At 70.9% G+C, this 57,671-nt stretch carries 45 protein-coding genes and 1 pseudogene; 28 read left to right on the top strand and 18 right to left on the bottom strand.

All coding sequences use genetic code 11. The features are described from left to right. Positions 1-9: 9 nt before the first annotated feature. Positions 10-231 carry a hypothetical protein gene (locus AB0I10_RS06220; protein WP_363151142.1) on the top strand — a complete coding sequence of 74 codons (222 nt, stop codon included), beginning with the start codon at positions 10-12 and terminating at the stop codon, positions 229-231. A 104-nt stretch (positions 232-335) separates the two neighbouring features. After that, entirely contained in the window at positions 336-1,877 is a 1,542-nt protein-coding gene (locus tag AB0I10_RS06215) for a hypothetical protein (protein WP_363151141.1), read from the top strand. 121 nt (positions 1,878-1,998) lie between these two features. On the opposite strand, the gene erpA is transcribed toward AB0I10_RS06215, so the two are convergent. Then, entirely contained in the window at positions 1,999-2,352 is a 354-nt protein-coding gene (gene erpA, locus AB0I10_RS06210; protein ID WP_006606077.1) for an iron-sulfur cluster insertion protein ErpA, read from the bottom strand. 352 nt (positions 2,353-2,704) lie between these two features. Between erpA and nadA the strand changes: the two genes are divergently transcribed. Both nadA and AB0I10_RS06200 read left to right on the top strand, forming a co-directional pair. Next, the gene (gene nadA, locus AB0I10_RS06205; RefSeq protein WP_363151140.1) at positions 2,705-3,904 is read left to right on the top strand and encodes a quinolinate synthase NadA; all 1,200 of its coding nucleotides are present in this window, start codon (positions 2,705-2,707) and stop codon (positions 3,902-3,904) included. A 166-nt stretch (positions 3,905-4,070) separates the two neighbouring features. Next, the gene (locus tag AB0I10_RS06200) at positions 4,071-5,132 is read left to right on the top strand and encodes an ATP-grasp domain-containing protein (protein WP_363151139.1); all 1,062 of its coding nucleotides are present in this window, start codon (positions 4,071-4,073) and stop codon (positions 5,130-5,132) included. A gap of 164 nt (positions 5,133-5,296) precedes the next feature. Here AB0I10_RS06200 and AB0I10_RS06195 read toward each other — a convergent pair whose 3' ends face one another. From AB0I10_RS06195 to AB0I10_RS06175, 5 genes are all read right to left on the bottom strand, one after another. Continuing rightward, positions 5,297-8,497, bottom strand: coding sequence for an efflux RND transporter permease subunit (locus AB0I10_RS06195; protein WP_363151138.1), 3,201 nt, complete (start codon positions 8,495-8,497; stop codon positions 5,297-5,299). Positions 8,498-8,649: 152 nt separating this feature from the next. Next, positions 8,650-9,339, bottom strand: coding sequence for a response regulator transcription factor (locus AB0I10_RS06190; RefSeq protein WP_363151137.1), 690 nt, complete (start codon positions 9,337-9,339; stop codon positions 8,650-8,652). Beyond that, complete coding sequence (locus AB0I10_RS06185; RefSeq protein WP_363151136.1) at positions 9,336-10,598, bottom strand: histidine kinase; 1,263 nt, start codon at positions 10,596-10,598, stop codon at positions 9,336-9,338. Before AB0I10_RS06185 ends, AB0I10_RS06190 begins: the two co-directional genes overlap by 4 nt. Before the next feature lie 154 nt (positions 10,599-10,752). Continuing rightward, positions 10,753-11,031 carry a hypothetical protein gene (locus tag AB0I10_RS06180; protein ID WP_363151135.1) on the bottom strand — a complete coding sequence of 93 codons (279 nt, stop codon included), beginning with the start codon at positions 11,029-11,031 and terminating at the stop codon, positions 10,753-10,755. Positions 11,032-11,087: 56 nt separating this feature from the next. Continuing rightward, complete coding sequence (locus tag AB0I10_RS06175) at positions 11,088-11,888, bottom strand: PspA/IM30 family protein (RefSeq protein WP_363151134.1); 801 nt, start codon at positions 11,886-11,888, stop codon at positions 11,088-11,090. Positions 11,889-12,170: 282 nt separating this feature from the next. Between AB0I10_RS06175 and AB0I10_RS06170 the strand changes: the two genes are divergently transcribed. Beyond that, positions 12,171-12,767 (top strand): DUF3043 domain-containing protein, encoded by a 597-nt coding sequence (locus AB0I10_RS06170; protein ID WP_363151133.1) that lies wholly within the window; start codon positions 12,171-12,173, stop codon positions 12,765-12,767. Between the two features lie 83 nt (positions 12,768-12,850). Beyond that, positions 12,851-13,561, top strand: coding sequence for a methyltransferase domain-containing protein (locus AB0I10_RS06165; RefSeq protein ID WP_363151132.1), 711 nt, complete (start codon positions 12,851-12,853; stop codon positions 13,559-13,561). Positions 13,562-13,604: 43 nt separating this feature from the next. On the opposite strand, the gene AB0I10_RS06160 is transcribed toward AB0I10_RS06165, so the two are convergent. Next, positions 13,605-13,823 (bottom strand): hypothetical protein, encoded by a 219-nt coding sequence (locus AB0I10_RS06160; RefSeq protein ID WP_363151131.1) that lies wholly within the window; start codon positions 13,821-13,823, stop codon positions 13,605-13,607. A gap of 392 nt (positions 13,824-14,215) precedes the next feature. On the opposite strand from AB0I10_RS06160, the gene AB0I10_RS06155 reads away from it, so the two are divergent. From AB0I10_RS06155 to AB0I10_RS06135, 5 genes are all read left to right on the top strand, one after another. Then, a complete protein-coding gene (locus tag AB0I10_RS06155; RefSeq protein WP_363151130.1) occupies positions 14,216-15,586 on the top strand; it encodes a bifunctional adenosylcobinamide kinase/adenosylcobinamide-phosphate guanylyltransferase in 1,371 nt (456 codons plus the stop codon). 62 nt (positions 15,587-15,648) lie between these two features. After that, positions 15,649-16,395 carry a class I SAM-dependent methyltransferase gene (locus tag AB0I10_RS06150; protein WP_363151129.1) on the top strand — a complete coding sequence of 249 codons (747 nt, stop codon included), beginning with the start codon at positions 15,649-15,651 and terminating at the stop codon, positions 16,393-16,395. A gap of 101 nt (positions 16,396-16,496) precedes the next feature. Then, positions 16,497-17,543: a nicotinate-nucleotide--dimethylbenzimidazole phosphoribosyltransferase gene (gene cobT / locus AB0I10_RS06145; RefSeq protein ID WP_363151128.1), complete on the top strand. Its 1,047-nt coding sequence runs from the start codon at positions 16,497-16,499 to the stop codon at positions 17,541-17,543. A 172-nt stretch (positions 17,544-17,715) separates the two neighbouring features. Next, positions 17,716-19,485, top strand: a complete 1,770-nt coding sequence (locus AB0I10_RS06140; protein WP_363151127.1) for a phosphatidylglycerol lysyltransferase domain-containing protein — start codon at positions 17,716-17,718, stop codon at positions 19,483-19,485. Beyond that, complete coding sequence (locus AB0I10_RS06135) at positions 19,482-20,231, top strand: hypothetical protein (RefSeq protein ID WP_363151126.1); 750 nt, start codon at positions 19,482-19,484, stop codon at positions 20,229-20,231. Before AB0I10_RS06140 ends, AB0I10_RS06135 begins: the two co-directional genes overlap by 4 nt. Here the strand turns inward: AB0I10_RS06135 and AB0I10_RS06130 are convergent. Further along, on the bottom strand, positions 20,206-20,943 hold the full coding sequence (locus AB0I10_RS06130) for a hypothetical protein (protein WP_363151125.1): 738 nt from the start codon (positions 20,941-20,943) through the stop codon (positions 20,206-20,208). The two genes, AB0I10_RS06135 and AB0I10_RS06130, sit on opposite strands and share 26 nt — an antisense overlap. Positions 20,944-21,063: 120 nt before the next feature. Here AB0I10_RS06130 and AB0I10_RS06125 point away from each other — a divergent pair, with 120 nt between their 5' ends. The 7 genes from AB0I10_RS06125 to AB0I10_RS06095 all read left to right on the top strand — a co-directional run bounded on the left by AB0I10_RS06125 (position 21,064) and on the right by AB0I10_RS06095 (position 32,232). Further along, positions 21,064-21,876, top strand: a complete 813-nt coding sequence (locus AB0I10_RS06125; RefSeq protein WP_363151124.1) for an adenosylcobinamide-GDP ribazoletransferase — start codon at positions 21,064-21,066, stop codon at positions 21,874-21,876. Between the two features lie 204 nt (positions 21,877-22,080). Then, positions 22,081-23,628 (top strand): leucyl aminopeptidase, encoded by a 1,548-nt coding sequence (locus tag AB0I10_RS06120; RefSeq protein ID WP_363151123.1) that lies wholly within the window; start codon positions 22,081-22,083, stop codon positions 23,626-23,628. Between the two features lie 324 nt (positions 23,629-23,952). Further along, positions 23,953-25,341 carry a dihydrolipoyl dehydrogenase gene (gene lpdA, locus AB0I10_RS06115; RefSeq protein ID WP_363151122.1) on the top strand — a complete coding sequence of 463 codons (1,389 nt, stop codon included), beginning with the start codon at positions 23,953-23,955 and terminating at the stop codon, positions 25,339-25,341. Between the two features lie 53 nt (positions 25,342-25,394). Continuing rightward, a complete protein-coding gene (gene sucB, locus AB0I10_RS06110; RefSeq protein ID WP_363151121.1) occupies positions 25,395-27,113 on the top strand; it encodes a 2-oxoglutarate dehydrogenase, E2 component, dihydrolipoamide succinyltransferase in 1,719 nt (572 codons plus the stop codon). Between the two features lie 185 nt (positions 27,114-27,298). Further along, positions 27,299-27,922, top strand: a complete 624-nt coding sequence (locus tag AB0I10_RS06105) for a GntR family transcriptional regulator (protein ID WP_363151120.1) — start codon at positions 27,299-27,301, stop codon at positions 27,920-27,922. A gap of 224 nt (positions 27,923-28,146) precedes the next feature. Next, positions 28,147-30,825 carry a pyruvate dehydrogenase (acetyl-transferring), homodimeric type gene (gene aceE / locus AB0I10_RS06100; protein ID WP_363151119.1) on the top strand — a complete coding sequence of 893 codons (2,679 nt, stop codon included), beginning with the start codon at positions 28,147-28,149 and terminating at the stop codon, positions 30,823-30,825. Positions 30,826-31,164: 339 nt separating this feature from the next. Next, complete coding sequence (locus AB0I10_RS06095; protein WP_363151118.1) at positions 31,165-32,232, top strand: WYL domain-containing protein; 1,068 nt, start codon at positions 31,165-31,167, stop codon at positions 32,230-32,232. A gap of 49 nt (positions 32,233-32,281) precedes the next feature. Here the strand turns inward: AB0I10_RS06095 and AB0I10_RS06090 are convergent, their stop codons facing one another. Both AB0I10_RS06090 and AB0I10_RS06085 read right to left on the bottom strand, forming a co-directional pair. Then, positions 32,282-33,217 (bottom strand): SDR family oxidoreductase, encoded by a 936-nt coding sequence (locus AB0I10_RS06090; protein ID WP_363151322.1) that lies wholly within the window; start codon positions 33,215-33,217, stop codon positions 32,282-32,284. Positions 33,218-33,606: 389 nt separating this feature from the next. After that, positions 33,607-35,490, bottom strand: coding sequence for a hypothetical protein (locus AB0I10_RS06085; RefSeq protein WP_363151117.1), 1,884 nt, complete (start codon positions 35,488-35,490; stop codon positions 33,607-33,609). Between the two features lie 220 nt (positions 35,491-35,710). Here AB0I10_RS06085 and AB0I10_RS06080 point away from each other — a divergent pair, with 220 nt between their 5' ends. The 3 genes from AB0I10_RS06080 to AB0I10_RS06070 all read left to right on the top strand — a co-directional run bounded on the left by AB0I10_RS06080 (position 35,711) and on the right by AB0I10_RS06070 (position 38,805). Further along, the gene (locus AB0I10_RS06080) at positions 35,711-36,229 is read left to right on the top strand and encodes a DUF4240 domain-containing protein (protein WP_363151116.1); all 519 of its coding nucleotides are present in this window, start codon (positions 35,711-35,713) and stop codon (positions 36,227-36,229) included. A gap of 63 nt (positions 36,230-36,292) precedes the next feature. Continuing rightward, positions 36,293-37,192 carry a TIGR01777 family oxidoreductase gene (locus AB0I10_RS06075; RefSeq protein WP_363151115.1) on the top strand — a complete coding sequence of 300 codons (900 nt, stop codon included), beginning with the start codon at positions 36,293-36,295 and terminating at the stop codon, positions 37,190-37,192. Positions 37,193-37,464: 272 nt separating this feature from the next. Next, on the top strand, positions 37,465-38,805 hold the full coding sequence (locus AB0I10_RS06070) for an NAD(P)/FAD-dependent oxidoreductase (protein WP_363151114.1): 1,341 nt from the start codon (positions 37,465-37,467) through the stop codon (positions 38,803-38,805). Positions 38,806-38,823: 18 nt separating this feature from the next. Here AB0I10_RS06070 and AB0I10_RS06065 read toward each other — a convergent pair whose 3' ends face one another. Continuing rightward, positions 38,824-40,278, bottom strand: a complete 1,455-nt coding sequence (locus tag AB0I10_RS06065) for a regulator (protein WP_363151113.1) — start codon at positions 40,276-40,278, stop codon at positions 38,824-38,826. A gap of 290 nt (positions 40,279-40,568) precedes the next feature. Here AB0I10_RS06065 and lipB point away from each other — a divergent pair, with 290 nt between their 5' ends. The 4 genes from lipB to AB0I10_RS06045 all read left to right on the top strand — a co-directional run bounded on the left by lipB (position 40,569) and on the right by AB0I10_RS06045 (position 43,608). Beyond that, entirely contained in the window at positions 40,569-41,393 is an 825-nt protein-coding gene (gene lipB / locus AB0I10_RS06060; RefSeq protein WP_363151112.1) for a lipoyl(octanoyl) transferase LipB, read from the top strand. Positions 41,394-41,508: 115 nt separating this feature from the next. Then, entirely contained in the window at positions 41,509-42,459 is a 951-nt protein-coding gene (gene lipA, locus AB0I10_RS06055) for a lipoyl synthase (RefSeq protein ID WP_363151111.1), read from the top strand. 215 nt (positions 42,460-42,674) lie between these two features. Further along, positions 42,675-42,887 (top strand): hypothetical protein, encoded by a 213-nt coding sequence (locus AB0I10_RS06050; protein ID WP_363151110.1) that lies wholly within the window; start codon positions 42,675-42,677, stop codon positions 42,885-42,887. 10 nt (positions 42,888-42,897) lie between these two features. Continuing rightward, positions 42,898-43,608 (top strand): DUF4191 domain-containing protein, encoded by a 711-nt coding sequence (locus AB0I10_RS06045; protein ID WP_363151109.1) that lies wholly within the window; start codon positions 42,898-42,900, stop codon positions 43,606-43,608. A gap of 610 nt (positions 43,609-44,218) precedes the next feature. On the opposite strand, the gene AB0I10_RS06040 is transcribed toward AB0I10_RS06045, so the two are convergent. Beyond that, positions 44,219-44,686, bottom strand: coding sequence for an RDD family protein (locus AB0I10_RS06040; protein ID WP_363151108.1), 468 nt, complete (start codon positions 44,684-44,686; stop codon positions 44,219-44,221). Between the two features lie 247 nt (positions 44,687-44,933). On the opposite strand from AB0I10_RS06040, the gene glnA reads away from it, so the two are divergent. Together glnA and AB0I10_RS06030 are read left to right on the top strand one after the other, a co-directional pair. Continuing rightward, complete coding sequence (gene glnA / locus AB0I10_RS06035; protein WP_363151107.1) at positions 44,934-46,343, top strand: type I glutamate--ammonia ligase; 1,410 nt, start codon at positions 44,934-44,936, stop codon at positions 46,341-46,343. A gap of 506 nt (positions 46,344-46,849) precedes the next feature. Next, a complete protein-coding gene (locus tag AB0I10_RS06030) occupies positions 46,850-50,401 on the top strand; it encodes an NB-ARC domain-containing protein (protein ID WP_363151106.1) in 3,552 nt (1,183 codons plus the stop codon). A gap of 73 nt (positions 50,402-50,474) precedes the next feature. Here the strand turns inward: AB0I10_RS06030 and AB0I10_RS06025 are convergent. From AB0I10_RS06025 to AB0I10_RS06010, 4 genes and pseudogenes are all read right to left on the bottom strand, one after another. Beyond that, positions 50,475-50,708 (bottom strand): annotated as a pseudogene (locus AB0I10_RS06025) (alanine-tRNA synthetase second additional domain-containing protein); the annotation flags it as partial. 55 nt (positions 50,709-50,763) lie between these two features. After that, positions 50,764-51,201 (bottom strand): NUDIX hydrolase, encoded by a 438-nt coding sequence (locus AB0I10_RS06020; RefSeq protein WP_363151105.1) that lies wholly within the window; start codon positions 51,199-51,201, stop codon positions 50,764-50,766. Next, positions 51,198-52,451 carry a DegT/DnrJ/EryC1/StrS family aminotransferase gene (locus AB0I10_RS06015; protein ID WP_363151104.1) on the bottom strand — a complete coding sequence of 418 codons (1,254 nt, stop codon included), beginning with the start codon at positions 52,449-52,451 and terminating at the stop codon, positions 51,198-51,200. The genes AB0I10_RS06020 and AB0I10_RS06015 overlap by 4 nt, the downstream gene beginning before the upstream one ends. Next, positions 52,448-53,437 carry a Gfo/Idh/MocA family oxidoreductase gene (locus tag AB0I10_RS06010; RefSeq protein WP_363151103.1) on the bottom strand — a complete coding sequence of 330 codons (990 nt, stop codon included), beginning with the start codon at positions 53,435-53,437 and terminating at the stop codon, positions 52,448-52,450. Before AB0I10_RS06010 ends, AB0I10_RS06015 begins: the two co-directional genes overlap by 4 nt. A gap of 156 nt (positions 53,438-53,593) precedes the next feature. Here AB0I10_RS06010 and AB0I10_RS06005 point away from each other — a divergent pair, with 156 nt between their 5' ends. Then, entirely contained in the window at positions 53,594-54,919 is a 1,326-nt protein-coding gene (locus tag AB0I10_RS06005; protein ID WP_363151102.1) for a helix-turn-helix transcriptional regulator, read from the top strand. Positions 54,920-55,365: 446 nt separating this feature from the next. Here the strand turns inward: AB0I10_RS06005 and AB0I10_RS06000 are convergent, their stop codons facing one another. Both AB0I10_RS06000 and AB0I10_RS05995 read right to left on the bottom strand, forming a co-directional pair. Then, positions 55,366-56,676 carry a DUF3631 domain-containing protein gene (locus AB0I10_RS06000; RefSeq protein ID WP_363151101.1) on the bottom strand — a complete coding sequence of 437 codons (1,311 nt, stop codon included), beginning with the start codon at positions 56,674-56,676 and terminating at the stop codon, positions 55,366-55,368. Between the two features lie 147 nt (positions 56,677-56,823). Continuing rightward, positions 56,824-57,045 (bottom strand): helix-turn-helix domain-containing protein, encoded by a 222-nt coding sequence (locus AB0I10_RS05995; RefSeq protein WP_363151100.1) that lies wholly within the window; start codon positions 57,043-57,045, stop codon positions 56,824-56,826. Positions 57,046-57,671: the final 626 nt, after the last annotated feature.

The raw sequence follows: 57,671 nt of genomic DNA, 5'->3' as shown, positions 1-57,671 counted from the left end.
GTGCGTCGTATGACCAAGCCTGTGAAAGCCGTCACTCCCGATCGCGATTCCGCCGCCGCGGACCCGGAGTCGCTGGACCAGCTGCGCGGGGACTGCGCGCGAATGGCGCCGCGCTGGAAGGCCGGGCGGCCGGACGCGCCGGAACCGGGCCGGGCGGCCGATCTCCATGGCGTCGAGGTCCCCGAGAAGTCCGCCGCGCTCATCGACGGGATGTCCGAGTACGGCGACTGACCGGCGCCCGCCGGGAACCGCTCGCGCCCCCGCTCCGTCACATCGACGTCCACCCCACGGAGGATGGCACGTCAGATGTCCAGCGGAGCCGAAGGAGCGATGCGGTGAACACCGAGGACACACCGGACACCCCCGACACCCCCGCCGACGCGAGCCCCACGGAGCGCAGGCGACGCACCCCCGTGGTCGTCGCCTCGATGGCCGCGGCGGTGCTGCTCGCCGGGGGCGGCGCGGCGTACTGGGCCTCGTCCGCGTCCAGCAGCGGGGACTCCGAAGCGAATGCCGCGGCCCAGGGCGATCCGCCGCCGCTCGCGCTCGACGGCTACACCGGCGGCGGGATCGCCGCCGGTGAGCCCAACCCGCAGGGTGCGGAATACCGGGCCGTGAAGAATCTGCCGGGCGGCCCGTCGTCCGCGGCCGTATACCGCCCGAAGGGGCAGATCGGCCAGGCGGCGGTGGAACGGCTGGCGAAGGCCCTGGATATGGCCGGAAAGGTGCGCTCGGAGGGCAATACCTGGAAGGTCGGCGGGGTGACGCAGGACGCCCGCCACCCCGTGCTCCAGGTGAACAAGACGGGCTCCGGCTCGTGGACGTACTCGCAGTACGGCACCCCTGGCGGGACGAACTGCGCGCTGCCCGCCTCCCCCGAGGCCGAGAACGGCGATGACGCGGGCGTGTCGTCGAGCCGGCCCGGCTGTCCGTCGTACCGGGGCGGCGGGGACGCCTCGACACAGGACGACGGCAGCGGCAAGGGCGCGGTGTCGCCGGAGAAGGCCAGGCAGGCCGTACAGCCGGTGCTGAAGGCGCTGGGCCAGCAGAGCGCGAAGCTCGATGCGAGCGGGCTGTCCGGCGCGGTGCGGATCGTCACCGCGAATCCGGTGCTCGGCGGACTGCCGACGTACGGCTGGCAGAGCGATCTCCAGGTCGGCTCGGACGGTCAAGTGGTGGGCGGCAGCGGCCAGTTGGCGAACCCGGTCAAGGGTGCCGGCTATCCGGTGCTGAGCGCGGACAAGACGCTGGACCGGCTGAACTCGCGCGACGGGAGCCGGAACCGGCCGGGCGACTGCGCGGCGCCGCACACCGCGAAGAGCGGCGATGGCGGCATCGCGCCGTGCGAGCCGTCGCCGACCAAGGCGCAGAAGCCGGCCGAGGTGACCGGCGCGGTCTTCGGGCTCGCGGTGCAGTACGTGAAGGGCGGGCAGGCGCTGGTGCCGTCCTGGCTCTACACGGTGCGGCAGCCGGGCGCCGGTGACGGCCCGCACGCCACGTCGACGGTGGCGCACCCGGCGGTCAACCCGAAGTATCTGGCGCACCGGGACGGCGACGGCGCGTCGCAGGGCCCGGGGCAGTCGCCGCAGAAGCCGTCCGGGAAGCCCGGGGCGATGGCGCTGGAGGAGTACGCCGTCAGCGACGGCGGGAAGAAGCTGACGCTGCACTTCTGGGGCGGCGTGTGCAGCACGTACTCGGTGAGCGCCGAGGAGACGGGCAGCACGGTGAAGACGAAGGTCGTCGGCAAGGACAAGAAGCCGGGTCAGATCTGCGTGAAGATCGCCAAGGAGTTCACCAAGACGGTGACGCTGGAGAAGCCGCTGGACGGCCGCAAGGTGATCGACGCGTCGACCGGGCAGGCCGTGCCGAAGCAGTAGGCGGAAGCACCCGGAGGACACCGGGTACGACGCCGGAGGACACCCGGGTACGACGAAGGCGGCGCCCCCCATCGGGGGGCGCCGCCTTCTGCCGTTCGTGCCCGTTGACCCTTGGCAGCGCTTAGCTGAAGGAGTCGCCGCAGGCGCAGGAGCCGGTGGCGTTCGGGTTGTCGATCGTGAAGCCCTGCTTCTCGATGGTGTCGACGAAGTCGATGGAGGCACCGCCCAGGTAGGGGGCGCTCATCCGGTCGGTGACGACCTTGACACCGTCGAAGTCCTTGACGACATCACCGTCGAGCGAACGCTCGTCGAAGAAGAGCTGGTAGCGCAGACCGGAGCAGCCACCGGGCTGAACGGCCACCCGCAGCGCGAGGTCGTCCCGGCCTTCCTGCTCCAGCAGGCTCTTGACCTTCGACGCGGCCGCGTCGGACAGGATGATGCCGTCGCTGACGGTGGTCTCGTCCTGAACGCTCATCTACATCTCTCCCGGGTTGTACGGACCGCTTGCCATCGGTTGCAACAGGCTGCAACCGGCGACGTCCCGGATTAATTCCGGCTGGGCGCAACTTCTCTTCTTCATGCTCGCACACTGGCGCGCAGGAGCAGATGTGCGCCTTCACACGCCGGGCTCACACCGTGCTCCGGGCAGGGCCCTCACCGGGGCTTTCGCCGGAGTGCTGATGCGTCACATCGACAATATGGCCATCGTCAAAGTGACGTGAAGCGGTTATGATAGATAGCGTCAAATAGACGAAAAGGCTCCGGTGCAAGCACAGCACCGGCTCCACTGGTGCGGTTTCGCCGCGCTCATCGACGGAAAAGAGAGGGTGCGTGTCGTGACCACCGCCCAGCCCCTGGACGTCCAGCCGACCCCGCTGGCACTGCTCCTCCTCGGCCGCGAGGCCGACCCGAAGAGCGAGCGCGGCGTGGAGTGCCCCGGCGACCTGCCGGCCCCGTCGGACCCCGACCTCGTCGAGCGTGCCCGCGCGGCCAAGGCGAAGCTCGGGGACAGGGTCTTCGTCCTGGGGCACCACTACCAGCGCGACGAGGTGATCGAGTTCGCCGATGTGACCGGCGACTCCTTCAAGCTCGCGCGCGACGCGGCCGCCCGGCCGGACGCCGAGTACATCGTCTTCTGCGGTGTGCACTTCATGGCCGAGTCGGCCGACATCCTCACCGGCGACGACCAGCGGGTGATCCTCCCCGACCTGGCCGCCGGCTGCTCGATGGCCGACATGGCGACCGCCGAGCAGGTCGCCGAGTGTTGGGACGTCCTGACGGAGGCGGGCATAGCCGAGCAGGTCGTGCCCGTCTCGTACATGAACTCGTCGGCGGACATCAAGGCGTTCACCGGCAAGCACGGCGGCACGATCTGCACCTCCTCCAATGCGAAGCGCGCACTGGACTGGGCCTTCGAGCAGGGCGAGCCCGGTTCGACGAAGGTCCTTTTCCTTCCGGACCAGCACCTGGGCCGCAACACCGCCGTCCGCGACATGGGCATGTCCCTGGACGACTGTGTGGTCTACAACCCGCACAAGCCGAACGGCGGCCTGACCGCCGAGCAGCTGCGGGACGCCAAGATGATCCTCTGGCGCGGCCACTGCTCCGTCCACGGCCGGTTCTCGCTCGACTCGGTCAACGACGTCCGCGCCCGCATCCCCGGCGTCAACGTCCTCGTCCACCCCGAGTGCAAGCACGAGGTCGTGGCGGCAGCGGACTACGTCGGCTCGACGGAGTACATCATCAAGGCCCTGGAGGCCGCGCCGGCCGGCTCGAAGTGGGCGATCGGCACCGAGCTCAACCTGGTCCGCCGCCTGGCCAACCGGTTCGCCGCGGAAGACAAGGAGATCGTCTTCCTCGACAAGACGGTCTGCTTCTGCTCGACCATGAACCGCATCGACCTTCCCCACCTGGTGTGGACGCTGGAGTCGCTGGCGGCCGGCAAGGTCGTCAACCGCATCGAGGTCGACAGGGAGACGGAGAGCTTCGCGAAGCTGGCGCTGGAGCGGATGCTGGCGCTGCCGTAGTTGCCGTAGGCGCGCCGGGGCGACGTCAGGGCCGGGGCCTGCACGAACCACGATTCGTGCAGGCCCCGGCCCTGTGTGTCACGCTGATCATGACGCCGGTGACACGGTGACGCGTTTTGTGCGGTTCCTTCGTACGGCTCCGGTGCGTCGGAAGTGAGGTGCGACGGTGGACGTACGCATCTGGTTCAACGGGATCTGGCCCGACAGGATGCACCTGATCCCCTTGCTGCGGGAGAACCCCGACCGCGCCGGTGTCCGCATCTTCGGCACCCATACGAACCCCGCGGCACCGGCGCTGCGGGCCTGCGATGTGGCCGGAATCGAGCCGGCGGCCGGCGACGACGAGTTCTTCGGCTTCGCGATCGACTTCTGCCGGCGGTACGGCATCGACGTGGTCATGCCGTCCGCGCGTCTCGCGGCGTTCGCGGAGCGCGCGGAGGCGTTCGCGAGAACCGGCACCAAGGTCATGTGCTCACCCGCCGGGACGGCCCGTGTCGTGGCCAGCAAGAGCCGCACCTACGTGGCAGCCGCGGATGCAAACGTTCCGGTCGCGCCCTGGCGGCTGATAGCCAACGCCGACGGGCTGTGGAACGCCGTCGAAGAGATGTCGGGGACGGGCCACCGCCTGTGCGTGAAACCGGCGGGCGAGTACTCCGCCAACGGCTTCCGCGTCCTGGACGACGCTCCGCAGGAGGTCTCGGACCTCGAACTGCCCCCGCAGCCACGGGTGTCGGTCGCCGAGGCCGCGGACGCGCTGCGCCGCGCCGAGAACAGGGGTGAGCCCGTTCGCCCCTTCATCGTCATGCCCTACCTGGACCCGCCGGAGATCAGCATCGACTGCCTGTCGGATCCGGCGGGCACGCTGCTGACCGCGATCCCCCGGGCCAAGGAAGGCAAGGTCCGTACGCTGCTGGACGCTCCGGGGCTGACGACACTCGCGCAGCGGGTCGTCGCCCACTTCGGACTCGCCTACCTCTCCAACGTCCAGTTCCGCCACTGGAACGGCCGACCGGTGCTCCTAGAAGCCAACGCCAGGGCCTCCGCGGGCCTCTATCAGACGGCCCTGGCCGGGGTGAACATGGCCTGGGCCGCCGTACGGATGCTGCTGTGCGGCGACCCGGGCAACGTCCCGCTGCCCAGGTACGGCGGCCAGCTCGTCGTGGTCCACCACGCGGTCCCGATCTCCGGGCTCCGGCAGCCGGTCGCCCCGGCTGCCGGCGATCCGTAGTACGAGAAAACCGTGCCGGCGGCCGTCTCATGGAAGATCCGGCTGGCGTGAATCGGCGCTGGAGGGGCTACTCATGGAGGCATCGTTGCAGGTCAGCCCGTCCCAGCAGACGGCTGGGACGGGCTGATGGGACGGGCTGGTTCCTGCCTACCGGCGAGGCTTGGTCACACCCCGGCCGGCTCCGGCGTGCGGTCGCCGTCGCTCTCGTCCACCGGTTCCGGAGTACCGGCCTTCTTCGCCCGCTTCGCGGCCTTCTTCTTCGTGCGGCGTTCCTTGCGGAGTTCGATCATCGCGTAGAGCGTCGGGACGAGGAGGAGGGTGAGAAGGGTCGAAGTGATCAGGCCGCCGATGACGACCACGGCGAGCGGCTGGGAGATGAAGCCGCCGTCTCCGGTGATGGACAGGGCCATCGGGAGCAGCGCCATGATCGTGGCCAGGGCCGTCATCAGGATCGGGCGGAGGCGGTGGCGGCCGCCCTCGATGACCGCTTCGACGACGCCGTAGCCCTGTGACCGGTACTGGTTGATCAGGTCGATCAGGACGATGGCGTTGGTGACCACGATGCCGATCAGCATCAGCATGCCGATCATCGCCGGGACGCCCAGCGGGGTGCCGGTGGCGACCAGCAGGCCGATCGCTCCGGTCGCCGCGAAGGGGATCGAGACGAGGAGGATCAGCGGCTGGATGAGGGAGCGGAAGGTTCCCACGAGGAGCATGAAGACGATGGCGATGGCCGCCAGCATGGCCAGGCCCAGCGAGGAGAACGCTTCGGTCTGGTCCTGGGAGACGCCGCCGATCTCCGCCGTGGCGCCCTCCGGCAGCTTCAGGGCCTTGATCTCGCTCTGCAGCTTGGTGCTGACCGCGCCGGTGTTGTCGCCGGTCGGCTTGGCGCTGATCGTCGCCGAGCGCGCGCCGTCGATACGGGTCATCTGGACGGGTCCGGGGACCGTCTTGACCGTGGCGATGTCGCCGAGCTTGACCTGACCCGCCGGGGTCGGGATGGCCAGGGCCTTCAACTCGGCCTCGGTGGTGGCCGGGTGGGCCGCCTTGATGACGACGTCGCGCTCGGTGTCGTCCAGGATGGCCTTGCCGCTGGGGGTGCCGCGTACGGCCTGGGCGACCGTGGCACCGAGCGTGGCCTGGTTGTAACCGGCCGCGGCCGCCTTCGAGTTGGGCGTGACGGAGATCCTCGGCACGCTCTGCGCGAGGTCGCTCTGGACGTCGGTGACGTCGCCCAGACCGGCCACGGCCTTGCGCACCTGCTCGCTGGCCTTCTTGAGGACGTCGGCGTCGCCGGCCTTGACGACCACGCTCAGGTCCTGGTTGCCGAAGCCGCCGCCGCCCGCGGTGACGGTGGTGTCGCCGATGCTCTTGCCGAGCTTGTCGAGACCGGCGCGCAGGTCGTCGGTGACCTTGCCGGAGTCGGCGGAGTCCGTCAGCTTCAGCTGGTACGAGGCCTGGTTGGCGCCCGTACCGCCGCCGAAGGCCGCCATGAAGCCGGAGGAGCCGACGGTGACCTGGTAGTCGGCGATCGAGGAGTTGCCGGCGAGCAGCTTCTCGACCTTCTCGGCCTGCTCGTCGGCCGCGCCCAGGCTCGTGCCGGGCTTCAACTCCTGCTTGACGGTGAGGGTGTCCTGGTCGCCCTGGTCGAAGAAGTTGGTCTTCAGGAGCGGGCCCATGCCGAACGTGCCGATGAGGATGACGACGGCGATGACCAGGCTCGTCACCCGGCGGCGGGTGGCGAAGCGGAGAACCGGGACGTAGAGGCGCTGGAGGGGGCTCCTGGTCTCCTTCTCCTCGGCCTTGCGGCGGAGCTCCTCCGGGTCGGCGCCCTCAGCGATCTTGGGGGCGCGCAGGAACCAGTAGGAGAGGACGGGAACGACCATCAGAGACACGATCAGCGAGGCCAGCAGGGCGACGGTGACCGTCAGCGAGAAGGAGCCGAAGAGGGCGCCCACCATGCCGCCGACCACGCCGATCGGGAGGAAGACGGCGACCGTGGTGAGGGTGGAGGAGGTGATCGCTCCGGAGACCTCGCGGACGGCGGTGAGGATGGCCGCGCGGCGCTCCTCGCCGTAGCCCAGGTGCCGCTTGATGTTCTCCAGGACGACGATGGAGTCGTCGACGACGCGGCCGATCGCGATGGTCAGCGCGCCGAGGGTGAGCATGTTGAGGGAGAGGTCCTGCATCCACAGGACGATGAGGGTGATGACCACCGAGAGGGGGATGGAGACGGCGGTCACGAGGGTCGAGCGGAGGCTGAGCAGGAAGACCAGGATGACGATGACCGCCATCGCCAGGCCGAGCAGGCCCTCGGTGGTGAGTGAGTCGATGGACTTGGAGACGGCCGGGCCCTGGTCGGAGGCGACCGTGACCTCGGCGCCCTTTCCGAGGTCCTGGCGGATCTTGGTGAGCTTGTCCTTGACCGCGTCGGAGATGGCGACGGCGCTGCCGTCCTGGTCCATCGTCACCATGACGGCGAGGCTGGGCTTGCCGTTGGTGCGGGTGATGGAGGTCGGAGTGGCCGACTCCTCCTTGACGGTGGCGACATCGCCGAGGCGGACGGGCTCGGCCGCCGCCGGCCGGCCACCGCCGGCACCCGCACCCGCACCCGCACCCGGCGTCGGGGCGACGGTCAGGTCCTTGATCTGCTGTACGGAGGTGAACCCGGCACCGACCTGGACGGTCTTGCTCTGCCCGCGCTCCGCGAACGAACCCGCCGGCACCGACGTACCGCCGGCCTCCAGTGCCTGGCCGAGCGCCTGGGAGGTCAGCCCGGAGGCGGCGAGCTTCTTGTCGTCGGGGGTGACCGCGACGATCCGGTCCTGGACGCCGTCCACGGTGACCTGGCCGACGCCGTCGATGTTCTTCAGGTCCGGGACGACGCTGCGGTCCAGCTGGTCGGCGAGCGTCTGCTGGTCCTTGGTGGAGGACGAGACGGCGAGGACGACGGTCGGGATGTCGTCCGTCGAGCCGGCCACGACCTGCGGGTCGACGTCCTTGGGCAGCTTCGCGCGGGCGCGGTTCACGGCCTGCTGGACGTCGGCGACCAGGCGCTTGGAGTCATTGCCGTAGTCGAACTGCGCCATGATGACGCCCGAGCCCTCGCTCGACGTCGAGGTGACGCCCTTGATGCCGTCGACCGCCTGGATACCGTCCTCAAGCGGCTCGATCACCTGCTTCTCGACGACATCGGGCGACGCGCCCTGATACGGCGCCAGCACGGACACCATGGGGAGTTCGATGGACGGCAGGAGCTGCTGCTTGAGCTGAGGGATCGCGATGGCGCCGAAGGCGATCGCGACGATCGATATCAGCGCTATCAGGCCCCGTTGTACGAGGCTGAGCCGGGACAGCCAGGACATGGGTGGGGTCTCTCTTCTTCTGTTCTGAAAACGTCGGCGGGGCCTCGACAGGCCCACCTACACCCTCGGCCATGCCCTGGCCTGTTTTCCTCGCTCGCAGGTCGGTTTCAGGCCCGGGCTCGTACCGCGTTCGGAGTACGGGGCCTCCACCCTCACTGCACCCGTGGGCGTACGAGTCCGGACTCGTACGCGATGACCACCAGCTGGGCCCGGTCGCGGGCGCCGAGCTTGGCCATCGCACGGTTGACATGCGTCTTCACCGTCAGCGGGCTGACCGCCAGCTGCGCGGCGATCTCGTCGTTGGACAGGCCGCCGGCGACCAGGACGAGCACCTCCCGCTCGCGGCCGGTGAGCGTCGACAGCCGCTCGGCGCCCTGGCCGGCGGGCCCGCCGTCGCCCGAACTGTCGCCCTGCGCAAGGAACTTGGCGATCAGGCCCTTGGTCGCGACCGGGGAGAGCAGCGCCTCGCCGGCAGCCGCGATACGGATCGCGTTGAGGAGTTCATCGGGCTCGGCGCCCTTGCCCAGGAAGCCGCTGGCGCCGGCCCGCAGCGACTGCACCACATAGTCGTCGACCTCGAACGTGGTCAGGATGACCACCCGGACGCCGGTGAGCTCCGGGTCCTCGCTGATCATGCGGGTGGCGGCGAGACCGTCCACACCGGGCATCCGGATGTCCATCAGGACGACGTCGGCGCCCGTCGACCGGGTCAGCTCGTACGCCTGGGCCCCGTCCGAGGCCTCCCCGACCACCTGCATGTCGGGCTCGGAGTCGACGAGGATGCGGAACGCGCTGCGCAGCAGCGTCTGGTCGTCGGCGAGCAGCACCTTGATCGTCGTCATGCGGTCTCCCCCGTGTGGACGGCCTGAAGTGGAAGGGTGACCCGCACCTGGAAGCCGCCGGCCGCGCGCGGGCCCGTCACGACCGTGCCGCGCAGCGCGAAGACCCGCTCGCGCATCCCGATCAGGCCGTGCCCGCCGCCGCTCTCCTCCGGCTCGCACGCCTCAGCGGCGGCCCGGTCGCCGCGCTGGCGCGGCACACCGGCCCGGCCGGCCCCGTCGTCCAGGACGGTCACCGTCAGCACGTCCTCGGCTTGGATGATCCGGACCGTCGCGCGGGCCCCTTCGCCGGCGTGCTTGTGGACGTTGGTCAGCGCCTCCTGGACGACCCGGTAGGCGGTGAGATCGACGGAGGCGGGCAGGGCGCCGGACGGCCGCGGGATCTCCAGGTCGACGGGGAGCCCGGCGCGCACGAATCCGTCGACGAGCTGGTCCAGGACGCCGAGGCCCGGTGCGGGTTCGGTGGGCGCCTTGGGGTCGTCGGACTGGCGCAGCAGGCCGACGGTGGCGCGGAGTTCCTCCAGCGCGGAGCGGGATGCCTCGCGGACATGCGCCAGGGCCTGTTTGGCCTGGTCAGGGCGGTTGTCCATGACATGCGAGGCGACCCCGGCCTGGACGTTGACCAACGCGATGTGGTGGGCGACGACGTCGTGCAGTTCGCGGGCGATGCGCATCCGCTCCTCGGCGACCCGGCGCCTGGCCTCCTCCTCGCGGGTGCGCTCGGCCCGTTCGGCGCGCTCCCGGATGGCATTCACATAGGCCCGGCGGCTGCGGACCGCGTCGCCCGCGGCCGCGGCCATGCCCGTCCAGGCGAAGATCGCGAGGTTCTCCTGGGCGTACCAGGGGTGCTCCCCGAAGAGCATCGCGGCGGCGGTCAGCACGACGACGGTGAGCGCGCCGACCCGCCAGGTCGTGGGCCGGTCGGTGCGGGAGGCGACGGTGAACAGCGCGATCACGGACGCCGCGGCCACGGGGGCGCGCGGGTCGTTGGACTCCACGACCAGCTCGACGATGGTCAGCGCCCCTGTGGCGGCGAGGACCGTACGGGGCAGCCGTCTGCGCATGACCAGGGCGGTGCAGGCGAGGGCGGCCAGCACCACGGTCGATGCCAGCAGCGGGCGTTCGCCGAAGCGCGGGCCGTGCGGGCCGTGCGGTTCGGCCACCGAGCCGCACAGGATCGCCGCGAAGACGGCCACCGCCAGGGCGGCGTCGAACGCGAGCGGATGCGTCCGGTGCCACTGGAAGCGGCCGGTGCGGGGCACGGCCTGTATCGGCACAGCCGGTCCGGGCACTTCCTGTATGGGCACAGCCTGTGCGGGGTCGAGGGAGGTCACAAGAGCAAACGGTAGCGCCCCGGTCCGACAAGGGACCGGGGCGCTGCCGTTGTGCGCTGGAGGGGGCGGGCTGTGCAGGTGGTCAGCCCGGGATGAGGCCGTCGTCGCTGAGCATCTCGCGGACCTCGTCGAGGGTCGCGTCGTCGGTCGGCAGGATCAGTTCGGACGGCTCCAGGGAATCGTCCGGAAGAGGTGTGCCCAGTCGGCGCACCGCTTCCAGCAGGGCCGCGAGGGTGCGCCGGAAGCCGTCACCATCGCCGCTCTCCATCTCTTCGAGCAGCTCATCGTCCAGCTTGTTCAGCTCGATGAAATGGCTGTCGTCCAGCTTCACCTGGCCCTCGCCCATGATCCGTACGATCACGACGATCTCCCTTGGTCCGGTCCGACGCTCCCTGCGAGGCTAACCGCCGTCGGCCGTCACTGCTTGTCGAAACGCGGCTGGTCCTGCGGCGGGGACTGCTGGGCCTGGCCGGCCTGGCCGCCTTCGATGGCCTGCTTGCCGGCGGACGGGCCGCCCGCGAGCTCGGCCTTCATCCGCTGCAGCTCCAGCTCGACATCGGTGCCGCCGGACAGCCGGTCCAGTTCGGCGGCGATGTCGTCCTTGGCCATGCCGGACGGGTCGTCCAGCGCGCCGGACGCCATCAGCTCGTCGATGGCACCGGCCCTGGCCTGCAGCTGCGCGGTCCGGTCCTCCGCACGCTGGATGGCCATGCCGACATCGCCCATCTCCTCGGAGATGCCGGAGAATGCCTCGCCGATGCGGGTCTGGGCCTGGGCCGCGGTGTAGGTGGCCTTGATCGTCTCCTTCTTCGTGCGGAAGGCGTCAACCTTGGCCTGGAGGCGCTGGGAGGCGAGGGTGAGCTTCTCCTCCTCGCCCTGCAGCGTCTGGTGCTGCGTCTCCAGGTCGGTGACCTGCTGCTGCAGCGCGGCACGGCGGGAGAGCGCCTCGCGGGCGAGGTCCTCACGGCCGAGCGCGAGCGCCTTGCGGCCCTGGTCCTCCAGCTTGGAGGACTGGCCCTGAAGCTGGTTCAGCTGCAGCTCCAGGCGCTTGCGGGAGGTCGCCACATCGGCGACGCCGCGGCGCACCTTCTGCAGCAGTTCCAGCTGCTTCTGGTACGAGTAGTCGAGGGTCTCGCGCGGGTCTTCGGCCCGGTCCAGGGCCTTGTTGGCCTTCGCGCGGAAGATCATCCCCATCCGCTTCATGACACCATCGCTCATGGGCCTCGCGCGCCCCCTTCTGACCGAGTTACATCGGCTTAGGCTCCAGCACATACCTACAGACCCCACAGTACGGGCCTTGGTTCCATTACCGCACTGTTCAGACCCGGATGCGCTCCTCCTGCAGGACGATCGCGGCCGCCGTCATCTCCCCTACAGGGAGTAGGGAGGGCCCGGGGGACCGTCCCGGCGTCCGCTCTGTCCCGGTACGACACCGGTGCCGTTGCCGGATCGTTCCCGCCGGACAGTGGCCCACACCGGACGACCACGTACATTGGGTCTGTGTTCCGAAGCCGTTCGAAGGATCAGCAGGCCGCGCCCGCCAAGGCGACCGCGGACCAGCCTCAGCAGCCCCGCGACCCGCAGGCCCCCAAGGGCCGCCCGACGCCGAAGCGCAGCGATGCGCAGTCGCAGCGCCGGTCCCGTGCGAGTACGCCCACCAACCGCAAGGACGCGGCCAAGGCCCAGCGGGAGGCCCGCCGCGCCGATATGGCCCGCCAGCGCGAGGCCCTGGCCAGCGGCGATGAGCGCTATCTGCCGGTGCGCGACAAGGGGCCGGTGCGCCGGTTCGCGCGTGACTTCGTCGACTCGCGCTGGTGCGTGGCGGAGTTCTTCCTGCCGATGGCCGTGGTGATCCTGGTGCTCACCATGGTTCGCGTGCCGAAGATCCAGACCATCGCGCTGCTGCTCTGGCTCGTGATCATCGTGCTGATCGTGCTCGACTCGGTCCTCATCTGGGTCCGCCTGGGCAAGCAGGTGCGCGAACGCTTCCCGAACGAGAACGCCAAGGGCGTCAAGGCCTACGCGGTCATGCGCACGCTCCAGATGCGCCGGCTGCGGCTGCCCAAGCCGCAGGTCAAGCGCGGAGAGCGGCCCTGAGCGGCACTCCGTCCGGATTCCGCGGCGGGGCGGGCAAGTGGCTGGGAGGGCTGAGCGGTCTGCGCAACTCCGTCCGGCAGGAGTTGGTCGCGCGGCAGCTCGATGAGCAGATAGCGAGCCGCTTCCCGGTCGGGCAGCGGCTGCGGGTGCTCGACGTCGGCCCGGGGCAGGGCACTCAGGCCCTGCGGCTGGCCAGGGCCGGCCACCAGGTCACCGGGCTGGAATCCGATCCGGAGATGCTGGAGGCGGCCCGGACCGCGCTGGCCTCGGAGCCGGCCGGCATCCAGGAGCGGGTCCGGCTGATGGCCGGCGACGGCCGGGAGACCGGCGTCCACTTCGTGCCCGGCTCGTTCGATGTCGTGCTGTGCCACGGCGTGCTGATGTATCTGCCGCAGTCCGACCCGATGCTGGCCGGGCTGGCCCGGGTGCTGGCGCCCGGTGGGCTGCTGTCGCTGGTGGTGCGCAACGCCGACGCGCTGGCCATGCGCCCCGGACTGTCCGGCGACTGGGCCACCGCGCTCGCGGCGTTCGACTCTCCCGACTACACCAACCGCCTCGGGCTGCGGGTGCGGGCCGACCGGCTGGACGCTCTGACCGCCACCCTCGCCGGGATCGGCGTGCCGCTGCACACCTGGTACGGCGTCCGGGTCTTCACGGATCTCGCGGGGGACGCCGACGCCCCGGAATCCGCCGAGGAGTTGACGCAGCTGCTGGCCGCCGAGGAGCGGGCGGGGCGGACGGATCCGTATCGCGGGGTGGCTGCGCTGTTGCATCTGTGCGGAGTGCGGGGCTGAGCGGCCGGGGCATGGCGTGCGCCGCGCCCCGGCCGCCCGGCGTTCAGCCCTCGTCCGCGGCCGCGTGCAGGCTCATCGGCCCGGCGTAGATCTCCGTGCTGTCCTCGAAGAGCCTGACCTGGTCGACGCCGCCGTCCAGCAGCGCCTTCCACTCCTCACCGATCCAGGACTCCGCGTCCCCCTGCGTCGTGAACTCGTCCGGTTCGACGGCGGGCGCCGCCTCCGTACCGTCCGACTTCTCGAACCGCCACGTCCACGCCATGTCCGCCTCCTGGATTCCCACCGAGTACGTCTCTGTGCCACCGCGGGCCGCGTCTCGGTCTGCGTGCTGCTGCGCCCCTCGGTGTTGTGCTGCCGTGCTGATCAGCAGCTTAGGGGCTGTCCGGTGGGTCAGGGTCGGAAAGGCCGCGGCGTCTGGCGGTGGGGGCACCTCCCGTGCCCGTTCAGGGCTACGGGGGAGCATCGCCAGGCGCCGGAGCGTCCTCATAGCGGAGCTATGCGGATGATTCGGCAACGCCGCGAGGTGCCGTGCCAGACGCCGCGGGCCCGGCCCTGACCCACCGGACAGCCCCGAGATCGCGCTCACGCATCTAACGGCCGTGTCGGGACATCCCCCCGCGCGCTGATCGGACCGGGACAGGAGAAAATCGGCGGGTGGAACTGACTCTCCTCGGCACCGGGGCCCCGCAGGGGCTGCCGCGTCCCGGCTGCCCGTGCGCCGCCTGTGCCACCGCCGTCGGCGGCGAGGCGCGGGCGGCGACCGCGGTGCTGATCGACGGCGCGCTGCTCATCGACCTCACGCCGGGGCCCGCCTTCGCGGCCGCCCGGGCCGGCCAGTCGCTGGCCGGCGTGCGGCAGGTACTGCTCTCGCACCCGCACGACGGGCCGGCCATGGAGGTGCCGGCCGGGCTGCCGACGCCGGGCCGGGTCGCGGACGGACGGGAGCTGGCGCTGCTCGGCGGGCACCGGGTGCGGGCCATCGCCGTGGACATCCCCGGTACCGGCTACGAGATCGGCGGTGTGGACGGGCAGCGGCTGCTGTACCTGCCGCCGGGCGCGGCGCCGGCCGGGCTCGGCAACGGGAACAGCGGCGGATACGAGCGGATGGGCGGCAGCGGCCCGTACGACCTGGTGCTGCTCGACGTCCTGGGGCGGCCGGACGCGCTGGCCCGGCTGCGGGCGAGCGGGGCGGTGGACGCGGCGACGGATGTGGTCGCCGTGCATATCGATCACACGGTGCCGCCGGGGCCCGAGCTGCACCGCAGGCTCGCGGCGGCGGGCGCGCGCACGGTGCCGGACGGCGGCACGGTGGTGGCCGGCGAGTATCCCCTTGTCGGCGCGGCCTCCGCGCCGCCCGATGTGCCGCGCCGCACGCTCGTACTGGGCGGGGCGCGCAGCGGGAAGTCGGCGGAGGCGGAGCGGCGGCTGGCGAGTTTTCCGGACGTGCTGTACGTGGCCACCAGCGGCACCCGGGAGGGCGACGTGGAGTGGGCGGAGCGGGTGGCGCTGCACCGCGAGCGGCGGCCCAGCGGCTGGCGGACCACCGAGACCTGCGATCTGGTGCCGCTGCTGGAGGCCGGCAGGCCGGGCATGGATGTCGGCAGGCCGGGCATGGATGTCGGCAGGCCGGGCGTCGATGTCGGACGGCCAGGCGTGGACGTGGCGGGGCCCGGCCCCGACCCGGGCGCCGGCCGGTCCACCGATGCGGCGCCGCTGCTGATCGACTGTCTGGCGCTGTGGCTGACGCATGCCATGGACGAGGTCGGGGCGTGGGACGACGAGACCTGGCAGGCGCATGGCCGGCGGGCGCTGCGGGAGCGGACCGATGCGCTGGTCGCGGCCGTCCGGGCGACGCACCGGCCGGTGGTGGCGGTCAGCAACGAGGTGGGCTCGGGCGTTGTTCCCGCGACCGCTGCGGGGCGTCGTTTCCGTGATGAACTCGGGCGGCTGAACGCCGCGTTCGGCGCCGAGTGCGAGCAGGTGCTGCTGGTGGTCGCGGGTCAGGCGCTTGCGCTGCGTGGATGACGCAGGCCCGGCGGAGCCCGTGTCCCCTTGCCCAGGGGCGCGGCGGCGGGTGCTCTTGAGAAGTGACCGAATCCGAGCTGACCGATGCCGAACCGGCGGGCGGGCGAACGCGGCGATCCGGGGCGGCCCCGCACCCTGCGGCGCGGGCGCGGGCCGGTCGGCCGGTGCGTGCGGAACCGGACCCTCCCGCCGCCGGCCCCGGCCCGCGCGCCCGGTGTTTCGACGCCGCCGTACGCGCCTATCTGGATCGGCACCCGGAGGCGACGGTGGTCGCGCTCGGCGAGGGGCTCGGTACCGGCTTCTGGCGGCTGGACAACGGGCGGTTGAACTGGCTGACGGTGCAGCCGCCGGAGACCGCCGCGGTGCGCCGGATGCTGCTGCCGGACGGGGCGCGGCGGCGTACGGTCGCCCGTGCCGCGACCGATCATGGCTGGCTGGACGCGGTACGGGAGCCGGAGCGCGGGGTCATCGTCACGGCGCACGGCGTGCTGATGCGGCTGTCACCGCCCGCGGTGCGAGCACTGCTGGCGGCCTGCGCGGAGCGGTTCCCCGGCGGTGCGCTGGTCTTCGACGCGCCGCCGCGGCGGTCGACCGCGCTCGCCCGGTGCGGCGCCGCACTGTCCGGTGGCCGGTGGCCCGCTCCCGTGCGCTGGGGGCTGGACCGTGCCGATCTGCCGCGGGTGGCGAGCGCGCACCCCGGCATCGTCGCGGTGCGTGAACTCCCCGTGCGGCCGGGCCCGTATCGCCGCCTCCCGGTGCTGCGCGGATTGACGCCGCTGGTGTGCGAGGTGCGGTTCGCGGCGCGGTAAGTGGTGCGGACGCCCCCTGCCGCAGGCTGCGGGGAGCGTGATCGCCGGTCGTCGGCACCATGACGCATTGTCAGCGCTGAGTTGACGGTAATCTGCGCCCAATGAGCGCCCTGAACCTCGATGACTTCGCCCACTTGATCGAGCGCCCCGATGGCGGCGTGCGCCGTGACGCCGAGGAGCGGCGGGCACGGCTGGCCGTGCCGCCGGGTGCGCTCGGCCGGCTCGACGAGCTGGGCGAGTGGCTGGCCGCCGCGCAGGAGCGGGTGCCCGTGCAGCCCGTCGAGCGGCCCCGGCTGCTGCTGTTCGCCGGTGATCACGGGGTGGCGGAACTGGGCGTCTCGGCCCGGCCGGCCGGGGGCACCAAGGACCTGGTGCGGGCCGTGCTGGACGGGGTGAGCCCGGCCGCGGTGCTGGCGCGCGGCGCCGGGGCGCAGGTGCGGGTCGTGGACATGGCGGTCGACTGCGATCCGGAGGAGCTGCCCGAGGAGGTCACCCGGCACCGGGTGCGGCGGGGTTCGGGGCGGATCGACATCGAGGACGCGCTGACCGCCGAGGAGGCCGAGGCGGCGTTCCGGGCCGGGATGGCCATCGCGGACGAGGAGGCGGACGCCGGCACGGATCTGGTGGTGCTGGGCGATCTGAGCGTCGGCGGCACGACGGCGGCGAGCACGCTGATCGCCGCGCTGTGCGGGACGGATGCCTCGGTGGTCACCGGGCGGGGCGGTGCGCGGATCGACGATCTGGCGTGGATGCGCAAGTGCGCGGCGGTCCGGGACGCACTGCGGCGGGCCCGGCCGGTGCTCGGCGACCAGTTGGAGCTGCTGGCCGCGACGGGCGGCGCGGATCTGACGGCGATGACCGGTTTCCTGCTGCAGAGCGCGGTGCGTCATACGCCGGTGATCCTGGACGGGGTGGTCTCGGCGGCCTGTGCGCTGGTGGCGCAGCGGGTGGCGTTCCGGGCGCCGGACTGGTGGCTGGCCGGGCAGGCGAGCGGCGAGCCGGCGCAGGCGAAGGCTCTGGACCGGATCGCGCTCAACCCTCTGCTCGACCACGGCGTCACTGCTGGTGAGGGGACAGGGGCGCTGCTGGCTCTGCCATTGGTGCAGGCGGCCGCGGCCCTGGCGGCAGAACTGCCCGTACGCGACTGAGCGGCGCCGACCGGTAGCGGTCGGCGGCCGGTCGGAGTGATCGGAAGAGCGCTGGTGGCAACACCTTTACGTCTCGTGGGTAACACCCGTTTCGCGGGTCACACCGCGACGTAACGCTCATTCCGGACCGTCCGCGACGCCCCATAAGATCACGCTTTATGGGAGAAGTCGCTTGAGTCCGGATGAAGACCGCCCCCGCGGCCCATGGTCACAGCGCGGTGCCGCGTTCGGTGTCTGGTATCTGCGCATCGTCACCTTCGTGAACCTCCTGAGTGCGGTCTGGGTGTCGTTCGGCAATGACATCCGCCGGCACAACATCGAGGAGTTCTTCACCCCGTATCTGCTCACCGCGGGCTTCGCATCCGGCGCCTTCTCGCTGTTCCTGTCGGTCACCCTGCGGCGGCGCAAGCGCGCGGCGTGGATTCTGAATCTGCTGCTGTCCGGACTGCTTCTGCTGCTGTTCGCTTTTGTGCTGGCGGCCGCGCCGGAGTTCCGGGGGCAGGCGCAGAACTGGGTGTCGCTGGCGCTGACGCTGCTGTTCTTCGTGTCGCTGGTCGTCGGACGCCGGGAGTTCTACGCGAAGGGCGACCGCTCCAATCCGAAGCTGGCCGCGGTCACCGCCGCCGGCGGGCTGCTGGTCGCCTCGCTGCTGGCAGCGCTGCTGGTCACTGCCACCAATACGGCCCAGGACGCGTCCGCCGAGTCGGCTGCGCCGGCAACGTTCATGCAGCGCTGGCGCTACGGCGTGATGCGACTGGTGTCACTGGCCGCCGACGACCGCGCGTTCCCCGGGATCGACACCCCGAACTGGGTCAATGTCGCCATCAACGTGTTGAGCGCGGCGCTGCTGGTGGCCGTGCTGTGGGCGGCGTTCCGGTCCGTACGCAGCACCGACCCGATCACCGCGGACGACGAGGAGCGGCTGCGGGCCCTCCTGGTGCGGCACGGCGACCGTGATTCGCTGGGCTACTTCGCGCTGCGCCGCGACAAGAGCGTCATCTTCTCCCCCAGCGGGAAGGCCGCGGTCACATACCGCGTCGTCGGCGGGGTGTCGCTGGCCTCCGCCGACCCGCTGGGCGATCCCGAGGCCTGGCCCGGCGCCATCGAGCAGTGGCTGGCCGAGGCCCGTGCGCACGGCTGGGCGCCGGCCGTGATGGGGGCGAGTGAGGAGGGCGGCACGATCTACGCCCGGCACGGCCTGGACGCCCTGGAGCTCGGCGACGAAGCGATCGTGGAAACCGAGGAGTTCACGCTGGGCGGCCGCGCGATGCGTACCGTCCGGCAGGCGTACAACCGGGTCCAGCGGGCCGGCTACACCGTCCGTATCCGGCGCCACGAGGACATTCCGGCGCCGGAGCTGGACCGGCTGCTGCGGCTGGCCGACGACTGGCGCGACGGGGAGACCGAGCGCGGCTTCTCCATGGCGCTCGGCCGGCTCGGCGACCCCGGGGACGGACGGTGCGTGATGCTCGAATGCACCGACGAGAAGGGCGAGTTGCGCGCGCTGCTCAGCTTTGTCCCCTGGGGTGCGAAGGGGCTGTCGCTGGATCTGATGCGGCGCGACCGGGATTCCGAGAACGGCCTGATGGAGTTCATGGTCCTGGAGATGATCCAGCGCGCGAAAGAGGTGGAGATCACTCAGATCTCGCTGAACTTCGCGATGTTCCGCTCCGTCTTCGAACGTGGATCGCGGCTCGGCGCGGGCCCGGTGCTGCGCCTGTGGCGCTCGCTGCTCAGCTTCTTCTCACGGTGGTGGCAGATCGAATCGCTCTATCGCGCCAATGCGAAATACCGCCCTATTTGGGAACCCCGGTACATGCTCTTCGAAAAGAGCACCGATTTGCTGCGTATCGGAATAGCTGCCGCCCGCGCCGAGGGATTCCTCGAAGCACCCGGTCTGCCGAAATGGCTGAACCGCAAGCACCTGGAGAACGTGAGATGACTGAGCGCGGGGCGGGGCGGCGGGAGGTGGCGCCGCCGGGACGGCGGAGGGTACCCGTCCTGCGTCGCGCCGCGCGGGCCGAGTGGGGCCCGCTCCTGCGGACGGTGCGGTCCGCGCTGGTCACGGAGAAACTGCGGGCGATCCCGGTGACCCTCGCCGCGGTGTGCCTGACCTCGGCCTTCCAGCTCGTACAGAATCAGTCCTGGGGTTATCAGCCGGTCCAGAACATCGGATCCGTGCAGGCCGACGAGCACATCTGGCTGGCGCTGCTGCGCACTCCGCTGTCGCTTTTCGTGCCCGCGCTGGATCTGCCGGTCTGGGGCGCGCTGGCGCAGATCCTCGTGGTCTTCGGTATCGCCGAGATCTGTGTGGGCTGGCGGCTGATGATGGTGGTCGCTTACGTCGCCACACTCGCCGGGACGATGTACGCCCGGATCGGCATCTGGATCGGCCCTGACAGCCCCATCGGGCTGCCCGACTCGGATGCGTATGTCATCGACACCGGCCCGTCGGCGGCCGTGGTGGGTCTCGCCGTCTTCGTGAGCTGGCGCTATCGCGCCTGGCTGACATGTGCGCTGGTGGTGGCCTCGATGGTCTTCGAGGTGGTGTTCATCAAGAACAACCTGGCAGGCAAGGAACATGTCGCGGCGGTGCTGGTGGTGCTGGTGCTGTGCGCGGTGTGGCAGCTCGTGCAGCGCAAGCCGCGGGACGCGCAGCGCGTCAGCGGCTGGGAGCACCGCCGATGACGCGCTCGACCTTGCGGCGGAGCCCCGACCAGCGGCGGTCGTGGCGGTACGCGCGGACCGTCGCGCGGGCCCGCGCCTTGGGGCGGTTACGGTAGAAGCGCCTGGCCCAGGGCGAATTGGGCCGGGCCAGCCGGACGGCGCCGAAGAGCGCGACGAACGGCACGAGCACCCCGACCACGGCGATCCGGCCCTTCCCCTTGATGAGCGCGATCACCGCGAGGAGGAAGTTGACGCCGACGGTCTGGACGACCGTGAAGCGGTCGCGGGACTCGTCCGGACGCAGCTCATTGACGCCGAACGGCAGAAAGCCGCCGAGGATCAGGGCGACCAGCGCGGCGGTGAGAATGACGATCTCGACGCTCTTGGCACCCTCCTCGGTCCAGTACACGTCGTCCAGATGGACGATCAGCGCGAACTCGTCCAGCACCAGGCCGACACCCATCCCGAAGAGCACGGCCGCCAGGCCGGAGCCGAAGCCGCGGCCACCGCCGGCGAGGGCGATGAACCCCCCGACGACCATCAGGACCACGCCGGGGACGACATGGTGGACATGTGTGCCGCCCGAGGTGATGTCGCGGAACGGGCCCTTGCCCGCACGGATGAGCCGGGTGATCGCACGGGTGACGAGGAAGGTCAGCACGAACGCCGCCAGGGCGAGCAGCAGCGGCAGCTTCCCCGGCTCGATGATGTTGCGGTACCACCAGTGGCCCATCCCGCATGCTCCCCATGTGTCGCGTCAGTCGTCAGGGCAATGCCGTAGGGACAATTACGCACCATCCGGGCGATCAGGGGCGGCAAGGGAACGCCGTGGGGACCGCGTTAGCCTGCCGCGGTGAACGACACCCCCGCCGAGTCCCGGCCCCCGACCCCCGCCGACGCCCTGCGTTTCGCCTTCGGGACGCTGACCGTGCTCCCCGTACGCGTAGGCCGCTGGGACCAGGCGACGGCCCGCGGCGGGATGCTCTGCGCGCCGCTGGCCGGGCTGGTCGTCGGCCTGTGCGCGGCGGCGCTCGGCGGGGTGCTGCTCCTGCTCGGCGGCGGCCCGCTGCTGGCCGCGGTCGCCAGCGCCGCGGTGCCCGCCGCGCTCACCCGCGGGCTGCATCTGGACGGGCTCGCCGACACCGCGGACGGCCTGGGCAGCGGCAAGCCCGCTGAGGACGCGCTGCGCATCATGAAGCAGTCCGACATCGGACCGTTCGGGGTCATCACGCTGCTGTTCACCCTGCTGGCCCAAGTAGCCGCGCTGTACGAGCTGTACGCGGACGGCTGGGCGCGCGGCGCTCTGGCGGCCGCCGTCGCGGCGGTCACGGCGCGTTGCGCGCTGACCCTCGCCTCGCGCGCGGGGGTGCCGGCCGCCCGCCCGGAGGGGCTGGGCGCGGCGGTCGCCGGCACCGTTCCTGTGCGCGCGGCGCTCCTCTGTGCGGCGCTGGTGGTCGCCCTGTGCGCCGCCGCGGGAGCCGTGTTCACCCCGTCCGGAGCATCCGGTGCGCTGCACGCCGGACTGGCGGCAGTGGCCGGCCTCGGGCTCGCCGAACTGGTGCTGCGGCACTGCCGGCGGCGGTTCGGCGGGGTGACCGGCGATGTGTTCGGCGCACTCGCGGAGAGCGCCGGACTGACCGCGCTGATCGTGCTCGCGCTTGGCTGAACCGGATGCCGCACGGACCCCAACCCCCTTGCCATGATGGCTGATTGAGGACCATTCACCGGCGTTTCGGGCCACCCGCCGACACCGCGTCACCGACCCGTACGCCATCAGGCAGGGCCTCGCGGCGCCGCCGAGCGTAGGCTCGGCCGCAGCAGCGCCCAAGGCGCAAAACGGATTCCCGGACGGAACAGGACCCTTATCACCGTGACTGCACTGACCCTCAGTACTTCTTCCGCCTCAACGTTGCGTGCGGACGCCGTCGTCGTCGGCGTGGCCAAGGGCGCCAAGGGCGTCGTCGTGGCCCCCGGCGCGGAGGCCGTGGACAAGGCCTTCGGCGGCAAGCTCGCCGCGGTGCTGGAGACCCTCGGCGCGAGTGGTGCCGAGGGCGAGGTGACCAAGCTTCCCGCCGCCGACGGCCTGAAGGCGCCGGTCGTGCTGGCGGTCGGCCTCGGCGACGCCCCGGCCAAGGGCGACGGCTACGACAGCGAGGCGCTGCGGCGCGCCGCGGGCAGCGCCGCCCGCGCGCTGCACGGCACCAAGAAGGCCGGCTTCGCACTGCCCGTGGAGGACGCCGAGGCGGCCGCCGCGGTCTCGGAGGGCGCGCTGCTCGGCGCGTACTCCTTCACCGCGTACCGCAGCAACGGCAACGGCGCGAAGAACGCCAAGGACGCGAAGAAGGGCAAGGACGCCAAGACGCCGCTGGCGGAGGTCGCGATCCTCGGCGGCAAGCCGCGCGACAAGGACTTCAAGGCCGCCGCAGAGCGCGCGCAGGCGCTGACCGCGGAGATCAACCGCGCCCGCGACCTGATCAACATGCCCTCCAACGACCTCGACCCGAAGTCCTTCGCGACGCAGGCGCAGGCCGCCGCCAAGGAGTTCGGCCTCAAGGTCGAGGTGCTGGACGAGAAGGCGCTCAAGAAGGGCGGCTTCGGCGGCCTGATGGGCGTCGGCCAGGGCTCGGAGGCCCCGCCGCGGCTGGTGCGGATCGCGCACACACACGCCAAGGCGAAGAAGACCCTGGCACTGGTCGGCAAGGGCATCACCTACGACTCGGGCGGCATCTCGCTCAAGCCGGCCGGCCACAACGAGACCATGAAGTGCGACATGAGCGGCGCCGCCGCGGTGTTCGCCGCGGTCGTCGCCGCCGCCAGGCTCGGCCTTGAGGTGAATGTCACGGGCTGGCTGGCACTCGCCGAGAACATGCCGTCGGGCAACGCCACCCGTCCCGGTGACGTACTGACCATGTACAGCGGCAAGACGGTCGAGGTGCTCAACACCGACGCCGAGGGCCGGCTGGTGCTGGCCGACGCGCTGACCCGCGCCTCGGAGGAGAAGCCGGACGCGATCGTCGACGTGGCGACGCTGACCGGTGCGATGGTGCTGGCGCTGGGCAACCGCACCTTCGGGATCATGGCCAACGACGACGCCTTCCGTACCTCGATCCACGAGATCGCGGAGGAGGTCGGCGAGCAGTCCTGGCCGATGCCGATGCCGTCCGAACTGCGCAAGGGCATGGACTCGCCGATCGCCGACATCGCCAACATGGGCGAACGGATGGGCGGCGGCCTGGTCGCCGGACTCTTCCTGAAGGAGTTCGTCGGCGAGGGCATCGCCTGGGCACACCTGGACATCGCGGGCCCGGCCTTCCACGAGGGCTCGCCCTGGGGCTACACGCCCAAGGGCGGCACCGGCTCCGCCGTACGCACCCTGGTACGGCTCGCCGAGCGCACCGCCGCGGGCGACCTCGGCTGACGCCGTTCCCGTCTCGCCTGATTTGTCCGTACGGCCCCGAGCTCACCGCCCGGGGCCGTCGGTGTGATTTTCGCCGTACGTTCGCCCACAACGAAATCCGTACGTGATCCGTACGCGCGTACGCACCGGTAACCCCCTTGGGGCGCCTGATCAGCCGCCCCACAGCCCGGCCCGCCGTCCCGCCTCCGTTCAACAAGTGCGAAGATGGGTTCTCGGCAGGACAGGGCCCCCCTTACCCAGGGCCGAAGTTAAAGCGGCCGAACAACAGCCGCCGCCCGGTCATCGGAGACCGGCTCCGGCGTACCCATGCATGGAGGACGTGACGTGGCGAACGACGCCAGCACCGTTTTCGACCTAGTGATCCTCGGAGGCGGTAGCGGTGGTTACGCCGCTGCCCTGCGCGGGGCCCAGCTGGGCCTGGACGTCGCCCTGATCGAGAAGAGCAAGCTCGGCGGCACCTGCCTGCACAACGGCTGCATCCCCACCAAGGCTCTGCTGCACGCCGGCGAGATCGCCGATCAGGCCCGTGAGGCCGAGCAGTTCGGCGTCAAGGCCACCTTCGAGGGCATCGACATCAACGCCGTCCACAAGTACAAGGACGACGTGATCTCCGGCCTCTACAAGGGCCTGCAGGGCCTTGTCGCGTCCCGCAAGGTGACGTACATCGAGGGCGAGGGCCGCCTCTCCTCCCCGACTTCCGTCGACGTCAACGGCCAGCGTGTCCAGGGCCGCCACGTCCTGCTGGCGACCGGCTCCGTGCCGAAGTCGCTGCCGGGCCTGGAGATCGACGGCAACCGCATCATCTCCTCGGACCACGCGCTCAAGCTCGACCGCGTGCCGAAGTCCGCGATCGTGCTGGGCGGCGGCGTCATCGGCGTCGAGTTCGCCTCCGCATGGAAGTCCTTCGGCACCGACGTCACCATCGTCGAGGGCCTCAAGCACCTCGTCCCGGTCGAGGACGAGAACAGCTCCAAGCTGCTGGAGCGCGCGTTCCGCAAGCGCGGCATCAAGTTCAACCTCGGCACCTTCTTCGACAAGGCCGAGTACACGCAGGACGGCGTCCGCGTCACCCTGGCCGACGGCAAGACCTTCGAGGCCGAGGTGCTGCTGGTCGCGATCGGCCGCGGGCCGGTCTCCCAGGGCCTGGGCTACGAGGAGCAGGGCGTCGCGACGGACCGCGGCTACGTTCTGGTCGACGAGTACATGCAGACCAACGTGCCGACCATCTCGGCCGTCGGTGACCTCGTCCCGACCCTCCAGCTCGCGCACGTCGGCTTCGCCGAGGGCATGCTGGTGGCGGAGCGGCTGGCCGGTCTCAAGACCGTGCCGATCGACTACGACGGTGTGCCGCGCGTGACGTACTGCCACCCCGAGGTCGCTTCGGTGGGTATCACCGAGGCGAAGGCGAAGGAGCTGTACGGCGCCGACAAGGTCGTCGCTCTCAAGTACAACCTCGCGGGCAACGGCAAGAGCAAGATCCTCAAGACCACGGGCGAGATCAAGCTCGTCCAGGTCAAGGACGGTGCCGTGGTCGGCGTCCACATGGTCGGTGACCGTATGGGCGAGCAGGTCGGTGAGGCCCAGCTGGTCTACAACTGGGAGGCTCTGCCGGCCGAGGTTGCGCAGCTGATTCACGCGCACCCGACGCAGAACGAGGCTCTCGGCGAGGCCCACCTGGCCCTGGCCGGCAAGCCCCTCCACTCCCACGACTGACCCCAGTCCCGGGCGCGACCACATCCGCACATTCGATAGGAGCAACTGAAACCATGGCGGTTTCCGTAACCCTGCCGGCGCTCGGCGAGAGCGTCACCGAGGGCACCGTCACCCGCTGGCTCAAGGCCGAGGGTGAGCGCGTAGAGGCCGACGAGCCGTTGCTCGAAGTGTCGACCGACAAGGTCGACACCGAGATCCCGGCACCGGCCGCCGGCGTTCTGGCCTCCATCAAGGTGGCCGAGGACGAGACCGTGGAGGTCGGCGCCGAGCTGGCCATCATCGACGACGGCACCGGTGCGCCGGCTGCCGCTCCGGCTCCGGCCGCCGCCGAGGCGCCCGCCCCGGCCGCCCAGCCGCAGCCCGAGCCGGCCCCGGCTCCGGCGCCCGCCCCGGCCGCCGCCCCCGCCGGTGGCGCCCAGGGCACCGATGTCGTACTCCCCGCGCTGGGCGAGAGCGTCACCGAGGGCACCGTCACCCGCTGGCTGAAGGAGGTCGGCGAGGAGGTCCAGGCCGACGAGCCGCTGCTGGAGGTCTCCACCGACAAGGTCGACACCGAGATCCCGGCCCCGGTTTCCGGTGTGCTGCTGGAGATCGCCGTCGGCGAGGACGAGACCGCCGAGGTCGGCGCCAAGCTCGCCGTCATCGGCGCTGCTGGTGCCGCCCCGGCCGCCGCTCCGGCCCCGGCCGCCCCGGCGCCTGCTCCGGCCCCCGAGCCCGCCCCGGCTCCGGCGCCCGCCCCGGCCCCGGCCCCCGCGCCGGTCGCCGCCCCGGCGGCGCCCGTGGCTCCGGCTCCGGCCCCCGCGCCGGCTCCGGCCGCGCCGGCCCCCGTCACCCCGGCTCCCGCCGCGGGTGAGGGCGCGTACGTCACTCCGCTGGTGCGCAAGCTCGCCGCGGAGAGCGGCGTCGACCTCGCCGCGGTCAAGGGCACCGGTGTCGGTGGCCGGGTCCGCAAGCAGGACGTCATCGCCGCCGCGGAGGCCGCCAAGGCCGCCGCGCCGGCCGCCGCCCCTGCCGCGGTCTCCAAGGCCCCCGCTCTGGAGGTCTCCCCGCTGCGCGGTCAGACCATCAAGATGCCGCGGATGCGCAAGGTCATCGGCGACAACATGATGAAGGCCCTGCACGGCCAGGCGCAGCTGACCTCCGTGGTCGAGGTGGACATCACCAAGATCATGCGGATGCGCAACAAGGCCAAGGACACCTTCGCGCAGCGTGAGGGCGTCAAGCTCTCCCCGATGCCGTTCTTCGTCAAGGCCGCTGTCCAGGCGCTGAAGGCCCACCCGGTCGTCAACGCCCGGATCAACGAGGACGAGGGCACCATCACCTACTTCGACACCGAGAACGTCGGTATCGCGGTGGACGCGGAGAAGGGCCTGATGACCCCGGTCATCAAGGACGCGGGCGACCTGAACATCGCCGGTATCGCCCGTAAGACGGCGGACCTGGCGGGCAAGGTCCGCGCGAACAAGATCACGCCGGACGAGCTGTCCGGTGCGACCTTCACCATCAGCAACACCGGCTCGCGCGGCGCCCTGTTCGACACGGTCATCGTGCCCCCGAACCAGGTCGGCATCCTGGGCATCGGTGCCACCGTCAAGCGCCCGGTGGTCATCAACCACCCGGAGCTCGGCGAGACCATCGCGGTGCGCGACATGACCTACCTCGCGCTCTCCTACGACCACCGTCTGGTGGACGGCGCCGACGCCGCCCGCTACCTGACCACGGTCAAGCAGATCCTGGAGGCCGCCGAGTTCGAGACCGAGATCGGTCTCTGAGTCCGGTAGGCACGCAGCAGCAGTAGGTGTGCAAGGGGTCGGCCCCGGTTCGTACGGAATCCCGTACGAACCGGGGCCGGCCCTTTCGCGCATCCCGGTACCGGGCGGGCCCCTTGGGGCATCCCGGATAATGGCTCTCTCCCTTCATGGTCCTCTTCTCACCACCCGCTCTGAAGGAGCACCTCATGACCCCGCCCGTCGTCCATTCGCTGCGCGAGCAGATCCGCGAGCACATCCTTGAGGGGATCGTCAGCGGCCGCTGGCAGCCGGGCGAGCGGATCGTGGAGCGGCGGATCGCGGTCGAGCTGGAGGTCAGTCAGACGCCGGTACGCGAGGCGCTGCGGGAGCTGGAGTCGCTGCAACTGATCGAGTCGGCGCCGAACAAGGGCGTCCGGGTACGGAATCTGACCGCGGACGACCTGAAGGAGAGTTACCCGGTGCGGGCCGGTCTGGAGCAGGTGGCCGCGGAGCTGGCGGCCGGCCGGCTGGCGGAGGACACCGCGGCCCTGGAGCGCGAGGTGGCGTCCCTGCGGGAGGCCGACCGGGCGGGCGACGGGGAGGCGCAGGTGCGGCACACGGTGGCCTTCCACCGCGAGATCGTGCGGGCGGCCGGGAACTCCGTACTGCTGCACACCTGGGAGTCGCTGGGCATCGAGGTCTGGACGACGCTCTCGATCCGCTGGTTCAGCCCGGAGCAGCGCTCGCACGCGCAGGACCACCAGGAGCTCGTGGACGCCTTCCGGCGACGCGACCCGAAGATCGGCACCTTGCTCAAGGCACACGTGCTGAGCTGCGCACCTAGGGTCTGAGAGGGCGAGGAAGGGGGGTTCCGCGAGGGCGCGGAACCCCCCCTTCTCCATGTGGCACGGGGTGCCCAAAAAGACGGCACCCCGTGCCGACCTGCGGTTATTCGCCCGGCGAGCGTTGATCGATCATCGATCAGAGGCGTATCGTCTTCCGTCGGGGCGCGACACCCCTGCCTGCCAGCACCCACTCGCACTCCCCGACCAACCCGTCCGGAAAGGGGCCACCCATGCCCGATCCCGTGCGCATGCCGTACAGCCAGCTCGACCAGCTCCCGGACCGGGACCCCGAGGAGACCGCCGAGTGGCGCGAATCGCTTGACGCCGTCACCAAGGCCGCGGGCCCGCACCGCACCGCGTATCTGATGCGCCGTGCCCTGGAGCACACCGGTGCCCCCGGGCTCGCGCCCTTGGAGACGGACTACGTCAACTCCATCCCGACCCCCGCCGAACCCGGCTTCCCGGGCGACGAGGCGATGGAAGCGCGGATCACCGCCTGGAACCGCTGGAACGCCGCGGCCATGGTGACCCGCGGTTCGCGCTTCGGCGTCGGCGGCCACATCGCCACCTTCGCGTCCGCCGCCTGGCTGTACGAGACGGGCTTCAACCACTTCTTCCGCGGCAAGGAGGGCGACGGCAGCGGCGACCAGCTCTACATCCAGGGCCACGCCTCGCCCGGCATCTACGCCCGCGCCTTCCTCGACGGCCGCCTCACCGAGGAGCACCTCGACAACTTCCGCCAGGAGGCCGGCGGCAAGGGCCTGCCCTCCTACCCGCACCCGCGGCGCCTGCCCTGGCTGTGGGAGTTCCCGACCGTCTCCATGGGCCTCGGCCCGCTGTCGGCGATCTACCAGGCGCGCTTCAACCGCTACCTCCAGGGCCGCGGCATCAAGGACACCGCCAACTCGCACGTCTGGGCGTTCCTGGGCGACGGCGAGATGGACGAGCCCGAGTCGACCGCGGCACTGGCGCTGGCCGGCCGTGAGGGCCTGGACAACCTGACCTTCGTCATCAACTGCAACCTGCAGCGCCTCGACGGTCCGGTCCGTGCCAACTTCAAGATCGTGCAGGAGCTGGAGGCGCAGTTCCGCGCGGCCGGCTGGAACGTCGTCAAATCGCTGTGGGGCTCCGCCTGGGACGAGCTGTTCCAGCTCGACACCACCGGCGCGCTGGTCCGCCGCCTGCGCGAGGTGCCGGACGCCCAGTTCCAGACATACGCCACCCGCGACATCGCCTACATCCGCGAGCACTTCTTCGGCGCCGGGCCGGCCCTCGTCGAGATGGCGAAGGTGCTGACCGACGCGAAGATCGCCGAGTGTTTCCACACCTCCCGCGGCGGCCACGAGGCCCGCAAGGTGTACGCGGCGTACAAGGCGGCCGTGGAGTTCAAGGGCGCGCCGACCGTGATCCTCGCGCAGACCGTCAAGGGCTACACCCTGGGCGCCGGCTTCGAGTCCAAGAACGCCAACCACCAGATGAAGAAGCTCTCGGGCAAGGAGTTCCGCGCCATGCGCGACCTGCTCGACCTTCCCATCCCGGACGCCAAGCTGGACGAGGACCTGGTCCCCTACGGCCACCCGGGCGCCGACTCCCCCGAGGTCCGTTACCTCCAAGAGCGCCGCGCCGCCCTCGGTGGCCCGGCCCCGGCCCGCCGCCTCCACGCCTCGGCCGCACTGCCCCAGCCCGAGGAGCGCGCCTTCAAGGCGCTGTACAAGGGATCCGGCAAGCAGGAGATGGCCACCACCATGGCCTTCGTCCGCCTCGCCAAGGACCTGATGCGGGACAAGGAGACCGGCAAGCGCTGGGTGCCGATCGTGCCGGACGAGGCCCGTACCTTCGGTATGGAGTCGCTCTTCCCGTCGGCCGGCATCTACTCGCCCAAGGGCCAGACGTACGAGCCGGTCGACCGTGACCAGTTGATGTACTACAAGGAAGCCACCGACGGTCAGATCCTCAACGAGGGCATCACCGAGGCCGGCGCCATGGCCGACTTCATCGCCGCCGCCACGTCCTACGCGACGCACGGCGAGCCGATGATCCCCTTCTACATCTTCTACTCGATGTTCGGCTGGCAGCGCACCGCCGACCAGATGTGGCAGCTCGCCGACCAGCTCGGCAAGGGCTTCATCGTCGGCGCCACCGCGGGCCGTACCACCCTGACCGGTGAGGGCCTGCAGCACGCCGACGGCCACTCACACCTGATCGCGTCCACGAACCCGGCGTCGCTCAACTACGACCCGGCCTTCGCATACGAGATCGCGGTGATCGTCAAGGACGGTCTGCGCCGGATGTACGGCCCGACGGCTGACTCCCCCACCGGCGAGAACGTCTTCTACTACCTCACCGTCTACAACGAGCCCAAGCCGCAGCCGGCCATGCCGGACGGCGTCGAACAGGGCATCATCAAGGGCCTGTACCGCTTCAAGGAGGCCGAGGGCGCCACCGACAAGGCTCCGCGCACCCAGCTGCTGGCCTCCGGCACCGCGATCCACTGGGCACTGGAGGCACAGCGGATCCTCGCCGAGGAGTGGGACGTGGCCGCCGATGTCTGGTCCGCGACCTCCTGGGGCGAGCTGCGCCGCGACGCCCTGGAGTGCGACGCCGCCCGGCTCGATGGCGAGGACCGGATCCCGTACGTCACCCGCGCGCTGGCCGGCGCCCCCGGCCCGGTCGTCGCGGTCAGCGACTGGATGCGGGCGGTCCCGGACCAGATCGCCCCGTGGGTCGAGCAGGACTGGGTCTCCATCGGCACCGACGGCTTCGGCCTCTCCGACACCCGCGAGGCGGCCCGCCGGCACTTCGGCGTCGACCCGCAGTCGGTGGTCGTCCACACCCTGGCGGCGCTCGCCCGGCGCGGCGAGGTCAAGCCGGAGGCGGTGAAGGAGGCCCGGGAGCGGTACGGGCTGTGAGGCGGAGCGAAGAGCTCTGCCACCCGTGAGACGTGGGCGGCGCCGGCCGACACCGGGCGCCGCCCGCCCCTTAGGAGCCGCCGCGCCGGGGCACCGTCAAGCCCCCTTCAGCGGCGCTCTCATCACTCCCGTGCGGAGGCCGCCTTCCCGCGCCCGGGGCCTCCGCACGGGGCCTGACCGTGGTCCGGTGTCTCCGGCGGGGTTCCCCGTCGGAGGCCGGGCAGAAGGAGAGTTTCGCCCAGCTGTACCGGGCGGCCGGGTGCGGTGGGATTTCACCCTGGCCGTGCCCGGCGCCCTTGCGCACCGGGCGTTGTCAGTGGGGCCCGGCATGATGGGTTCATGCGTGCTGCCCGGCTGATCAAGATGGTGTTGCTGCTCCAGTCGCGGCCGTCGATGACGGCCGCCGAGCTGGCACGCGATCTGGAGGTCTCGGAGCGTACGGTCGCCCGGGACGTCCTCTCCCTGTCCGAGGCCGGCGTCCCCGTGTACGCGGACCGCGGCCGGGCCGGCGGCTACCGCCTGATCGGGGGCTACCGCACCCGGCTCACCGGCCTCGGCCGCAGCGAGGCGGAGGCGCTCTTCCTGTCCGGAGTGCCCTCCGCCCTCCGTGAGATGGGCCTTGCGGACGCCGCGTCCGCCGCCCGGCTCAAGGTGTCCGCGGCGCTGCTGCCCGAGTTGCGGGACGCCGCGGCGGGCGCCGCCCAGCGCTTCCATCTCGACGCGCCCGCTTGGTATCAGGAACCCGAGACACCCGCCCTGCTGCCCGCCATCGCCGACGCGGTCTGGGACGACCGCCTCCTGACCGCCCGCTATCGCCGCAACAACACCGAGGTGGAGCGGGAGTTGGAGCCGTACGGCCTCGTGCTGAAGGCGGGAGTCTGGTATCTGGCGGCGCGCGCGACAGAGGCAGCAGACACGGCAGGCCCGGCAGCCGCGACGGGGGGACGGCGCGATGCGCCTTTCTCAGGGGCGGTGGCCGGGGCCGGACGGCGGGCGAGCCACCGGGTGTATCGGGTCGACCGGTTCGTCGCCGTCGACCCGGCCCAGGACCGCTTCAGCCGCGACGGCTCCTTCGACCTGCCCGCGTTCTGGGAGGAGCGAGCCGAGGAGTTCGCGCGCTCGCTCCTGCGCGATGAGGTCGTGGTCCGGCTGTCCGCGCGCGGCGTACGGCAGCTGCCGTACGTCACCGACCGGGCGGCCGCCCAGGAGGCAGTGGCGAAGGCGGGCCCGCCCGACGACCACGGCCGAATAACCGTCACCCTGGCCGTGGAGTCCGCCGAGGTCGCTTACGCGCAGCTGCTGGCGCTCGGTCCCGAGGGCGAGGTGCTGGCGCCCGCCGAACTGCGCGAGCGGTTCGCGGCGGGAGCCCGCCGGACGGCCGCGCTCTACGGCGGAGGCGCGCCCTGAGGCCCGCCTCCCGGTAGCGGACGACCAGTTGCCCGCTACCGGTGATCCACTACCGGTAGTCCGCCACGCTCGCGTCCTTCCCTCCGAAGACCACGTCCTCGAAGTAGCCGAAGGCATCGGGCCGTGAGCCGTCCATGTCGGTGAAGTCGTAGACCTTCGCCAGCTGGCCACTGGAGAGCGACTGGCCGCTCCAGCGCTCCTTGGCGGGGTCGGCGGCCAGTGCCGTCACGGCGCGGGCGACGAGTGCCGGCGACTCGGAGACCGCGAAGTGCGGGCTCTCGGCCACCGCGTCACGCCAGGTCTCCTCCGTCACGCCGAAGGTGTCGAGCATCTCCTCGGACCGCAGGAATCCGGGGGTGAGCGAGACGGCCGTGCCGCCGTGCTCCTTCAGCTCGGCGGCGAGACCGAAGGCGATACGGTGCGGGGCGTTCTTGGTGAGGTCGAAGCAGAGGTTGTCCCGGTAGGTCCGGTTGAAGGCGTCGGTGCCGTCCGTGACCTCGACGACCAGGCCGCCGGGCCGCCTGATCAGCAGCGGCAGCGCGTAGTGGCTGGTGATGACGTGTGTGTCGACGCCGAGGCGGAACATCCGCAGCCCCTTGTCCAGATCGAGGTCCCAGAGCCTGGTGTTGAACTCGATCAGCCGGTCGCCGCCCCAGACGCTGTTGACCAGCACATCCAGCCGGCCCTGCTCCCGGTCGATGCGCTCGGTCAACGCCTTGACCTGCGCCGGTTCCAGATGGTCCGTCGGTACGGCGATCCCGGTGCCGCCCGCCTCGGTCACCAGCTCCGCGGTCTGCTCGATCGTCTCCGTGGGCCGGCCGACCTCGCTGACCCGCTCGCGCGTCGTCCGCCCGGTCACATACACCAGGGCACCGGCCCGTCCCAGTTCCACGGCCATCGCCCGGCCCGCACCCCGGGTCGCCCCGGCGACCAGCACCACCCGCCCCGTCAGATCGGCCGGTCCCCCACGCCCCGACCGTCCCATGTGCCCCGACCGCTCAGCCTGTTCCACGCGTTCCGCCCGTTCCTCGTGTCCCGCCTGGTCCGCTCGTGCTGTCACGTCCGCCACTCCTCTTGCAGCTGCCTCACATCCGTACGCCGCGACCCTGACAGCGAAACCGGACACCTCCTGTCTGCTTAAGAGGCCTCTCGCACGACGGATTACGGATGGAACCGATGGAGCGGATGGAGCGGATGGAAGGGATCATGGACGGCGACAGGCGGCGACAGACGGCGGCAGACAGCGGCAGACAGCGGCAGACGGCAGAGCGTCAAGGCCCCGGACAGGCCACGGAAACCGGACCACCAGATCAAGGAACCGAACGCCCTCCGAGAGCCGCAGCTCACCGACCGAACGCCCCCTGAAGCCGCGCCTCACGACCCCATGGCCCGTACCCTCCCGCCCGCCCGCAGCCACCCCGTGACCTCGGCCTGGGCATGCTGCGGCGCCGGTACGGCGAGCGTGCCTTCGTCGGTGGTGGCCCGTACCCCGCCGGTGGCGTCGATGCCGCCGACCTCCGGGCTGCCCGCCGCGAGCAGGTACCACGTTCCCGACTTCGCCTGCCAGTGGATGTCGCCGACAACCGGGCGGCCGAAGCGGCTGCAGGCGGCGGTGTCCGTGGCGTGTCCGGCGATCCGGCCGGGCTCGGCCGCGCGGGCGGCGGGCGGCTGGAGCTGCACCGTGACCCGGCCGGGGCCGCTCCAGGTGTCGGCGCGGGTGCAGACCCACTCCGCGCTGCCGCCGTCCTCCGGAAGGCTCTGCCGCGCAAACGCCCAGTTGTCGACGGACCGTACGCCCGCACCGCGCAGCGAGCGCAGCGAGCAGGCCGTACGGGCCCAGCTCTGCAGCGCCGGGGCGCCGGCCACGCCACCCGAGGAGGTGAGGCGGACCGGCGCGAGATCCCCGAGGTCGGTCACCAGGAAGGTGTCGCCCGCCGTGATCCGCTGCGAGGCGTGGAACTGGGTCACCGGCCACTGCCCGCAGGCGGCGCCCGCCTCGGGCGGGGTCGGCACCCGGTTGGTGACCCCGTCCGGGGCGAGGCGCAGCGGGCGCGCCGGGGTGCCGGGCGCGAGCAGGTCCCGGGTCGCGGCATGAGCGACCCACGGCGCGACCAGATAGCGCATCCAGCCGGCGCCGCGGCCGATCACCAGCGCGCCGGCGGTCGTCATATCCGCGTCGTCGACGCGCGCGAAGTGCAGTGTCGGCGTGGCGTCCGCAGGCTCCGCGTAGCGCACCAGCCGCCCGCCGTCGTGGAAGACCGCCACCATGACGTTGTCGATCAGGCCCGCGTACAGCAGCCGGGGCGGCTGGTCCGGTGGCCGGGTGGACGTACCGGCGGACGCGACGATCCGCGCGTCGGCGGGCGGCGCCGCCCAGACCCGCAGCGCCCGCCCCAGCAGCTCCTGGTCACCGGCCTGCCGGCCGCGGGCGGGCCAGGCGGTGAAGTCGACGCGTGCGGTGTCGGCCCACCGCTCGTTGGGGGCGCGCAGCAACCGGGCCGGGTCCAGGGCCTGCTGCGCGGCGGTGGCGGGCCCCGATCCGCCGGCCGGCGGGTCCGCGTCGCCACCCGGCACGCCGGCCACCACCGCGCCGACCACCAGCACGGCGGCCACCACGACCGCCGTCCGCACCCGCTGCCGGCGGCGCAGCAGGTCCGTCGGCCGGGTCTGCACCGTGCACGGGTCGAACTCCCCCGAGTTCAGCAGTGCCGCGGCGCCCGCGCCGACCGTCCGGTCCAGCTGCCCGGCCGCCACCTGCGCCGCGTCCGGGTCCGCGACACCGGCCGCCGCCAGCACGCCGCGGGCCACGTCCCTGTCCAGCCCCTCCAGATGCCACAGCCCGACGGCGGCCCGCACCGGGGCCGGGACGGCGGACAGCGCCTGGTCCAGGGCGAGTTCATCGGCGCCGCCGGCCCGGGGGAAGAGCCGCAGCCCCCAGACGACGGGCACGGAGGGCAGCAGTACGGCGGGCTGCTGCGGCCGCCCCTCGTAGGAGAGCGCCAACCGCAGGGTGCGCAGCCGTACGAGGCCGTAGCCGCGCTCGGCCGCCGGGCCGCGTTGGGCCGGCAGCCTGCGGATCCGCCTGCGCAGCCGGGCCCGTGGCAGCGCCCGCTGAACCAGGCCGTGCGCGATGAGGACCCGGCGGTGACGGCCCATCGACGGGGGCAGTACGAGGTAGGCCAGGCGGACCAGCCGTGAATAGTGTTCAACGATGGCTGCCTCTGCCCGTTCGACATCGGCGCGGGTGCGTTCGTCCATGGGCATGGCCTGAAACAGCCCTTCACAAAGTGGGGATCTGCCGGGTTTTGCACGCCTTCCAACGAATGATTCCTGGGGCGGTCACCCGGCTGGTCCGCACGGTGCTCGCCGGCGGATCATCCGTCCCGATCCGGCGGATCACCGGTCCGCATAACGACCGCGTCGCATCTGGGGTACTCCGCGTGCGGGGCGCGGCGGCAGGGCCGATGCTGGAGCGGTGATGGACGAGACGGAGTTCTGGGCGCTGATCGACGGTTCCCGTGAGGCCGCCGGGGGCGATCCCGAGGAGCAGGCCGACGCCTTGGTCGAGCGGCTGCTGGGGCGCGACCCGGACTCCGTCGTGGACTTCGCCCGCCACTTCGAATCCCGCTACAACCGGGCCTACACCTGGGACCTGTGGGCCGCGGCGTCGGTGATGCTGAGCGGCGCGAGCGACGACGCGTTCGACTTCTTCCGCTGCTGGCTGATCGGCCAGGGCCGGGAGGTCTTCGAGGGCGCGTTGCACGACGCGGACGGCCTCGCCGAGCTCGTGGAGGACTTCGACGAGGAGGTGGACGGTGACGCGGAGGAGCTCGGCTACTCGGCCGACGAGGCGTACGAGCAGCTGACCGGCGCCGTGATGCCGGATCTCGGCCTGCCCCCGCCGCCCCGCGAACCGCTCGGCACGTACGCCGACTTCGACGACGACGAGGCCATGGCCGAGCGCTTCCCGCGCCTTTGGGACCGTTTCAAGCCATAGAGGTCCGACCCCTGCACTCCGCAGATGCCGCCCGTACCACCGCTCAGCGGGCACTATGTCCCCATGCGGATCGCGATCACCGGCTCGACCGGTCTCATCGGCACGGAGCTCGTACGGTCGTTGCGGGCGGACGGCGACGATGTCGTCCGTCTCGTCCGGCGCCCGCCCAGGACCGCGGATGAAGTGCGCTGGGATCCCCGGAGCCAGGAGGTCGACACGGCCGGTCTGGCCGGCTGCGACGCGCTCGTCCATCTCGCCGGCGCGGGGGTCGGCGACCACCGCTGGACCGCGGCCTACAAGCGCGAGATCCGCGACAGCCGGGTACACGGCACCGAGGCCATCGCCACCGCCCTCACCTCGATGGACGCCCCGCCGCGGGTCTTTGTGTGCGGCACCGCGATCGGCTACTACGGCGACACGGGCGACCGGCGGACGGACGAGAGCGGGGCGGCCGGCGAGGGGTTCCTGCCGGAGGTCTGCGTCGCCTGGGAGAACGCCGCGAAGCCGGCCCAGGAGGCGGGCATCCGGACCGTCTTCGCCCGCACGGGGCTGGTCGTGGCGCGCTCGGGCGGCGCCTGGGGCCGCCTGTTCCCGGTCTTCCGCCTCGGCCTCGGCGGCCGCCTCGGCAACGGCCGCCAATACTGGAGCTTCATCTCCCTCCAGGACCACATCGCGGCGCTCCGCCATCTGATCGCCACCGACACCCTGACCGGCCCGGTCAACCTCACCGCCCCCGATCCGGTCACCAACCGCGAGGTGACGGCCGTGATGGGCCGCGTCCTGCACCGCCCCACGCTCTTTCCCGTACCCGAACCGGTCCTGCGCCTCGCCCTCGGCGAGTTCGCCGGCGACGTGCTGGGCAGCCAGCGCATCATTCCGCAGCGCCTGCTGGACTCCGGCTTCGCGTTCGCCCATCCCCGCATCACGGAGGCCGTACGGGCGGCGATGCGGACAACCGCGTAGCGAGCGACGCACGAGCGGACGTACGACCGCGCGCACGGCGGCATGGAACAGCCCTGCAACACAGGCCGTGCAACAGCGGCGTGAAACAACCCGTGAGGTACGGCCGGACACCGGGCACCATGGACGGTAGCGCTCCGACGCGCCCCCGGGCGCCCCTGTCCGCCGCGCCACTCGTCTCCCTAACGTCCTCGCACACACATCTCGCTATCCCGCGGTACGGCACCGGGCATGAGACCGGTGCGCCGCCGCTGGACAGACCTCGGGAGGGGCTTGTGCTGCGCACCCCATCGACCGTGGACGTCGTCATTGTCGGGGCCGGCGTGGCCGGCCTCGCCGCCGCCCGCCATCTGACCGGCGCGGGATTGTCGGTCACCGTCCTGGAGGCCGCGCCACACATCGGGGGCCGGGCCGCCACCAACGAAATCGACGGCTTCCGGCTGGACCGCGGCGGCCGGCCGCTGGTCCTCTCCCCCGCCGAACTGCGCCGCACCCCCGGCCTCGGCGGGCTGACACTGCGCCCGTTCGCGCCCGGCCTGATACTCCACAACGGCCAACGGGCGCAGCGCATCAGCGGGGCCCGGAGCACAAGGGGCGCACTTTCCGCGGCGCGCGCCCTCTCGCGCGCCGAACGCCGTGCCGACCGGTGGACGGACCGGCGTCCGGAACAGCACACCGGCCGACGGGCAGACCGCCGTACCGACCGAAACGGCGACCGTGCCACCGCGTCAACTCCCGTCGACCGCCCGGTCGGTGAGGCCCTGGCAAGCCGCCCCGCCTTCCCGCCGCGCGCGCACGACACGTTCCTGCGGCCGCTGCTCGGCGCGCTGCTGTGCGATCCGCGGCTGCGCGGTTCCAGCCGGGGCGCCGCACAGGCCCTGCGTGCCTTCGCGGACGGCCGGCTGTGTCTGCCGGCCGGCGGCGCGTCGGCCGTCCCCGAGCTGCTCGCCGCCGAGCTGCCGCCCGGCACGGTCCGTACGTCCGTGCACGCCACCTCCGTGTCCATCACGGGCGTCAGCACCGCGGAACACGGCCATATCCCGTGCCGGGCGGTGCTGGTGGCGACCGGCGCCCGGGACGCCGCCGAGCTGCTGCCGGGGCTGCGGGTGCCCGCCTTCCACCCGGTGACCGTCCTGCACCACACCGCAGGAACGGGCCGCAGCCGCAGCGCGCCGTCCCGCCACACGGCGCTGATCCTGCCGGCCGACGGCCCGGTCTCGTACACGTACGTCGCGGGCGCGATCGACCCGTCCCGCACGCCACCGGGCCGCTCCCTGATCACCACGACCGTGCTCGGCGCGGCGGCGGCGCTGCCGGTGTCCGTCCTCGACAAGACGGTCCGGCCCCAGCTGGAGCGGATCTACGGCGCGACGACCGAGGACTGGCAGCTGCTGACCGCCCATCACGACCCGTACGCGGTCCCCGCGATGCCGGTGCCGCACGACCCGGAGCGCCCGGTGCGGGTGCTGGCGGGGCTCTATGTGTGCGGCGATCACCGTGACATCAGCACGCTCCAGGGCGCGCTGCACTCGGGCCGCCGGGCCGCCCGCGCCCTGCTCCAGGACTTCGGCCTGCCGACCCACGTCGAGCCGAACACCCTGCACGCGGCGGCCTGACGGCCCGGCCTGAGCCCGTCACCCCAGCGCGGCCACCCGGTCCCGGTACCCCCGGACCGCCGCCGCGTCCCGGTAGGGCTCCAGGCGGCGTTCGAATTCCCTGACGTATTCGTGGGCCCGCACGGACCGCATCTCGGACGCCTGGAGTGCCGCCTCGGCGCCCAGCGTGCAGGCCTGCTCCAGCTCGCCCAGGCCCAGCCGGGCGGTGGCCAGCACCACCCGGCAGAACAGCCGGCTGCGGGCGAAGCCGGCGGACCGCAGCTGGAGCGAGCGTTCGGCGTGCTGGGAGGCCGCGCGGTACTGCTGGAGATCGCGGTGGCAGTGCGCCAGCTCGTCGGCGAGCTGCGCCTCGTCGAAGAACCGCGCCCAGTACGGGGTTTCGTCGCCGGGGCGGGCGGTCTCCAGTGCCCGCTCGGCGCGCGCCAGAGCGGCCGTGCAGGCCCGGACCTCGCCCAGCAGGCCGTGACCGCGCGCCTCCGCGGAGTGCAGCAGCGCCTGGACCGCGGGCGGCGCGCTGCCGCCGATGCCCTGCTGCGCCACCCGCGCCAGCTGGACGGCCTCCCTGCCGTGCCCCAGATAGACGGCCTGCCGGCTCATCGTCACCAGGACGTAGGAGCCGTACGGCCGGTCGCCGGCCGCCTGGGCCAGCCGCAGCGCCTGGACGAAGTACCGCTGCGCCAGACCGTGCGCGGCGATGTCGTACGAGGTCCAGCCGGCCAGCCGGGTCAGGTCGGCGGCGGCCGCGAACAGCCGGCGGCCGGTCGCCTCGCCGTACGTACCGCGCAGCATCGGCTCGGCCTCGTGCTCCAGATAGCGCACCAGGGCCTGCCGGGCGTGGCCGCCGCCGTAGGCGTGGTCCAGCGCCCGGAACAGCTCGCCGACCGAGCGCAGCGCCGCGATGTCCCCGGAGCTGACCCGGCCGCCCTGGATGCGGTCGACCCGGTCGGTCTGGCGCTGCCGCGGCACCGAGATACGGCCCTGGGCGGGCACCCGGCCCGAGCCGTCGCTGCCGGGGTCGCCGCGGGCGACCCGGTCGTCGGCGCGGCCGATCAGCCAGTCGCGGCTGGGCACCACCAGCCCGGCCGGGGTGAAGGCGATCTTCCGGAGCTCGGCATGGCTGCCGGAGTCCTTGCGCCACAGGCCGCTGACGATGTCCACGGCCTCGGTGGGCGTCGCAGCGAATTCGAGCCCGGCGTACACCGGCGCGCAGGCGTCCAGGCCGAGATCCTGGGCGGACAGCCGCCGCCCCAGCCGGCGGGTGAACACCTCGGCGATCAGCGCGGGGGTGGTGCCTCTGGGCTGCTGGCCGCGCAGCCAGCGGGTCACCGACGTCTTGTCGTAGCGCAGGTCGAGGCCGTGCTCGATACCGAGCTGATCAACCCGTCTGGCCAGCCCGGCATTGGAGAATCCCGCCTCGGCGATCAGTGCGGCGAGTTGGCGGTTGGGCGTGTGTTGCGGGGGTCGTTCGGTCATCGGCTTTACCGGTCTCCTGCCTTCCGGGCCTGGCTGCCGGGCTCGGCTCACCCTGTCCGGCACGCTCCTCGCCCTTGTGGGACGGCGTGAATGTAACGGCGTTTGGGGCCTTTCTGTCCGCGTGTGCCTCGCGTTCATCCGATCGTGTGAGCAGGAGCGCGGGCGCTCCGCGGGCGCGCTCGGCACCGGCCGCCTGCCGGGGCCGCAGCGGGCGGCCGTACAGTGGCAGGGGCGCTGACTGGCATCAGATGTTGCAGCGAGAAGCAACAGAGGTTCGAAGAGGAGCTGCCGTGACTGCGATCTCTCGGGGGGAGACCCCCGCACCCGAGGGGCTGCGCTTTGTGCATCTGGGCTTCGGGGCGGATGCCGTGGAATACGAAACGGCATGGCAGGAGCAGCGCCGGGTGCACGCCGCCCGGTTCGCCGACGAGGTTCCGGACACCTGCCTGTTGCTGGAGCACCTGCCCGTCTACACCGCCGGACGGCGCACGGCCGATGACGAGCGCCCCCTGGACGGCACCCCCGTCGTCGACGTGGACCGCGGCGGGAAGATCACCTGGCACGGCCCCGGCCAGCTGGTGGGCTACCCCATCCAGAAGCTGCCGCGCCCCGTCGACGTCGTCGCCCATGTCCGCCGTCTCGAAGACGCCCTGATCCGGGTGTGCGCAGAATTCGGCGTCGAGGGCACCCGGGTCGAAGGGCGCAGCGGTGTGTGGGTGCTGGGAGACGCCGTGAGCGCAGCCGACGCGCGGGCTGCCCTGGGCGGGCTGAACCTGGACTTCGACCCGCGGGTGACGGACGAGCTGTTCGACCCGCGGCTGAACGGCCCGGAGTACGCGCCGTCCAATGCCGGCCAGCGCCGCGAGGACCGCAAACTCGCCGCGATCGGCATCCGCGTCGCCAAGGGCGTCACAATGCACGGCTTCGCGCTGAACGTGAACCCGGACAACACCTCGTTCGACAAGATCGTGCCGTGCGGCATCCGCGACGCCGGCGTGGCCTCGCTCTCCAACGAGCTGGGCCGCGAGATCACCATCGCCGAGGTCCTGCCCGTCGCCGAGAAGCATCTGCGGGACGTCCTGGAGGGCGCCGAGCTGCTCCCCCGCGCGGTCTGAACGGACGGCCGGGAATGCAGCCCCTTCATACGGGGTTGCCCTGCACGTAAAGACGTGCGAATCAACGGGCGTACCCTGGTGTACGCCGAAGAAACGAAGTGGTAGGGAGCCGGACGTGTCCGCAGTCGCACCCGACGGACGCAAGATGCTGCGCCTGGAGGTCCGGAACAGCCAGACCCCCATCGAGCGCAAGCCCGAGTGGATCAAGACCCGGGCGAAAATGGGCCCCGAGTACAACCACCTCCAGGGCCTGGTCAAGAGCGAGGGTCTGCACACGGTCTGCCAGGAGGCGGGCTGTCCCAACATCTACGAATGCTGGGAGGACCGCGAGGCGACCTTCCTCATCGGCGGCGACCAGTGCACCCGGCGCTGCGACTTCTGCCAGATCGACACCGGCAAGCCGCAGGAGCTGGACCGCGACGAGCCCCGCCGGGTGGCCGAGTCCGTCCAGACCATGGGCCTGAAGTACGCCACGATCACCGGCGTCGCGCGCGACGACCTGGAGGACGGCGGCGCCTGGCTCTACGCGGAGACCGTCCGGCAGATCCACGCCGCGATGCCGGACACCGGCGTCGAGCTGCTGATCCCGGACTTCAACGCGGTCCCCGAGCAGCTGGCCGAGGTCTTCTCCTCCCGCCCCGAGGTACTCGCGCACAACGTCGAGACCGTCCCCCGCATCTTCAAGCGCATCCGCCCCGGCTTCCGCTACGAGCGGTCGCTGGAGGTCATCACCAAGGCCCGCGAGGCCGGCCTGGTCACCAAGTCGAACCTCATCCTGGGCATGGGCGAGGAGCGCGAGGAGATCAGCCAGGCGCTGCAGGACCTGCACGACGCGGGCTGCGAGCTCATCACGATCACCCAGTACCTGCGCCCCTCCGTGCGGCACCACCCCATCGAGCGCTGGGTCAAGCCCGCCGAGTTCGTGGAGCTCAAGGAGGAGGCCGAGGAGATCGGCTACGCCGGCGTCATGTCCGGCCCGCTGGTCCGCTCCTCGTACCGCGCCGGCCGCCTTTACCAGCAGGCCATCGAGCGGCGCGAGGTCGAAGCGTCCAGTCAGGCGGTTTGACCCGGTTCGGCGCGCCGTCTTGTGAAACGTGGCACATGCTGAGAGGGCGCGGCCCGCACTCCCCCACGTCGGGGGGCGTGGGGGCCGCGTCAACGTTTCATTGGTGTTTGACCGGCAGGTCATCCGTTGGTAACACCGTTCCGTGACGATGGATGCACGCACCGCTCCCACACCCCCCCTCCCGCCCCGCCGACCACGTTTAGGGAGACCGTCCCATGCAGGCAGCGCAGCTCCGCGCCACCACCCCCTTCCCCTCCGTCACCGGTGCACTGCGTGCCGTCGAGGCCGTTCTGCTGCGCGGCGGACAGCGCACCGCCCGCCGCAACGCCTGGACATCGGTCCTGGAAGACCGCCGCAGGGCCAAGGACCGGTACGAAGCTCAGCACGTACTGGAGGCCGCGGCGACCGGGCGTCCGCAGGCCACGTAAACTTCGCTGTATGGCGAGGAAGGCAAACTCAGACGGCGCTGCCGGCGCTGAGAACCCCGGGCGGCTGAAGCAGATCGCCCTGACCTACAAGATGACCCGTCGGGTCGACTCCAAGGTCGGTCTTGTCGTCGCTGGCGTAGGCATCGTCGTATTCGGCGTTCTCCTTGCCATCGGCTTCGCGATCGACCATCCCATCTACGCGGGCATCCTGGGCTTTGTGCTGGCCTTCCTCGCGATGGCGATCGTCTTCGGACGGCGCGCCGAGCGAGCTGCCTTCGGGCAGATGGAGGGCCAGCCCGGCGCGGCGGCCGCCGTACTGGAGAACGTCGGCCGCGGCTGGACGGTCACTCCGGCGGTGGCGATGAACCGCAGCCAGGACGTGGTGCACCGCGCCGTCGGCAAGGCCGGCATCGTGCTGGTCGGCGAGGGCAACCCGAACCGTCTCCGCGGTCTGCTGGCCGCTGAGAAGAAGCGGATGGCGCGCACCGTCGCCGACGCCCCGGTCCACGACATCGTCGTGGGCGACGGCGAGGACCAGGTGCCGCTGAAGAAGCTCCGTACGACCCTGCTGAAGCTGCCGCGCGTGCTGCCCGGCGCCCAGGTGACGGCCGTCAACGACCGGCTGCGCGCGCTGGGCGACCTGATGAGCAACATGCCGGTGCCGAAGGGCCCGATGCCGAAGGGCATGCGGATGCCCAAGGGCGGCGGCAAGACGCGCTGAGCGGCCGGGCCGCCGCTCATACCGACCGACGCGACCCGACCGACCAGAACGACCAGAACGCCCCGGAGCCGAGAGCTCCGGGGCGTTCTGCATGGGCTGGGGGCCGTGTGGGGCGCGACGGTCCCTGGAGGCGGGGAGGAAACGACAGCAGGCGAGGGTCAGCACCCGTCGCGAGGGGAGAGAGAAAACCGCGACTGTCTACGATCCACCCCCGCACAGGGTCAGCTCCGGGCCCGTAGCCGACGAGATCCAGGCCGCCCGTACGGGGTCGGATCCGGGCACTACGGCCCACTGTCCCCCGCACTGGGGCACGCACTACGGACCACCGGGGGGGCACGCCAGACGCCAGGGCCAGACCGGAGGCCGGGGCCAGGCCGGGAGGCCGGAGCCAGACCGGGAGGCCGGAGCCAGACCGGAGGCCGGGGCCAGGCTGGGAGGCCGGAGCCAGACCGGGAGGCCGCGTCAGACCGGAGGCCGGGGCCCGGCCAGACACCGAGGCCGACCAGACACCGAGGCCAGACCGGACACCGAGGCCAGACCGGACGCTGACGTCAGACCAAACACCGACGCCAGACCAGACACCGACGTCAGACCAGACACCGACGTCAGATCAGATCCGGACCTGTACGGAGCGGGCGAGGCGGTCGTGCAGCCCGCGGCCGTCGCGATCCCAGATGACGGCCGGGATGATCACGACGAGCAGGACCGTGCGCAGAATCACCCGAGGCAGCGACACCCGGCCGCCGTCCTCGGCCACCACCCGCAGGCCCAGCAGCCGCTTGCCGGGCGTGAAGCCGACCGTGCCGACCGTCAGCAGGCTGAGCACGGCGAAGACGACCAGCGCCCAGTTGCTCGCCGCCTGCGGCCGGCCGCCGCTGAGCAGCCCGTACGCGATGAGCATGCACAGCGCCCAGTCGATGAAGAGCGCGGCGAGGCGGCGCCCCGGACGCGCGATCGAGCCCGGCCCCTCTTCGGGCAGCCCGAGCCGCTCCCCTCGGTACCCGAACTCGACGCCCATGTCCTCGGCTGCCGCACGGGGCCCGGAGATCCACGATCCGATTGCTTGCCTGTTGTCCACCCGTCCACGGTACTGCGACCGCATACGTTCGATTTCCCAGGGGCCGCGGAGCCGGGCCGGGAGCCCCCTCGGAGGCGCACACTGGGGGGTGAGGGCGACCGCGTGCCGGTTAACCTCGGCGAAACAAATGGGTCATGCTTGGGAAATCCCGCCTGCCTATGGTCGGGCGAGCGCGCCACCGCACATGGTCGCGTTCCGAGTAGCAATCCCGCGTCCGCCGACCGGTGACCGGGCTAGGAGGAGTTGGATGTTCCAGAACGCCGACGAGGCCAAGAAGTTCATCGCGGACGAGGACGTCAAGTTCGTTGACGTCAGGTTCTGCGACCTGCCCGGTGTGATGCAGCACTTCACGATCCCGGCAAAGGCATTCGACCCGGCCGAGGAACTCGCCTTCGACGGCTCCTCGATCCGCGGCTTCCAGGCCATCCACGAGTCCGACATGGCGCTGCGCGCCGACCTGTCGACGGCTCGCGTGGACCCGTTCCGCCGCGACAAGACCGTCAACATCAACTTCTTCATCCACGACCCGATCACGGGCGAGCAGTACAGCCGTGACCCGCGCAACATCGCCAAGAAGGCCGAGGCCTACCTCGCCTCCACCGGCATCGCGGACACCGCGTACTTCGGTCCCGAGGCCGAGTTCTACGTCTTCGACAGTGTGCGCTTCGACACGAAGTCGAACGAGTCGTTCTACCACATCGACTCCGAGGCCGGCGCCTGGAACACCGGCGCGCTCGAGGACAACCGCGGCTACAAGGTCCGCTACAAGGGCGGCTACTTCCCGGCCCCGCCGGTCGACCACTTCGCCGACCTGCGCGCCGAGATCTCCCTGGAGCTGGAGGCTTCCGGCCTTCAGGTCGAGCGCCAGCACCACGAGGTCGGCACCGCCGGCCAGGCCGAGATCAACTACAAGTTCAACACGCTGCTCGCCGCCGCCGACGACCTGATGCTCTTCAAGTACATCGTGAAGAACGTCGCCTGGCGCAACGGCAAGACCGCGACCTTCATGCCCAAGCCGATCTTCGGCGACAACGGCTCCGGCATGCACGTCCACCAGTCCCTGTGGCAGGGCGGCGCGCCCCTCTTCTACGACGAGCAGGGCTACGCGGGCCTCTCGGACACCGCCCGCTACTACATCGGCGGCATCCTGAAGCACGCCCCCTCCCTCCTCGCCTTCACCAACCCGACGGTGAACTCCTACCACCGCCTGGTCCCCGGCTTCGAGGCCCCGGTCAACCTGGTCTACTCGCAGCGCAACCGCTCCGCGGCCATGCGCATCCCGATCACGGGCTCCAACCCGAAGGCCAAGCGCGTCGAGTTCCGCGCGCCCGACCCGTCCTCCAACCCCTACCTCGCCTTCTCGGCCCTCCTCCTCGCGGGCCTGGACGGCGTCAAGAACAAGATCGAGCCGGCCGAGCCGATCGACAAGGACCTCTACGAGCTCGCCCCCGAGGAGCACGCGGGCGTCCCCCAGGTCCCGACCTCCCTCCCGGCCGTCCTCGAAGCCCTCGAGGCCGACAACGAGTACCTCCAGCAGGGCGGCGTCTTCACCTCCGACCTGATCGAGACCTGGATCGACTACAAGCGCACGAACGAAATCGCACCGATCCAGCTGCGGCCGCACCCGCATGAGTTCGAGCTGTACTTCGACATCTAAGAGGCGGCGCCCGGCGACCTGGGCGTAAGTCTGAAACACCAGCTGTGACCTGCGGAAACTCTTCTCGTGAGTTCTCGTGGGTCACAGCTGTTTTCCGCTCCCTTGTGCACCGTGTGTGCACCGTCCGGCCAGTTCACTGATCCAACATCAGACAAATTGAGGGCCGTCATCCCCATCCGGGGTGGCAGCCCTCACTCGTCGCCCTGAATCGATAAGTGCTGGCTGGCCAAGCATCCCGAATTGTCACGGCGGAGGGGCCCGATGCCATCGCACCCTCCGGGACTTAGCGACCGGCCGAGATGGTCAAGCGTTGAACTCGAAGCCACCCGTCGATGTCAAGTGGGATCGGAACCGGCCCCGGAGAACGATTGCGCGCCGCCCAGAACGCGATCCCCGTCTTGCCAGGGACAAAGTCGATTACCTGACAGGCAATTAGCAGTTGCGGGGCAAGGTTGTCGGTGATGTCCGGCATGCTGGTGGGCGACTCGAGGCTGAGGGGGCAGTACATGGGCGGAGTCGACACCGCACGGGGTATGGGGTTCCAGACGGCATGCGCCATCCTGCAACTGATCCGCACCTCAGAGCAGTATCCGGAGGCCGCCACCTTCCGGGTGGAAGGCGCCGACGAGGCCATCGACTTCGAGGTGCTCGACGCGGACGACCAACCGCTGCTGCTCGCCCAGGCGAAGACCCGCGTCGAGCCGGGCTCGTGGTCCGGCATGGAGCTGCTGCGGCTAGCCCGCCGCTGGGGCGAGGCAGATCCGGGCGGCACGGCGGTGCTGCGCTTTCTTTCGGATGCCTCAGTGCACCTATCGGGGCAGGCTCTGAGAGATGCGGGGGCGCGTGCCCGGGCCGTGCCGGACCCCGGTCGGTGGCTGGAGGAGTGCAAGGGACTGGTACCGGCCTCCATCCCACTCGCCGCCGAGGATCACGCACTGCTACGACGGCTGGAGATCGAGACTCGGATTGGCCCTTGGGAGCAGGTCCTCGACCAAGCCCGGCTGGAGCTGCTGCGGCTGTCGCCGATGGCCATGGCGGCGGCCGAGGTCGACAGCACCATAGACGCGCTGTTCGTGAAGATGTTCCAGTGGTCCGGGGACCGCCGCCTCGCCCGGCGCACGGTCCAACTGGACGAGCTTCCCGGCCTCCTGCGCGCACGCCACACCCCGTCCGGCTCGGTGACACGCGAAGCTTCGAAGCCCGTCCGTGCCACGTTCCGCGAGGTCCCCTCGGCCGCGGGTGTTCGCGGCCGCAGCCGAGAGCTGGCGGCGATCCAGAACCGGTTCTTGAAGGAGCCGGGTGCAGGCGCGGTTCGCGTGGTGGTGTCCGGGCTCGGCGGGATCGGCAAGTCGAGCATCGCCCGGCTCTACACCCACCGGTACCGGGACGCGTACGAGTTCGTCTGGTGGATCCCCTCCGACACTCGGGAGGACGTCCTCGCCGCCTACCGACGGATGGTTGCCGAGGAACAGCAGGAGACAGAAGCGTCGACCGAGGAGGAGGTCCTCGCGCTGGTCGACCGCCGCCTGACGTACCTCGGCCCCCGGCTGCTGCTGGTCTACGACAACGTGACCGACCGGGACCAGCTGCACGGTCTGCTGCCCGCCTGCGACGGCGCGCACCTGCTGGTCACGACCCGCGACTCGGCTTGGGCGACAGCTGAGGGCGGGCTGGTTGTGGAACGGATGGCGGCCGACGAGGCCAGCTCCTGGGCCGGCGAGCGACTGCCCGAGGCGTCCGGGGACGAGGTGTCTGCGCTGATCGACGCGGTGGAGGGCATCCCGCTCGCCATCGCACAGGCTACTGGTTACATCGCGGCGACCATGTGTCCGGTCGGCACGTACCTGGAAGAACTCGCCGATTGCCGGACCCGGTTGCTGGACGATCCCGGCTTCGTGCCGCTGGACTACCGGCAGGGCGCGACGTTGACCGCAGCAGTGACCCTGAGCGTGCGGAAGGTCGTCGAGCAGGCTTTGCGCGCGCCCGATGCCTCGGCGCCTCAGCTCGCCGCCGAACTGCTCGCCCGATGCGCCTTGCTTGCGCCGGACTTCATTCCACTGCATCTCGCGACGCTCGACCTCGCGACCGGATCGGCCGTCTATGGTGCCGTGGCGGAGCTGCGCAGGTTCTCTCTGGTCGATCCCCGGGGTGGCATGCTGTCGATCCACCGCATCGTCCAGGAAATCACCCGAGCGATGCTGGACGGCGACGCCCTCGATGCGATGCAAGGCCGGTTCGAGTACGAGCTGGTGACCCGCCTGGTGGAGTGCCAGAAGCAGCAGACTTGGACCGAGGCGGCGGCCCTGATCGAGCACGCCGTCCATGTGGCGCGCAACGTGTGCAGCAGCGGCCGGGCGAACGGTGGCACTGTCGCGCTACTGGCCGATGTTGCCGGGGCGATCTCGAACGTACATGGTGATCTGGTGCGCAGCGAGGGGCTGTTGCGGGAGGCACTGGAGATATTGGAGGAGGCCGACGAGGCGACAGTGGACGATCCCGTCTACCGTCGGGCAGCGACGACGACCACCTTGGCGCAGTGCCTGCTGAATCTGTCGCGGTACGAGGAGGCCGCTGAGGCAGCGCGGACCGCCTGGAACCTACTGGAGGGCATGGCCGCGCTCGACGCAGAGGGGGTGGAGCACCTGCTGCTGGCCCATGTCTCCGACATGCGCGCAGCGCTGGCGCTGGACCGGTTCGCTGACATCGCCCGCGCCCACCACCGGCTCGAAGGGGTGCTGCGGCGCGAGGACGTGGCTCCTGTAGCTGCCCTGCGGACCAGGCTGGACCAGGCACAGATCCATGTGTGGATCCACGAGTGGGACATGGCGGCCTTGGTCATCGACCAGGCCAAGGCAGAGGCTCCGGCCGAGGCAACAGCGAGCACGGAGCTACGCTTCCTGGACGCCGTGGTCAAGGCTTCCACGCGCCGGCTGGAGGAGGCCCTCGACGTCACCGCCGAAATCCCCGAGCCCACCGAGCGGACGGCCGTGAACATCATGCGCCACCATGCCGACCACCTGGTCGAGGCGGCACATGCCGTGATGGTCGGCAGTCTCGGCAGACATGATGCAGGGCTCACCACGGAGCCATGGATCCTGCAGGCCGCCGAGTCGATGATCGACCGGGCCGAGGCCCTGTTGAGAGCGCACACCGAAGCCGGGCCAGACGTGCTGGCTCCAGTCGTTCATCGGCGCGCAGTTCTGGCCTGGACCCGACATCTGGTGGGACATCCGGACGGGGATGTGGAGCTGTGCCGCACCCTCATGCGAGAAAGCCTCGGGCTGTTCGAGGACGCCGGGAAGAGCCACGTACCGCTCGCGACCACTGCACGTCGCTTCCTGAAACTGGACGAGCAGGACGCCCAAGCTCGGCCTTCCGAAGCGGTTGGCGGGCACGCACCTGCGATCGTTCCGCTGCCGCCGTCGGGCGGTGGCGGTGCGCACCCGATGCCCACTTACTCTTGGGACGATGCCGTGGCGCTCACCCGAGTCGGCCCGCCGGACGCGCGCCTGCTCTACAGCCTGATCGGAGCCACCGCCTACCACCTAAGCAGGCAGGCAGCGCCCTCCCCCGTCTTCCTGTCCATGGCATTCGCCGCGGCTCTGCGCTCGCTGGGGCTGGAGAGCCGACTGGTCCCCGCGACGCTGAGCGTGAGCCGCCGTGACAGCGAACCACTCGACCTGCCCGAGTGGCAGCACCCGCCGATGGTCACGGAAAACGGCGAGGTCCTGGGGCACGTAACCGTGTGGTGCGAGGGGGCTGGGCGGCTGGTGGACCCGGCTCTGCTGCTTGGCCAGAGTCGGTTCAGTCCCGGCGCTACAGAGCGTGAGATCTTCCGGAATCCCGCTGTCTTCCCAGCACCCGCATTGGACGCTCTGCTCGGCAGCCGCCTGGGCACCCACCGGGAGGGTCATCTGCTCGCGTACGAGTTCCGTCCCGACTGGGAGGAGCAGCTCCGCGAGGCAATTGCGCGCACGGACAGGGCGGCGGTCACCGCCTTCGCGCAGGTACTCACCGAATCCGCCGCCCGGGCCGGCGACACTGAACCGCTTGCCTGAAACTGCGTGAGGGCCTTGAACGGCCCGCCCGCGGTGAACGCGCGACTCCTTGAACCGTTCCCCCGGCAACCTCTCACGGATGACACCGACGGATACCAGTGCGGACTTCCAGTGGTACATGTGGAAGCGGTTCCGATTCAGCGCCTTCCGCTCTCGCGAGTAGAACAGATGTCAGAAACGACACGAGGGCCGCTGCTCCATATCCGGGATAGCGGCCCTCGCTGGCTCGGCCGGCCTCCTGTAGCCAACTGTGGGCGACGTGGGTGCCGCCACAGGGCTCCCGAGAGAAGTCGCCGATGCCGACGACGTCGCCGTACTACCCACCGCGCGGCTCTGATTCGGGCGAGACCCCATCGGGGGTGCTACGCGCAGGCCAGAACCTCCCGTACGCCGTCGGTGACGCCCGGCAGGTCGCCGGAGAGGGAGGCCCACTGGTGCAGGTCGTGTTCGGTCAGGATGACCGGCCTGGTCTCGGAGACGGTGACGGCGAAGTTGAACTGGCGGGTGATGGTGCCGCGGCTGTTCTCGTAGTCGAAGTGCCCGAGGTAGCGGTCCACGGAGGCGACGGTCAGGCCGGTCTCCTCCAGCGTCTCGCGGCGGGTCGCGTCCAGGATGCTCTCTCCGGCGTCCACATGACCGGAGGGGATCTCCCACAGGCCGCCCATGTAGTCGTCCGGCTTGCGGCGGACCAGGAGGATGCGGTCGGCGTCGGTGACGACGGCCGCGGCCAGGAACGTGGTGATGCCTTCGGCTTCGGCCTCCTCTGCCAAGGTTCGGGCGAGGTCAGAGGTCACGGTCACAGGAGCTCCTTGTGGTGTTCGCTGGCCTTCCTGGCCGCGCTGACGTACTGCTCGGCCAGACTCAGATCCTGTTCACGGTGCCAGACCGGCAACTTGATCGTGTGCGCGTGTGCCTTGTCAGCGATGGGGAAGTCACCCTCCCGGTATCGGCTGCGGGTGTTCGGGTAGCCGGGGAAGAGATGGGAGGGGTGCTGGTAGAGCGGGAGTTGGTTCAGGGGGCGGGTGGAGCCGGGCCGGTCGAACTCGGTCGCGCCCTCCGCGACGAGGGCCGCGTGGAAGCGGTCGAGGAGCAGGCCGCCGAGCTGGTCAGGCCGGTAGGTGACCGTCAACGCGTACCAGGATGACTTCACCCCCTCGGGCATCGGGCTCACCTCCAGCCCGGGTATCTGCCCGAGCGCTCGGATCAGGTAGGCGGCGATCTCGTCGCGGCCGGCGAGGTAGGCATCCAGGCGGGAGAGCTGGTCATGGGCGAGGGCGGCGGCCAGGGGGTGGATGCGGAGCTTGAGCCCGGCCCCGGTGACCGCGTACCGCGCGAGCGGATGGCCTTCCGGGATCTCGTTCCTGGCCCGCTTGTTGTAGTGCGCGAACGTGAGAACGCGGTAGTAGGTGTCGTCGTCATCGGTGAGGACGAAGCCGCCCTCGCCCCCGGACAGGGGCTTGGGACCATTGAGGGAGAAGGCACCGGCCAGGCCGAACGTGCCGACCTTCTGGCCGCCGTGACTGGCCCCGTGAGCGTGTGAGCCGTCCTCCAGCAGGTCCAGGTCGCGGTCCCTGGCCAGCGTGGTGAGGTCGGTCATCTCGGCGGGTCTGCCCCACAGGTGCGTGACCATGATCGCGCGGGTGCGAGGGGTGATCAGCTCGGCCACCCGGCCGGGGTCGATGTTGCCGTCCGGGAGCGTCTCGCAGAGGACCGGGAGCGCGCCGAGCTGGAACAGGGGTGAGGCGGTGGCGTGGAAGGTCCAGGCGGGGACGATCACCTCGTTGCCGGGCCGGATGCCGGCGGCCCAGTAGACGGCGTGCAGGGCGGCGGTGCCGGAGCTGGTGGTGATCGCGTACCGCACGTCGAAGTAGTCCTGGAGGGCGTCTTCCAGGTCCGCGACGATCCCGGACCGGCCGGGGATGGAGACGGCCGAATCCAGCTGGGAGACAACCTTCTTACGGGTGTTGGCGTCGATCGGGGGCCAGGTGAAGTGGGGGCCGGTGTCGGTGACGGCCGGGGTGCCGCCGAGGAGCGCGAGTCGGCTGGTCACAGCATCTCCTTCGGGTCGATGTAGCGGCCTGCAGTCTTGGACCGGTAGCAGGACGCGATGAACGCGGCGTGGGAGAGGTGCTGGTCGGGGCCGGAGACGTTGGGCCGTTCTCCGTCCAGGACCCGGCAGAAGTAGTCGATCTGTGCGGTGGCGACGCTGGGGGCGTGCGGTCGAGTCAGCTCCTCCACAACCGTTCCGTCCAGGGCGAGCCGCTGCACCGCTCCCTTCGTCAGCACCACCGAGCCGGCTGTCCCTACGACCCGCATGAACTCCGTCTTCGGCGCCATCCACCGCGACAGGACCAGCGATCCGTACAAGCCGGAGTCGTAGCCGAGCTGGACGACGGCGGTGTCCTCCGCGTCGTAGCCGCCTTCGGGCAGGGCCGTGGTGGAGAACTCCGCGATGACCCTGCTGGGCAGGCCGAAGTACCACAGGAGCAGGTCGATCAGGTGGTAGCCCATGTCGAGGATGCAGCCGCCACCGGCCTGCTTGAGGTCCCCGCGCCAGCCGGCGCCGGGGTTGGGCGTGTGGAACGAGTAGTGCCCGCCAACGAGAAACGGGGTGCCGATCTGGTCCAGCATCCCGGCCACGCTGCTGTAGATCGGGTTGAACCGGCGCTGGAGCGTCACCATCAGTTCCACGCGACCCTTGTGGCAGATCCCGGCCAGCTCGCGGGCCTCCTCGATAGAGGTGGCGAACGGCTTCTCCTTGAGGACGTGGACGCCCCTGGCGGCGCACTCCTCGGTCACCGAGCGCCCGGCGTGGTGCGGGACGGCGACGATCACGAAGTCCGGGGCGGTCTCATCCAGTAGGTCACCGGCCCGGGTGAACCCGGGCACTCCGAGGGTGTCCGCTCGCTGGTGCAAGATGTCCGGGTTGTTGTCGCACACCGCAACGAGTTCGGCCCGGCTGGAGCCGAGCAGGCCGGGCAGGTGATCCTCGGTGGCCTGGTGGCCAAGGCCGATGATCGCAGCACGTCGTTTCATGCGCGTTCTCCTTCCACTTCACGGAGGAACGTGTCGGGTGATGACGAGTACAGCGCCAACTCCGGCTCAGGCCCTAGGTGTTAGCTGTAGTCCCGGGGTTGTCCCGCCCGTACGCGCAGTAGCCTGGCCGTCACCGTCGATGATGGGATTGCTCCCGTGGACGACCCGATCAGGCATCCCCTCACCTACGCCCGCCTCTTACGCGGCTGGTCCCAGAACGACCTCGTCGCGCGCCTGCACCGTGCTGCCGCGATGCGGCCCGAGGGTCTCCGCTCCGGCACCGACAAGGCGGCCGTCAGTAAGTGGGAGAACGGCCGCAAAACGCCGAACATCGAATCCCAGCTCCTGATCGCGGACGCCTTCGACGTGCCGATCTCCGACCTTGAGCGGTACCCCTGGCCCCACTGGCTCCCGGGCCGGGACGACCCGGCCCCGCTCGGGGCGGCGTACACCGTCCAAGCACTTCGAGATGCACAGAGAGCCGCGATGAACCGCGAACGTCGTACCTTCCTGACCTACAGCGCACTCGCCCTGGCCGGGCTGGCCTCCCAGTGGGCCGCGCTGGAACCCGACCGCCTGACAACCGCGCTCGGCGGGCGTCGCGTCGATGACGAACTGGTGGACTGGCTGGAGGACACCAGCACCAAACTGACCGCCCTGCCGACCGAGCAACGCCAGCACACCATCAAGCTGATGGACGCCCACCTCACGACGGTGACCGACCTTCTCGAAGGCGCCCGGTACAGCGAGGCCACCGGCCGCCGCCTGCACCACCTGGCGGCCTCCCTCTCCAGCACCTGTGGCTGGTACCGCTTCGACCAGGGTCAGCACTACGCGGCCGGCAAGCTGTGGAACGCGGCTCTCACCAACGCGCACACCGCCCGCGACCGGGATCTCGGGGCCGGAGTCCTCTCCGACTTCGCCTACCAGTCCATCTGGCTCGGCCATCCCGGGTCCGCCGTGGAACCCTTGAGCCAGGCCCTGATCCATACGTCCCACCCCACCGCCCGCTCGCTGCTGTACCTGCGCAGGGCCCGAGCCCACGCCGCCCTGGGGGCCGCTGCCGACTGCCACCGCGACCTCGCCGCCGCTGAGACCGCCCTGCTGACCGACGCGACCGACCCCGCCCCCGGCTGGTGCCGATGGATGAGCACTGCGGATCTGGCCGTGGACTCCGGCCAGTGTCTCCTCGACCTCGGCCGTACCGACGAGGCCCGCGCCCGCATCGACGAGGGTTTGAGCCTGCTTCCACGAGCCCGGGACAAGACGCGCGGGGTCTTCCGCACCTACGAGGCCCGAAGCCTCGTCCAGGCCCGCGAGGTCGAACAAGCCCTCGTCGTCAGCACCGAGTCACTCGACCTCGCCACCCGCATCGGCGCCGACCGCTGCGTCACCCTGGTCCGCGAACTCGCCCCCGCTTTCAAGCCGTACCAGCAGGTGGACGGCGTACCCGAGTTCCTCGAACGACTCCGGACGGCCTGAGAGATGCGGCCCGCCGGGGCGGCCGTGCTTCGGGCGCTTCCGGCTGCACGGGTTCGGCGAGGCTCTCGATGACCGGTCGGCCTGCGCGCACGGGCGCCGCCTCCACGTTCGGCGCCCCCTGGTGCCGGGCTTCCCCGCCCCACCCGGGCAGGGCATGCGCTTCCGAAACTCCTCCGCGGCCACGGGCTGCGGAGGAGTTTCGGAAGCTACAGCTTGCTGCGTGGGTTGGGGGCGTGGCGGTCGCGTGGGTTTCCGTGCCGGGCGGCCTCGCACCCGTCCCACCCGTTGCATGCCTGGTCAGGGCGCGGAGGGTCGCATCCGGTGGTACGGGTCGACTCGTAGCGGCGCACAGTCGGACCGATACGCGGGACGGGTGGACTCGTCCCATGCAGAGAGTCGTCCCCGCGCTGACCTGCGCGGGGACGGGTGGGACGAGTGAGACCGGGTTACGGGGCAGCGTGCGCGGGTGGAGGGCAGTAGCGCATCCAGGCGTCGGTGAACTGGCTGCGTGAGAAGCCCTTGCGCTGACCAATGTCTCCGAAGCGGTGGTTGGCGGACCTGATCTGGTAGTCGGCCAGCAGGAGTTGCAGGCCGCTTGCGCTCAGCCCGCCGTTGCCGTACTCGGCCCAGGGCCCTTCCGCATCGGCTCGCAGGGCAGCGAGCAGGCTCTCGGTGGGCAGCGCGTCGGGGTCGCCGCAGGAGGCGAAGACCTGCCTGATGTCCGTCAGGATGCGGATCTTCAACCCGCCGTGGTCCTCCTCCTGGCCCTGCTCATATGCGGTCATCATCTGGCAGGCGGTACGGGCCCAGGCGGGCCAGGGGCCTCCCGCCAGATCGGCGACGACGATCAGCGGCTCCCAGGTATCCGCCGCGCGGTCCTCAACCGGCATGGCCGGCTCGGAGTCGGCAGCCTCCTCCAGGTGCGGGCCCAGCCAGGCCGCGAGCCGCTGCCGCAGGGCGTTGAGGGCAGGGGTGTCGCGGCGTGAGCGGTAGGGCCGCACGCTCTCCCCTGGTGCACGGCGGCGCATGCGGATGACCACCGACCGGTCCATGATCGTGTCGGGCAGGTCACCGATGCCAGCAAGGGCAGCCATCGCGAAGGTGCGGAATTTAGTGGGCTGGTGGTCATTTCCCGCGACCCGGGTGATCGGCCGGTTGCGGTGGTGACCGGAGTTGAGCAGACCGCGCATCTCCTCGTTCTTCTCCGCCACCTTCGGGCTGCCGAAGATGGTGTCCGCCTCGTCCACCAGGAGGGTGGGCGGGTTGGCGGTGATGGAGCGGAAGACGGCCGCTGGGGTTGAGTTGACCGTGATGAACGGGTCGTGGACGGTCTCGTGCAACACGTCCAACAGCCTCGACTTACCGCAACGCTTCGCAGGGCCCACCACCGCCAAGCGCGGGGCGTGCTGCCAGGCCGGCTGAAGGTGCGTGGCGGCCACCCACAATGTGACCGCGTCCAGAGCCTGCCGGTGGGGCAGGACCACGAACGTCTCGATCGCTGACCGCAGTTCAGCCAGTAGGTCAGCGCCCTCGGTCAGCGGGCCAACGAATGGGGTGGCGGGACGGTCGGCACTCTCCATTGACCGGTTCTCGGTCGGGGTGCTGTCGGTGTCCGAGGCACTCGTCGCACTGCCCGGTGGGGTCGACGAATCCCGGTCACCGGTGGGCACTGCAGAGCGGTGGGCACCGGCCTGCCCGGGGATGGCGACCGGTGGCCAGGTGGGTTGGCGGGATGCGGCGGCGGGCTGCGCCGTCATAGGGTGATTCAAGAACGTTCCTCACCCGGTGGTACGAAGCATGCAGGCATCGCACCACCGTCGTCATCGTTCAGGTACGGGCGGTCGGTTGGGGACTCTTCGGCCCTCGGCGTTGGCGCGCCGAGGGCCGCTTCGTCGTCCGACGGTTCAGGCGACCAGATCCAGGGACTGGGTCTGGAGCCATTCGTCGACCTCCGTCCACCGGTAACGCAGATGCTTGCCAACCTTGTGGACCTTCGGGCCGGTGCCCCGGTATTTCCACTGGTAAAGCGTGCGCACCGGGATGCCGAGGTAGTCGGAGATCTCCTGCGGACTCGCCAGCGCGCGACGGTGTTTACCGGCGTCCTGGCGAGGCTCGGTGTGCTTCATTAGCTTCCCCTTCGCTGAATTGGGCGGGAGGCGTGGCCAACATAGAGCGCCATCTTGCAGACAATTCACGGCCGCACCAAACGGCATCCACACAGGGCATCGAAGACCGCGGGACTCAACAGCTGATCAGTAATTGCGAGCCATGTTCCACACAGCTGAGAGCTACCAGGCCACTTCCTCATGTCAGCCTCGCGACGCCCTACTGGTGAGCTCCGCTTATCGCCAGATCCTTCCTGAAGTGCCAGGTCATGGAGGTGTGACGCGTCGCTGGCAACCCCCTGCAAAGCGAGAGGCGCGGGACCATATCACAGAATCCGGCCGTAAATTCCGTAACCATCCAGACGCATAGTGACAGCAACCACGCGGCGCGAAGGGCGCCTCCTTATACAGCGGAAATCTGGTTTCCCCAAACCCGGGAACGCGAGCTACAACACCGTCATGCCAAAACGCCCCGCCGAAACCGGCCCAACCGGAATCCATACCGCCCACAAAATCGAAAAGCTCCGCCTCGCTCGCGGCGTCAGCCAACGTTGATAGGGCTCTTTGAATCTCCCCACCCCCTGATCTGCGGTGGGCCAAACCTGCTCAGTTGATCTCCCCACCCATCGTGTGACCAAGCTTGGGCA

Source organism: Streptomyces sp. NPDC050636 (assembly GCF_040654775.1).
Lineage (GTDB): Bacteria > Actinomycetota > Actinomycetes > Streptomycetales > Streptomycetaceae > Streptomyces.
This window is presented reverse-complemented; position numbering and strand designations above follow the sequence as displayed.

Bases quoted from the DNA above. Each gene is read 5' to 3' on its own strand.
- AB0I10_RS06085 (WP_363151117.1), bottom strand. From the start codon at position 35,490: ATGGACGAACGCACCCGCGCCGATGTCGAACGGGCAGAGGCAGCCATC.
- aceE (WP_363151119.1), top strand. From the start codon at position 28,147: ATGCCCGATCCCGTGCGCATGCCGTACAGCCAGCTCGACCAGCTCCCG.
- AB0I10_RS06105 (WP_363151120.1), top strand. From the start codon at position 27,299: ATGACCCCGCCCGTCGTCCATTCGCTGCGCGAGCAGATCCGCGAGCAC.
- AB0I10_RS06135 (WP_363151126.1), top strand. From the start codon at position 19,482: ATGACTGAGCGCGGGGCGGGGCGGCGGGAGGTGGCGCCGCCGGGACGG.
- sucB (WP_363151121.1), top strand. From the start codon at position 25,395: ATGGCGGTTTCCGTAACCCTGCCGGCGCTCGGCGAGAGCGTCACCGAG.
- AB0I10_RS06195 (WP_363151138.1), bottom strand. From the start codon at position 8,497: ATGTCCTGGCTGTCCCGGCTCAGCCTCGTACAACGGGGCCTGATAGCG.
- erpA (WP_006606077.1), bottom strand. From the start codon at position 2,352: ATGAGCGTTCAGGACGAGACCACCGTCAGCGACGGCATCATCCTGTCC.
- AB0I10_RS06160 (WP_363151131.1), bottom strand. From the start codon at position 13,823: ATGGCGTGGACGTGGCGGTTCGAGAAGTCGGACGGTACGGAGGCGGCG.
- AB0I10_RS06095 (WP_363151118.1), top strand. From the start codon at position 31,165: ATGCGTGCTGCCCGGCTGATCAAGATGGTGTTGCTGCTCCAGTCGCGG.
- AB0I10_RS06190 (WP_363151137.1), bottom strand. From the start codon at position 9,339: ATGACGACGATCAAGGTGCTGCTCGCCGACGACCAGACGCTGCTGCGC.
- AB0I10_RS06045 (WP_363151109.1), top strand. From the start codon at position 42,898: ATGGCGAGGAAGGCAAACTCAGACGGCGCTGCCGGCGCTGAGAACCCC.
- AB0I10_RS06175 (WP_363151134.1), bottom strand. From the start codon at position 11,888: ATGAGCGATGGTGTCATGAAGCGGATGGGGATGATCTTCCGCGCGAAG.
- AB0I10_RS06075 (WP_363151115.1), top strand. From the start codon at position 36,293: ATGCGGATCGCGATCACCGGCTCGACCGGTCTCATCGGCACGGAGCTC.
- AB0I10_RS05995 (WP_363151100.1), bottom strand. From the start codon at position 57,045: ATGAAGCACACCGAGCCTCGCCAGGACGCCGGTAAACACCGTCGCGCG.
- AB0I10_RS06030 (WP_363151106.1), top strand. From the start codon at position 46,850: ATGGGCGGAGTCGACACCGCACGGGGTATGGGGTTCCAGACGGCATGC.
- cobT (WP_363151128.1), top strand. From the start codon at position 16,497: ATGAGCGCCCTGAACCTCGATGACTTCGCCCACTTGATCGAGCGCCCC.
- AB0I10_RS06010 (WP_363151103.1), bottom strand. From the start codon at position 53,437: ATGAAACGACGTGCTGCGATCATCGGCCTTGGCCACCAGGCCACCGAG.
- AB0I10_RS06050 (WP_363151110.1), top strand. From the start codon at position 42,675: ATGCAGGCAGCGCAGCTCCGCGCCACCACCCCCTTCCCCTCCGTCACC.
- AB0I10_RS06220 (WP_363151142.1), top strand. From the start codon at position 10: ATGACCAAGCCTGTGAAAGCCGTCACTCCCGATCGCGATTCCGCCGCC.
- AB0I10_RS06065 (WP_363151113.1), bottom strand. From the start codon at position 40,278: ATGACCGAACGACCCCCGCAACACACGCCCAACCGCCAACTCGCCGCA.
- AB0I10_RS06130 (WP_363151125.1), bottom strand. From the start codon at position 20,943: ATGGGCCACTGGTGGTACCGCAACATCATCGAGCCGGGGAAGCTGCCG.
- AB0I10_RS06000 (WP_363151101.1), bottom strand. From the start codon at position 56,676: ATGACGGCGCAGCCCGCCGCCGCATCCCGCCAACCCACCTGGCCACCG.
- AB0I10_RS06090 (WP_363151322.1), bottom strand. From the start codon at position 33,217: ATGGGACGGTCGGGGCGTGGGGGACCGGCCGATCTGACGGGGCGGGTG.
- AB0I10_RS06080 (WP_363151116.1), top strand. From the start codon at position 35,711: ATGGACGAGACGGAGTTCTGGGCGCTGATCGACGGTTCCCGTGAGGCC.
- glnA (WP_363151107.1), top strand. From the start codon at position 44,934: ATGTTCCAGAACGCCGACGAGGCCAAGAAGTTCATCGCGGACGAGGAC.